Here is a 45,807-nt window from a genome sequence, read left to right on the forward strand (position 1 = left end):
AATACCCTAGCGTATATCATGATTCTGGATAAACCTGATATTACATGGACAAGCAGTATTGCCGGCGAATTTTATGACAGAATGCTTGATTTTTTTGAATTGAATGATCGGTATAAAATCTTGAAAAGTAAAACCGAAATTTTATATAACATTATGGATGGGTTTTCTAACATCAGCCATTCGATCAGGGGACTATTCGTTGAATGGATCATTGTGATTCTCATTGTCTTTGAGATCATTCTGACGATTTTAGAAATTGTAGGATGGATACCATGAATTCTGAACATATCGTATCCATATTAATATTATGGTGAAAATTCACCTGCATGGTAGGTTGGATGGAATGCCTTCCAAAAAATAAGCATCATTTAGATGCTTATTTTGCGTTTAACTTCTCTTTATTTTTAAGTTACTGTGTTTGGAAATTTAATTAAATTCCATCCATACCGGAGACTATACTATGGGAGATTCCCATTTCCTTTGATTACTGATTGATCCCCTATTGTTTACCTCTCATGGGAGAGCTGTTTTTCTATACTCCCCCGAGGTTGCAAACACGTTCCACTGCCCTCTATATATTCCGGAAGTCAATCAACTAAAGCTCCCTTAATCCAGTGCAAAATGGAAAATAAATTCCTCCCCCTCTTCCCCGTTAAATCTGTATCCTTTGTCAACGAATCCAGCTTTTTTATATAAATTTATCGCTGGAGCATTCGAATGATGCACTGTTAGAATTATCTCATTTTTATCTGGATGGCTTAGTTTGATCATCTCAGGCAACACTTTTAAAGTCTTAAAAGCCAGCCCCTTTTTTTGATGGCGCAAATCCAAGGAGAATGATTTAAGAAGAAGCGCATTCTCATTACTTGTATATTGATTTCCCGCTTTATCCGTATATAAGGCAAAACAACCAATCAAATCCTCATCTAAATAAATGACCATGGGGAGGTTATATTTATCCTTCCTGAAGTCTTCGATAACTTTCAAAGGTAAAGAAGTATAGATTGCTTGTTCTATAGGTAAACAATAGTTGCTCAGCGCCTCATAGTCATTTTCGATAAAAGGTCTAATAGTTAATCCAGTCACCATACTTGCACCCCATTTTATATTTTGATAAATCCATATTAACAGATACTAAAGTTTTACAATCCACTGCATACAATAATTCCTAATAAAGTTTATTCACAAAAAAAGAATGGCTTGTTTGCCATTCTTTCAGACGTAGAAAAACTCGAAGAAATGCGAGTTGTTTACAACTTTTTTTGTAAAACGTTCCTGTTGGTTTCATCCATAAAAAAAAGTAACCATGAAGGATAACCAAGACTTATTTTCTGTTTTGCAAATCATGATGTTAAATCATTCAGACGCTGATAATTCACTTTCCGTTACCCATTTATGGTTCTTCACTTTCTCTCCCCCCGTAGTCGGTGTGAAATCGACCATATAAACAGTCGTTTTTTCAGCAGATTCAACTTCAGCGACTGTCCCGTTCATCCCTTCCATATGAGAAGCATTTACTGTGACCTTCGCTCCGGGTTCATAAGTCTTCTCACCTGCATCTTTGATTTCTTCGTGTATGATCCATTTATGATTTTCCACTTTTTTTCCGCCAGTTGCAGGCGTATACGAAATTGCATAAGCAGTCGTATCAAATGCACCCACTATTGTTGCTTCCGCCCCCTTCATGCTTTCCATATGACCTGATTCGATAATCGCCTGACTTCCAACTTCATATGTTGGATTTTCTGCAGCTTTTAATCCTTCAGGAACATCACCCGAGCTAGAATGGTTCATGTCCATTTCACTATGTTCCATTGCTTCCTTATCTTCTTCGTTTTTATCCTCGCTGTTGGAACATGCACCAAGGACTAAAAACAGGGCTGCTAATAATGATAGGATGATAGGCAATTTTGTTCTTTCTTTCATATTGAATAAAACCTCCTTTATGATTGCATCCATCTTACCAATAAAATATGCAGAAAATATGGAGGGACTCGTGGCAAAAGAAATGGTGCCTCATACTTTTTTTTATGCAATAGTCCTGCCTGAATTCAACCTGGTCGCGTTAATATTAAAGTTCTGAAAAAAGAAGAACCTTTCTTCGCAGATAGAAAAATCACCTTTCTGTGGCTGAACAGAATTCTTTTTAGCCACCACAATCGCTACTTTTATTGCTATTCGACTTTTCATGCAGAAACTTTTTGAATTGCTCTTTTGTAACATCCGATTTCATTGCCAATGTCACTAATTCCAGCCATTCGTCAGGAAGGTTTCCATCAAAATCCTTCATATCATCATCTCCTTCTTTTTATTTTCAGTCTATTTTTCCAATAATGTGTAAAACTATATTCGGACTATCATTATAAATTATCTCAATCATCTATAGCTGCATTTTAGTGTAAATTTAAAAGACCTTTACATTTACATATAAGGCCCCAATGTTTGATTGTAATCAGGGAAATCCCCATTCTTCTATATTAATGACCTTACTTATTTAATAACAAAAGTGAACAGCATGCTTTCGAGCGTGGTTTAACCGAGGTAAAAAGAGATGGTTTATTGATAGAGGTTATTTGAGGTGATCAATCCTGCCGGATATTGCCTGGAAATCAAGCAAGAAGGACTTGGTCAAAAGTCCTTCTTATGTCTAGTCCCCCAAAGTTGATTGTTCGATTTTTTGTATGATATGTGCAAGGTTCATGGAGGCATGTTTTTTATAATCCCTGCCTATGGATTTGAATAACCCTTTCGCTATACCTATTAACATGATTTTGGTATATCCATCCGAAATAATGGACTTATTAGGGAAACTTGATTCAGCTTGTGTACCGCCAATCTTATTAGCTGTTTCCTTAATAAAATCAATGATTTTAATTTCCTGGATTTTTCCTTCGATATCGGTTTTATAGATAATTTGATTTCTCCAAAGCTTTAGCTCAATCCTCTGTTTAGTATAATCGAAGAGGTCTTCCGTAATATGAACATTGCTCATTTGAATGGAGTCTTTAATGGGATACAATTTCGGGTTAGGATTGATTTTCTTTATTAAGGATTGGTCAATCGTGACCTTTTCCCGCTTTATGCGCGTATTTTTCGTTTCACATAGAATCAGCCTTAACTGTCCGGCAATTATATTGTTGAACTCTTCTAATCCAAAGAGCTCAACGAGCATTACGCTATATTCCAAAATGGTGATCGCTTCATCGAATTTTCGCTTAGCAGCTGCATTCGATCTAGTAAAAACCAATCGATTCTTCCTCTCCATATCCTTCTCACCCCACTGAATTCGAATCTATTGAATAAATAGTATAAACTTTCGTAATGGATATTTTAGTATTTTAGACTGTAGACAAAATCGAAGAAAGCGAGTTTGCCTATGTTCTCAGAAATTCGCTTCCTTTCCGCCTTTGATATTCAGTCCTTTTTTCCACTATCTATCAAAGTGCTGTTTCATTAACTCTTTAAATCGTGTTCCATCTATTTCTTCTTTCGTCACTTTCCCATCTTCCCACTGTGTAAAGGATGTATCAGTTAAAGTGATGTTCCCGCTGTTTGTCAAACGGGTGATTAATGGATGCTTATTAAATGGTGATTGGGGATTTTCCCTGATGATCGTTTGGACCTCATTAAGTTCCGCTACATTTCCTACCGGTTTTGAAGAATCGAAAGCATACCCTATTCTCCAATCGCGATCTTTATGTTTCAGTTTTAATTCAAGGATATGATCTCCATGGTCGGTACTTTCTTTTTTTATCCTGAATTCACCATTTTGGGAAACGACCGTTTCTCCGTTCAAAGGAACTGGTTTTAAAGGCAGATTCCCGCCAAAACCCGTATCGATCAAATAAGTTCGGCCTTCATGGTTCATTAGGATGGTGACATGGGTCCTTCCTATGGTCATCCACCCCTGATTATAGATGACACCCCGAACCAAGAATACATCAAAGTCATTTTCCCTCAGGAAAAAATAAAGGGCTGCATTCAATTCATAGCATAATCCACCCTCATTCCTCACGAGGACTTTGTTCATGATATTCGCTTTATTGATATCACTCAGATGGGATGCCATGATCGATAAGTTTTCAAAAGGAATGGTTTTCGCTGTCTTATCGAGAATTTCATCTAATTTCTCAAATGTCAGTTTCACATCTTCCTGGAGCCCTATTCTTTTCCTGAATAATGCATTCAGTTCATTCATTAAGATTCCCCCTTTAGACAGATACCGACGAAGAGTATCTTGACTTTGTATATATTCATTATACTTTGTCCATATTTCATTCTTCAATCAATCTGCCATTAGCTCTACCTTTTCCCTCTCCACCACTTCCCCAGAAACTTCAATCCCCAATATTGGATTGGCCATTTACCGGATTTCCCTTCTCGTGAAACAATATCCGTTCTACTATTTACCGCAGAGGCTTTCACCTTAATTAATATTCGCCCTTTTCCGGCATGGGCGTGGAAAAACCTTTAAATAGTCATTGTTCTGCACCTACTGCTTTCATTTGTTCCACTTCTTACTATTTAAATTAGTGACCATCCTTTAAAATGGTGTCTTGAAGATGGAAACTATGCTACCCCAAATCATATCCACACGCAAATAATCAGATTTTGTAAACATAAAAAAACCGATGTCCCTTTATAGGCCATCGAGCTTTTTTTGAAAAGTTCTATTACCTTTTATTAAGCGATTGACTTCTATCCAGGTCATGATGCAATTGTGCTGCCGGAACCTTAGGGTTAGGAATCTGCCCTTTCGCAACTGGTTCAGCTACATAAACAAAATCCCCCGTACCATCTGGGGCTCTTCCTGTTGCCCACAGGCCGTCTCCTGATTCATTACCTTCTGACAAGTTCCAGAATTCGTACGCTTCCGGCTGAGATTCCATTTCCGCTTCCGGTGGGAATGACGCGGGAACGACAACGCCATTTTTTTCTTCAAGTTCTGCAATGGCCGCCATCCATTGATATTGGTGGTAACGATCACGGGCTAACATTTTACGGAAGGTAGCACGTACCCCTTCATCTTTGGTCATATGATATAAACGGGCCACTTGAAGGCGTCCTTGGCTTTCGGCATGCAGATTCGATCGCATGTCCGCTAATAGATTTCCGCTCGCTACAATATAAGATCCGTTCCAAGGCACCCCATTCGAGTTGGTTGGCAGTCCGCCAAGTCCGCTTACGAGCAAATGCTGGGGATTAATTCCACCCATGATCGCTGCTGTAGCAGGATCTTTTGCGGCTTCTGCCTGATCTTCCGGAGAAGCGCCATCAAGTAATTGACTAATGAGCGAACAAAGCATCTCTACATGTCCAATTTCCTCTGTACCAATATCCATCAGCATATCTTTGTATTTTTCTTCCCCACGGCAGTTAAAGCCTTGAAAAAGATATTGCATCATGACAGTCATTTCCCCAAACTGTCCACCTAACACTTCCTGAATTTGCCGTGCAAGCATCGGATCTGGCCGCTCTACCTTAACTTCAAATTGCAATTCTTTTTGATGACGAAACATATTAACTCCTCCTTTTATTATAAGTTGACTTTCTAGGTTTTTATTACCCGCCTGTCCATGCTTGAAACATGAATCCAGTTATAATGAACAATAATTAGAAAAAATTTACATGCAATTAACAATGATCATTGAACTAATAATCCAAGGATTATCTAGGACTATGAATGGATCACTAATTAGATTTATAAAAGATCCATTTACCTGTCTATAACTTTACAATACAGGGTAAAGTAGAAAGAACCATATATGGTAAAACCAACCACGTATAAAGAAACTTAAAAGGAGGATGGAAAATGGATTTCAGGCCCCGAAATCAAAAAAATCAATCCATTTCAGAATTACGATATACTTATTCCGCCCGTAATCTATGGTCCGGTTTTCTATTCGGGATTGGATTGGTGGCATTCATCGATGAGGCCATCTTTCATCAACTATTACATTGGCACCATTTCTATGACAAGTCCACATCCAGCATCGGACTTGTCTCGGATGGTTTATTTCATGCCCTAAGCTGGTTCGCAACGGTCGGGTCTCTGTTCATGTTCGCTGACCTTCGCCGCCGAAAGGGATTATGGCTGAAAAGGTGGATAGGAGGAGTTTTACTCGGGGCAGGTTCTTTTCAGTTATATGACGGGACCATCCAGCACAAGCTAATGCGTCTCCATCAAATCCGTTACAATGTCGATATTCTCCCATACGACTTGATTTGGAACATTGCTGCCACAATCATGATACTGATCGGCATTACCATCGTCATTCAAACAAGGAGCAGCTTACTTAAAATGAAAGAAGACGGCCGCAATGCACAGTAATGGACATATTCATGATAATGGAACTGGTTTTGAACCGATTTTATTGATTCTTTTCTCTATTGTTATAATTATTTATATCGCAGCTGTCGTAATTTCGACTCGCCGCTATAAAAAATGGCCCTTATACCGTACGTTCTTTTGGATTCTTGGCACCATCTGTGCAGCCTCTGCAATTATAGGCCCCATCGCCAATCGCGCGCATATGGACTTCACGGCGCACATGGTTGGTCATTTACTGCTTGGAATGATTGTACCCATCCAACTCGTGCTTGCTGCACCTATTACTCTTGCACTGCGAACACTTGATGTACAATCAGCAAGACGCCTTTCAAAGCTGTTGAAAAGTTGGCCGCTGCGTATTTTAAGTAATCCAATCACTGCTTCCGCGCTTAATATTGGGGGACTCTGGATACTTTATACGACTGGGTTAAACGGGTTGATGCATCAGAATGCCCTTCTACATGCATTGGTGCATTTTCACATGTTCATAGCGGGCTATCTATTCACTGCGTCCATGATTTATATGGACCCTGCGCCCCACAGGTTCAGCTTCATGTTTCGAGCTATCGTATTTACAATTTCACTGGCCGGCCATGATATCCTTTCTAAATATATTTTTGCCCACCCTCCAAGCGGGGTCACCAAGGAACAAGCGGAAAATGGAGGAATGTTAATGTACTATGCCGGTGATGCCATTGACTTTGCACTTATTTGCATCCTTTGCTATCAATGGTTCAAAGCCACCCGGCCTAAGGGTTCACTTGCCTTGTAGGAAGGACGGTTCCATGATTACTTTGGTGAACTCCTATGTTTCTGTTTAATCGTCCAGCATTTAGCTCATACTAATTTTTGATGAAAAAAATTTAGGATGGAGCTGAATGGAAAATGGAATTTGAAGCTAACAATTCTACTGAAAATGCTCTTCGTGATTATAAAGCTGGAATCGGTGTCTTTACGCATAAAATGCCTGATCTCGCAGAGAAATTCAATTCGTTTACGGAAGAGTGCTTTAAAGAAGGTCAATTATCCCAGAAAGAAAAACAGCTTATCGCACTAGGAATAAGCTTATATTCACAAGATGAATACTGTATTATCTACCATACAAAAGGGTGTCTTGATCAAGGCTGTTCCGAACAAGAAATTCTTGAAGCCATTGGTGTGACCGCAGCATTTGGCGGAGGAGCCACCATGAGTCAGGCTGTAACCCTCGTCCAGGAATGCATCCAGGAAATAAACCAGATGAAACAATGATAAAGAAGGGATAGGAGAGTTAGTCCTATCCCTTCTTCATGTTCTTAACAAATGCTTTTAATGACTCATGTTGTTGTTATTTCCTTGAACGGGTGCATACGAATTCATCATTTGTTGCATATCCTGCTGTGCAAGCTGTGGAACTTGGTAGTAATGATGTTTGTTTTGATATACCGAAATCTCATATGCCATTTCAATGCAGTTCGGAACGGAATCTGCTAATACGCGGCGTACCACCGGATTCGTTATTTCAAGCGCTGACATCGCTTTCATGGATGCTGTAGACTTGACAGCTCCCAGCATCATGGCTGAAATGCATTCATCCGTAATTTCCGAGACGGATCGCAAAGGTTTCTTTGGCTGTGTGGGTGTCAATCCATATATAAAATCGTTACCTTGATTCATTTTGTAGCTCTGAGTCCGTTTAGAAGGATCCTGGCCCGTTTGGAAGCACTCCAATGTAATATTATATTCATCTTGGATGAACTGATATTGACGATCCAGAATGTCCATCAATTCCTGATCCTGTACATGCTGACGCAAAAGAGTGTAAGTGTTTAAAGTAACAATCGCTCCAGACAACACTTCATGTACATCGAATACTTCGTGACCACCGTGATTCATTTGTGGGGGGATGGCACCCGTTTGCATGTTCTGGTGTACTTGCCCTTGTTGATATTGGTTTTGCATTGTATTTCCCTCCTCGTTTTATCAATCATGCGAACAAGTTTAGTATGTTAAACCCAAACAGGATTATTCAATCTAAACTCTTCCAAGAAGACCAATTAAGCTGCAGTCATGTTATCTGTATAAAAAAAACATGACGTTTTAAACTATAAAAACTTTTATTTGAATGGGAGGATTTCTAATGACACATAAAAGCTTCTATTGTACTGATGAAACGGAAGGAAAAAAAATCCATGTTGTAACGTTTCAAGTTACTGACATGGATAGAAATGAAATGCTCTGTGATGAATGTTATCAAGAATGGCTACAAGGAATAAAAGGCTAAAATCACTCCAACGTTTTCCAAGAATTAACGATGCATACATGGATTAGTACAGGGTAACTTAACTACGTTAAATTGTGAAATTCTTAAGGAGGATGGTTATGGGAATTTTAAGCGGAAATCCGAAAGAAGAGCCTATGCATTACGGTGAGGTATTTGGAACATGGGCATTTCTAACAACAACAAAAGGCTTGATTGCATGTCATCAAACTATGCTTAATCATACTGGTGATAAGGACCTGCATAAATTACTTGTAGAAGTGATCAATCAAGGGAAACAGGAAAGTGACCAAATTGAATTATTATTAAAAGAAAATAACGTGGGACTGCCTCCATCACCACCTGAAAGGCCTAAAGCAAATTTAGAGGATATTCCCGTTGGGGCACGACTTCAAGATCCTGAAATCTGTGCTTCAGTATCAATCGATATCAATGCAGGATTAGTTGCTTGCAGCCAGATCATGGGTCAATGCATCCGCGAAGATATTGCACAGATGTTCGCACAATTCCATACCAAAAAAGCGTCATTGGGTGCTGACTTCCTAAGATTGAATAAGGAAAAGGGATGGCTTGTCCCTCCTCCTCTCCATATTACTAAAACAAGTTTGTAAATAGTAATGAAATATCCCCTTAATCATGTTGACTTTGTGATTGAATGCCCAACATGATTAAGGGATTAATTCCGATAATGAAAGGACAATTAAGGCATCACTACCATTGCAGACTTTCGATTAAGTAGCACTTTGTACATTGTTGACTATAATCATTCTTGACAAATTCATGATTACAATTCTCCCGATAAATGTTCAGCTCTCTTTTCAATTGTTCCAATTGAGTTTCCAACTGTTTCATTTCAACTTTTATCTGGATTACCCGATTCATCGAATTCTCCCTCTCGTCGGAATCATTGATAGATTTCCCCGTCCGTTTTCCTGAATTCATTCGCTTTTTCTTTAAGCCCTTCATCAATTACCGACTCAAAACCCAGACCCTTTTCCTTCGCCAAATCACGGATGTCCTGAGAGATTCTCATACTGCAGAATTTTGGGCCGCACATTGAACAGAAATGAGCCGTTTTGGCACCTTCAGCCGGAAGAGTTTCATCATGATATTCGACCGCCCTTTCAGGATCGAGGGAAAGATTGAATTGATCTCTCCAACGAAATTCGAATCTAGCCTTCGAAAGGGCATCATCCCGTTTTCTTGCATGCGGATGACCTTTAGCAAGGTCAGCTGCGTGGGCCGCAATTTTATAAGTTATGACCCCTACCCGAACATCCTCTTTATTCGGAAGTCCCAAATGCTCTTTCGGTGTCACATAACAAAGCATGGCAGTTCCAAACCATCCAATCATGGCAGCACCAATCGCAGAAGTGATATGATCGTATCCAGGAGCTATATCCGTTGTCAATGGTCCCAAGGTATAGAATGGTGCTTCTTGACAGACTTCGAGCTGCTTATCCATATTTTCTTTAATCAAATGCATCGGTACGTGACCGGGTCCCTCCACCATGACTTGAACATCGTGCTTCCAAGCAATCTTCGTCAGTTCCCCAAGTGTTTCCAATTCAGCAAATTGTGCCTCATCGTTTGCATCTGCAATGGATCCCGGACGGAGGCCGTCACCTAATGAGAAAGAGACATCATAAGCCTTCATGATTTCACAAATCTCTTCAAAGTGAGTATAGAGAAAACTTTCTTGGTGGTGGGCCAAGCACCATTGTGCCATGATGGAGCCCCCTCGGGAAACGATTCCCGTAACTCGCTTTGCTGTCATGGGGATGTATCGCAAAAGCACACCAGCGTGTATGGTGAAGTAATCGACACCTTGCTCAGCCTGCTCGATTAATGTATCCCGGAAAACTTCCCAATTTAAATCCTCCGCGACTCCATTCACTTTTTCCAATGCTTGATATATCGGAACCGTCCCAACTGGCACAGGTGAATTTCTGATAATCCATTCCCGGGTCGTGTGAATATTCTTTCCGGTGGAAAGATCCATTATATTGTCTGCACCCCATCGTGTAGCCCAAGTCATTTTCTCCACTTCAGCTTCGATCGATGAACTAACCGCGGAATTTCCAATATTCGCATTTATTTTCACATGAAAATTACGTCCGATGATCATGGGCTCACTTTCAGGATGGTTAATATTTGCCGGAATGATCGCCCGCCCGCTAGCTACCTCTTCTCTTACAAACTCAGGGGCTACATTTTCCCTGATCGAAATGAACTCCATTTCTGGAGTAATGATACCTTTACGGGCATAATGGAGCTGGGTTACGTTTTGCCCTTTCACTGCACGCAATGGTTTTCTTTTCAATCCAGGAAAAACTTCGGCGTTGGATTGTGACTCAACTTTCTTATACCCGTTATCTTCGGGCTTTATTTCACGGCCATCATACTCTTCAACATCTTCCCGTTCCAGAACCCAGCTTCGTCTAATCGGGGCAAGACCTTTACGAATATCAATGGGATAATCTGAATCCGTATAAAAACCGCTTGTGTCATATACTCGTAAAGGCGGATTTTCCTCTTCGCCGAATGCCCCTGTAGTCGGACTTAGCTTAATTTCACGCATAGGTACTTTAATATCAGGTCTAGATCCCTCAACATAGACTTTTTTACTTCCGGCAAAACTAGACATAATTGAAACGTTCATGTCATTTACAGAATTACTCATCATGATTTCATTTCTCCTTTTTAAGTTTATTTAAAAAGGACAAAATCCAATCCATTTCGCACGAAAAAGCCAGATCTCATATTTAAGACCCGGCTAGCGTTAGTATGACTACAGAAATGACCAATTGAAATGTCATTGTTTAGTAGATTCTAACTTCCCCACGCTGGTATGAACCAGATCAGGTCCTGAGGGTTAAGAAGCTTAAGCGCTTCTCTCTCAGCCCAACTTTTATTGGACACCCCTAGTCTGAATAATTTAATTGATTACAGGGTAACTATATATCACCCTTTTCATTCTGTAAATACTTTAAAAGACCTAGTACTTCCTTTACAACTCTCCAAAATTTGTAATTTGAAGTAGTACTGCCAATTAATTCCCCAGGTTCTCAAGGATGGGGAATAGCTCCTCTAAATGCTTGATTTCATAGGTTGGAAGCACTTCATTCCGTTCCTTATCATGGCGATTTATCCAGACCGACTTTATGCCTACCCGTGATGCTCCAAGGATATCGGTCATTAAATTATCGCCGACCATCAATACTTCATCCTTATCAAGCCCCATGATTTCCAAAGCATGCTCAAAAATGGAGGCATCTGGTTTACCTCGTCCAAATGCGCCTGATATCACGATTTGGTCGAAATAAGGAACCAGTTCAGGCGTAATTTCAAGTTTGGTATTTTGTAGTTCAGGAGATCCATTCGTAAGCAATAGCAATTTGTACTTCCCTTTTAATTCATCCAGAACACGGAATGATTCTTCATAGATAAATGGCTTTTTGCGTCTCTCGGCCGGGAAACGTTCTGCCAGTTCAAGCCCAAATTCCGGATCATCGATCCCTAATGCCTTCAAACCTCTCGTCCACGCTTCTTTCCGATAAGCCGGTGCAATCCCGGCCATCTTCCGGAATTCATCATGATCATCCTGAAAATTCCCCCATAATCCCTCAAATGGGTTGATTCCGATCATTTGAGTGAATGCATATGTATCGTAAGAAGAATAAAGCTCACGTGCTTCCTTTCGCACCGCTTCTTCAAACTCGTCCACATTCAGATCATATTTCTCCCTAGCCACTTCGCATGTGGCCACAAAAGCCTCTTTTACACTTTTCTGATCCCATAGTAATGTATCATCTAAATCAAAAAAAACTGCCTTCAGCAAAATGTCCACCCCTCTTTCCCTATTATTGAATTCGTAAAAATTACACTATTACAATAATAAACCACAACCAATAAAAAAAGAATAACTATTCGGAAAATGCCTTCCTCTTTCTTAAAATCAGCAAAAATGACTTACCCTTTCTGGTGGTACACCCAATATTTCCCCTTTTTCATCTTTCAAATACATAAAGCTTTCCATTACTGGCAATTTTGAATTTTGGACCGGTGAACCCCCGTCGTATCAGCTCTTTCCTCATATATACCATGAGGGCGGCATGACTCACGATCAGAACATCCCTTTCCCCCTTTGCTAAGACTTCATCCAATACTTTATTGATCCTTCGCTCTGCGATCTTAATTTCCGCCCTTGTCTGCTTGTTGATTACCGAGCAGCAGCGAATCCAGATGGCCCAAAGGATGAACGGCAGCTTAACCTTTCCTTTAAGTGGGGGGGAAGGTATTTCCCGCAGCTCCTCCATCCGATGAACCGTACCTGGATAGATATGTTCCGCTGTCTTGATAGCTCTCGACATATCACTGCTATAACATTCCTGCCATTCCTCCACACCAAATAAAGTCGTTCCGTAAATGATATCCGCTGCATCATAGTCCTCAAACCATTGCTTCATATCATCCGCCGTCACAGGTCTCCCAGTGGGAAATTCATGTGCCACCTTAAAATGCCGTACCAAACCAATTTTCATATATTCTCCTTTTTATCTTTTAAAATATAAATTTCGTTTTCTTGTAAAAGCCCTTATCAATATATTACCCTATGTAAAACCATAAAAAAATGTATGTTGAAACCATAAAAAAAACCTTATTGATCTCTCCTTGACATTGTGTATGTTTAAAAAATCTAACGGATTGTGTCACTATAATCATTTGATTATGATGGCATCGAAAAAAGAGAAAGCATTTCGCCTTCTCCAGTTTTGTTACATTCTTTGAATTGAAGTTCCGTTATCGTACATCTTTTCCTGAATTTATATTTTCCGCTCAAATCACTGAATGGATAATCATTGAGGGATTTCCCCAGTTGTTCCTTTAGCTTATCCACAGTGATTGATTCCTCAATTGTCTCTTTCCATTTTTCCTTTCCTATTAACTCTTCGAACGGAATGGTAGTCAGGACTTCATCATATATCTGGATGCTTTGATCGATGCCGAAGCTGCCATAGATACTGCCATTTTCATCAGCAAAGATATGCTCCGATTCCAATTCTTCCACCAATACTTCTAGATATTCCTTTGACTTAACAGGCTTGATGGCAATCTCTGCTTCCGCCGTTACTGGTCCCAATCTCTCATCGAGGATCTCTATCGTCAATTTAACATGAACGGGCGGATACCCAAACCCTTCACAAAGTTCTGCTGCCGAATTATATACCATCTATACATCCTCCTTTTGTCACTATCATTATATAATATAAATGCTCCATCTCATTACCAAAAACCCTTATTCAAGTTCACTTTTGCAACGTGTCTTTTTGGAACATCAACTCATTTTTTCCCTTATCATAATAATAGATTTTGAATGTTCATCCGCTTATTTTTGTACTTATGATCTTCTACAATTCTACTGACTTTAGAAGAGCTATGGAAACACATATCAATTATTCAATATTTTAATATATTGAAAAATAGTTTGATTTCAACAAGGAGTAAAGTTATACTCATCGTGATAATGATTATCAATTTCACGCATCGAAAAGTAAAGGATGAACTAACAAATGTTACATACTCACTCTCTAAAGGAACTTAAAAATCGTTCAAATGTTTTTCTGCTAATGTGTTTATTCATCCTGGTGATTCTTGGATTAGTTGTGTCCATGTTTTTGGCTGTAACATTTGGGGCAAAAGACGTTACCTTCAATACGGTGTGGTCAGCGGTTTTTAATTATAATCCTACACTGACACAGCAACAGATTATCCACGAACTACGGCTTCCACGGGTTATTGGCGCAGCATTAGTCGGAGCAGCTTTTGCAGTTGCAGGTGCATTATTGCAAGGAGTAACCCACAATCCCTTAGCTGACGCAGGAATACTTGGAATTAACGCAGGGTCAATGTTTGTGGTAGCCCTTAGTTTTGCTTTCTTTCCAAACATTCCATATTCTCTTTTGATGATTTTTTCATTTATTGGAGCTGTATTGAGTACATTATGCATTTTTGTTATTGGATCATCTGTGCCAGGAGGATTAACACCCATTCGATTAACAATCTCAGGTGCAGTGATAGCAGCGCTCTTACATTCACTTAGTTCAGGAGTGGCTATTTATTATGATTTGAGTCAAGATTTAGCATTTTGGTATGCGGGAGGTGTTGCGGGGATAAAGTGGAATCATTTGAAAGTATTAGCTCCTATTATTCTTATCGCTATTATTTGGGCAATATCGTTAGGGCGATCTGTGTCACTTATTTCAATGGGCAATGATATCTCCACCAATCTTGGTGTGAATACGAATCGTATCAGAATACTCGGAATGATAATAACCGTTATTCTGGCAGGAGTTTCTGTTTCGGCCGCTGGTTCAATAGGTTTTGTTGGACTTGTAATCCCACATATTTCACGAAAATTGGTTGGAGGATATTATCAGCTCATCATTCCAATGTCAGCATTACTGGGTTCGATACTGTTAATACTGGCTGATCTGGGAGCTCGTACGTTGAACCCACCTAGAGAGCTGGCTATTGGTATAATGGTAGCCCTTGTCGGTGTTCCTTTTTTTCTCTATATTGCTCGTAAAGTAGGGAGGGATTTATAGGTGAAAAACCTTATGAATGCAGACAACAAAAGGGCATATACAGTTACTATGGTATTTATTTTAATTAGTATAGTTGCAGTATTAATAAGCTTGAATACAGGTACATTGCAGATTTCACCTTTAAAAGTAATCCAAACACTTTTTGGCTACGGTGATTTTAAAAGTTCTACTGTGCTGTTTGATTACCGTATGCCACGAATCTTGATTACCATGTTGGCGGGAGTTGGATTAGGAATTTCAGGAGCAATCTTACAAGGATTATCACGTAACCCTTTGGCAGATCCAGGAATTTTAGGCTTACATGCAGGTGCCTCCTTTGGTCTCATTATCTTTGTTACATATTTTCATTCATTAGATGAAGAAGCATCAATTCTTATACCGTTATTTACCTTTTTAGGCGGAATCTTAACTGCTTTTCTTATTGTTTTACTTGCATATGATCGTTACAAGGGCATATTGCCCATTCGACTTATTCTCATTGGAATTGCAATTTCTGCTGGTTTTAGTGCTATTACACTTTTTCTGTCTCTTCGTCTTGATGAAGAAACCTACTCATTTGCTTCAAGATGGTTAGTTGGAAATGTTTGGGGAAGAGATTGGATTCATGTTATTGCCCTTTTTCCGTGGATCCTTATTTTAGCACCTTATGCTTGGTTCCAATCTAACACATTAAATGCCTTATCACTTGGTGATGACGTAGCAGCTGGACTTGGTGCTTCTGTTCAAAAACAACGTTTGCTGATGCTGGTAACTGCTGTTGGTTTGTCCTGTGCGAGTGTTGCGATGGCCGGCGGTATTGGATTTATTGGTCTAGTCGCCCCTCATCTTGCCCGTCGGCTTGTTGGCCCAATGTACCAACATTTCCTTCCTGTTGCAGGACTTATAGGGCTCATTATTTTAGTGCTTGCGGATACCATTGGTCGATCCTTATTTCAGCCAAATGCTATTCCAGCTGGTATAGTAGTCGCTGCTATAGGAGCTCCGTATTTTCTTTATTTGCTCACAAAAACAAAATAACTTTTCAATAGGAGAAAAAAATGAACAAGAAACTTACTATTTTATATAGCATTATGTTAATTCTTATTTTGTCGGCTTGCGGACAAACTTCTTCAAATGGTAGTAAATCAGCACAAAAAAATAAACCTGGGAGCGAAGAACCTAGAATCGCTTCACTTTCCATCCACCTAACAAATGATTTGCTGGCATTAGGTATAACTCCAGTTGGTTCTGTTATTGGTGGAGATTTAAAAGATTTTCTGCCTCATGTGAAGGATCAATTAAAAGATACGCAAAAGCTTGGACCTGTAAAAGATCCAGATATGGAAGCGTTGATTGAACTAAGCCCCTCCGTGATTTATCTTGATAAGGAATTCTCAGGACAAGATGTATCAAAATATGAAAAAATTGCACCGACTCATGTATTTAATCTTGATGAAGGAACATGGAGAGATCATTTAAAGTCCGTAGGTAAACTTGTCAATCGTCAACAGCAAGCAGAAAAATTCATTTCAGATTATGAAAAACAAACGAAAGAAGTGAAAGATTTAATTAAAAATAAACTTGGTGAAGGCAGTAAAGTTATGGCCATGCGTGTTACGGCAAAGGAATTACGAGTATTTAGTACTAAACGACCAATGGGACCTATCTTATTTCAGGATTTAGGTTTTAAACCTGCTAATGGTGTTGAAGACATTGATAAAAATCTACCTTACGAAGTCATATCTCAAGAAGTTCTTCCAGATTTCGATGCAGATGCTATATTTGTCATTGTCAACGGTGACGATGAGTCTCAGACAGCTTTTAAGCAGTTAGAAGATACACCCATTTGGAAAGGGTTGAAAGCAGTTAAAGGAAAACATGTTTACGTAGTTCCGGACCAGCCATGGCTTGACTATTCAGCACTAGGAAATAAAATGGCCATGGACAATGCAAAAGAAATCTTTTCAAAATAATAGATAGTGTTATTATTGTTGGTTTATTTTTATAGTATCTTTTAAGCATTTGAGTTACCATAAAATTCATTATTAAGGTAAACACCTATGAATTATCTTAGCCCGGTCTCAATAGATTCAAAAAAGGAAGAATCAGCCTTACGCGAATAGTCAACAGAGTAATCATGCATGTAAAAAGGCTCTTATTAGTTAAGAGCCTTTTTGATGTTTATAGATATATTAATTCTATCCATTCATTTAACAAATGTAAGTTAATCATATTTTAGTTATCATTATTGACGGTTATTGGGGGAAGAGCTAAGAAAAAGAACAAGAACAAGAAAAAACAAGACAGCTAACTGTGAATATTTTTTATTTCAAATGTAAACTGCCTTATTGTAAGTATCCTATCACGCTATCACATTATGGCTTTAACACCACTTTAATGCATTCATCTTCGTGATCGTTAAAGATTTGATAAGCTTCACTCGCTTTTTCGAGAGGGACTTTATGGGATATGATTTCCGTGGGGTCGAACTCTCCAGCCATGATTTTATCAAAGAGCTTTGGCATGTAGTGAATGACTGGTGCTTGCCCCATTTTCAGGTTAATGTTCCTTTCAAATAAATTGCCTAATGGGAACATGTTATATTTGGATCCGTATACTCCAGTCAGTTGGATCGTACCGAATTTACGTACGGCGTTAAGTGCAATCTCGATCGCACTTAACGTTCCGCCCTGAAGTTTCAGCTTTTGCTCAATCGCCTCGATCGTTGATTTCTTGCCGTCCATCCCCACACAATCTATGACCACATCGGCCCCGCCTGAAGTGATTTCCTTAATGTAGCTGCCCATATCGTTATACTCATCGAAGTTATACGCCTCAACCTTATTCATCTGTTTTGCCCTATTGAGCCTATAAGGAAGATTGTCGATTGCAATGACCCTTTTTGCGCCTTTCATCCAAGCGAACTTCTGAGCCATCAAGCCAATCGGCCCACAGCCAAGTACCGCTACAGTATCATCTTTCTTGACGCCAGCATTCTCTACACTCCAATATGCGGTTGGCAGCACATCGGACATGAACAATAGTGCCTCATCTTCAAGTTCACATGACTCTGGGATGACAAACGGCATGAAGTTTCCATATGGGACCCTTAAATATTCTGCTTGCCCGCCTGGATAGTTCCCATATCGTTCCGTAAAACCAAAGTATCCGCCTGTATCCACCGCTTCATTGGGATTGGAATTATCACATTGACTCTCCATATCATGTTCACAATAATAACAGTGCCCACAAGAAATGTTAAAAGGCAGGACAACCCTGTCCCCTTTTTTCACCTTCGTTACTTCAGGACCCACTTCTTCAACGATGCCCATCGGTTCATGGCCAATGACATAATCCTTATGCGTGGGCAAAGCACCCTGATATATATGGAGATCGGATCCGCAAATAGCCGTTGAAGTCACTCGGACGATGATATCATCCTTTTGCTGCAGTTTCGGATCTTCAACTTGTTTTACCTGTATCTCTTTTGCTCCTTGAAAAGTGACAGCTTTCATAATCAACCTCCTAAAATATTTTTAATACATTTGATATACCCGTCAAAAAGCCTGCTAAGCCTAAGACCACCTAATTTCCCCAATAATTATTTGCCCTTCATTACAAAAAAAGCCCCGGAAAACCGGGACTCACATATGAAACTCTTATTTAGTAACCTTATAAATTCCCATTTTCATTGTGATTATCATGCTTGTACTCTCTTAGTACCTCGCTGAATACATCAGGATAATTAGTGAACAGCCCCGTTGCACCCCATTCAAGAGCCTTTTTCATATCCGCTCTATCATTTACTGTATATGGATGGAATTGAAGGTCATGACTGCGAACCATCTTCACATATTGTCCGTCAACCTTATTGAAGTTCGGGCCAACGCCAATTGCATATTCCTTAACGGATTCCAATTCTTCATCGGAAATGGTTGCTGGGTTCTTATAAGAATAGAGTTGCACAAGCGGTAACTTTGGATTCATGTCATGAACCTTCATAAGGCTTTCTTTACTGAACGATTGTATTAATACATTCTTGGTACGGCCTTTTGAATCCACCATTTTATATTCTTCCAGAACCTGCAGAAGTTCTTCTTCCATTCCTGGATATACTTCAGGGGACTTTGTTTCGATATAGTAATTGGCCTGCTTTCCGAACTTCTTAAAGACTTCTTCAAGAGTGGGAACCTTTAACCCTTCATATACCTCTTTTGCCAATTGCGGATATTTTTCATTGAACCATGAACCGGCATCCAGTTGCTTGATTTCTGCCAGCGTTAAATCCTTCACCAGACCTGTACCATTCGTTGTACGATCCACCTTTTCATCATGCATTGCTATCAATCTTCCATCCTTGGTCATCTGAAGATCGATTTCTATGTAGTCACCTTTCATTTGTTCTCCCAATTGATAAGCGGGAATGGTATGTTCAGGTGCATAACCAGAAGCTCCCCGATGTGCAATATTCACGATTTTCTTCTCATAAATAGATGAATTGGAATGATTTCCATTTGCAGCTGAGGCCCCCATGGAAGTAGCTTGCAATATAAAGGCCGCACTCATCATACAAAAACCGAATTTCTTTATATTCGTTTTCATTTTCCCTCTCTCCCTCCTATTATTACCATCATTTTAGAAAGGGAATGTGAATCTACAGCTAATATAATGTAAAGAAATAATATATTAGTAAAAATGAGTAAAATAACCTACCAAACAATTACCCACAGTGCATTCATTAGTTCGTTGTACCTAACCCGATATGAATGACGACTTAATTATTTAATTAATGATTAAAAACCCACTAAAAGCAAAATCATAAATGAGAAATGTGCTAAACATGGATACTGGTAATCCAATAAGAAAATATAAAAAGTTTCTTGGCATTCACATATTGAAATAGTAGAAAAAAACAGTCACCCAAATACCAACAACTAAACATTTACACATCCTCCTCGTTACTTAACTCCTTTCTTCGCTGTTTAATAAGTCTTTAACCGTTTCATTAATACTTCAAGTCTCCTATATCCATAATAAACCATACTTAAATCCGATAAATTCCAGATATTAGATCAGATGTTACAATGTTGACATACCAAGGGGGCATGGACAGAATTGTTCCCTAACTCCTTGACCTCCCCTTCCGGTACTATATATAGAGACTATCGAAGGCAAAATCTATCTTTTTCTGATTTACAAAAAACTAGTATCATATTACTATTAAACAAACAAACAGAATATTAATATTAAGGGGAATTATGTTAAAAAATTATCAATATTATCAAAACAAACACCGATTTATATTGAAAGCATTCATGGCAATGATATCCTTTTTACTATTAGTTGGGATTTCTGTATCACCTATAAGTTGGAAAGATAATCCCTACGAGATGATATTACAGGTCATTTTAATATCGGGGATGATAATTTCTCTGTTATTTTACTTAAAAACAGAAGTCAATTTTTATAAAACCCTATTCATTTTCTTAATTACTGTTTATTTATATAGCAAATTTTGGGTATTTCCGGACACTGCAATTATGCTGTCATTATTTGCCATAGCACCATTGATTCCCATTTTTCTCTTTGATAAAATCGGATTCTATATTGTCGCCACTTTAAATATCATTTTAGGTCCTGCTTCCATCTTGATCATTTCAAAAACGGATCTTCAATACACTTATGAATATGTCGCTTTGGATAGTTTCGGCAACACGCTTAATTTCATCGCGATACAAATCATATTGGCATTCGTCTTCATAGGAACCAATAATAGGGTGGAATCCACTAATGCATTTCATAAGGAAATACAGCAGGCCAAGCAACTGAACTCAGTCGGACAGCTCGCTGCCACCATTGCACATGAGATACGTAATCCGATTACAGTCGTGAAAGGGTTTGCCCAGTTATTAGATCAAGAGAAGGAACTGAATGAAACGGAAAAATTTTATGTACAGACCATGCTTACAGAACTTGAATATACACAAGTGATAATCAATGATTATTTGTCTTTGGCAAAGCCGCAAACGGATAATGCACAGGTCATTCCTTTAAATTTCGAAATCCAAAAGATTTCCGATCTATTAACGAGTTTCGCCAATAATCGCAACATAGGCTTTCTCTTGGATTTCCGTGACGACCTGCACATTAACATGAATCCCATCGAGCTTAAACAGATACTGGTCAATATCATGAAAAATGGAATTGAGTCAATGAACAATCCCGGATTCATCAAAGTGGAAACAGAGCAGGAACGCACTATGGCAAAAATACGAATAACGGATACAGGAATAGGCCTCTCCAAAGAACAGCTTGAAATACTCGGTACCCCATTTTATTCACTTAAAGACAGGGGAACAGGTATCGGCCTGACCGTTTGTTATTCCATCGTTCAAAAATACAAAGGGAAAATCGTGGTGCAGAGCGAATTGAACAAAGGGACATCCTTCACCATTTATTTGCCCTTACATAGAGAAATAGATTAAACATACATTACCAAACAAGAAAAAGGATGACCTCCCAAAACCGGGCGGCCATCCTTTTCAATTAGGCTTTAAAACTATCTTGCCATTTCAGCAAATGATTTTCTAAAAAGCGGACAAACGAATCGGAGATTTTGCCAGCGAGGGCAAAAATGATGATGCCTACGAATACGACGTCCGTTTGCATGAATGAACGGGCATCCTGGATCATGAAGCCCACCCCTCTATCCGCACCCAACAATTCAGCTACGACCAGGCACATCCAAGCCGCACTTAAGGCTAAACGGATACCAAGCAATATGTTTGGCAGTGCTGCCGGAATCATGAGCTTCGTTATTTGTTCCAGACGGCTAAACTCTAAGATTTGGGCAACATCGTATAGTTTTTTATCCACATTCCGAAGGCCCAAAAAAGTTTGTAAATATAGAGGAAAAAAAGCACCTAAAGCAATAAGCAGCACTTTGGATAGTTCACCAAACCCGAACCACATAATGAATAAAGGGGTAATCGCAAGTAAAGGAACTGTTCGTAACATTTGAATGCTTGGATTAAGATACTCTTCAGATTTTTTTTGCATGCCAACGATGACTCCTAGCAATAAGCCTAAAAAACCACCTAATGCAAAGCCAAGAAGAGCCCGCGTTAAACTGATTTGTAAATGCATGCCCATTTCCCCTGACTGAACGAGATCAATGAAAGTCGTGACGATCAATAAAGGTGATGAGAATAATTGGGCAGGCAGGATGCCAACCGAACCTAATGATTGCCACGCAATCAACACGACAACGGGAAGGAACGAACCCCGCAATGCTGATTTGGCCAGTTTGGATTGTTTTTTCGTTTTCCTTATGACAAGCGACTTGTTTTGAGCAACGGTCTGTGTAGACATATTTTTCATCCTTCCTTTTTTCAAAAATTAATTAAATGCTCCAATCATCCCTTTCTTCAGGATGATGATCAAGTTGGGTTAAAATGACGTTCCTGAATTCCTGAAACGCTTTGCTTGTTCGAGTTCTTGGATATGGTAAATCAATAGGAACGATAGCTTTAATCCGTCCAGGCTTTGCCTCCATGACTACCACTTTGCTCGATAAAAAGATGGATTCATCAATATCATGGGTGACAAGCACCATCGTTGTCATATTCCTCTCCCATATTTCTAGCAAAGCCTCTTGAAGATGCGTTCGCGTGAAAGCATCCAATGCACCGAATGGCTCATCCAGCAATAAAACTTCAGGATTACGTAATAATGCCCTGGCAATGGCAACACGCTGCGACATTCCACCTGATAATTGGCGTGGATACGCCTTTTCAAATCCTTTTAGCTTAACAAGTGAAATTAAATCATCCACCCTTTTTCTAATGTCCGGTTTTTTTAATGGAAGGTTACCTGCAATATTTTTCTCCACGTTTAGCCATGGAAATAAGCGGTGCTCCTGAAAAATGAAACCACGGTCTTTAGAAGGGGCGCTAACCGGATGATCCCCTGCTATGATCGAGCCGTCAAAGTCTGAATCAAGTCCTGCGACCAGCTTTAATAATGTGCTTTTCCCACAGCCGCTCGGACCAATGATGGTGACGAACTCACCATTTTTGACGCTCAGATTTAAATTATCCAAAACATGGACACTTTCATTATCATTCTTAAATGTTTTGCTTACATGATTAATTTCTAGCGTCGCTACCAATATCCTCACCCTTTCTCGAATAAAAAAAAATAGAGATCCAGCAATAAGGCACATATTGTCCCTTTGCTGAATCTCTAGTTAACTAGTCGATTCAATATTTCATTTTATATTAACTTATCGATTATTTATAATCAACACCTAATACCAATTTATTTTATCGGATTAATCAAAAATAAATTGACAGATTATTCTAACACCTGTTAAGATGCATTCATACACAAATCCGCTTCACAAAAAACCAATTAAATAAAGGTCATGTGAATCAACTGGACTACCGGAGATTCAATGAAGAGTAACCCCGGCATACTCTTCGTTGAATCTCTTTTTTTGTCATTATTCTGACTATCCAGATGTGGTAAGTGTAATAAAAAAGGAGGGAATTCATGAAGGAATATCGTAACAAGTTAACCGCAGTATTACTTGCCATCATTAGCATTGCTGTATTGGCAGGTTGTAATTCCGATGCCGGTAAAGCTTCCGGGAAAAGTGATCCACTTAAAGTTCATATTGCCTTAAATGGCAAGATGGGGCCATTGGTCATTGCAAAGGAAAAGGGATTGTTCGACGAAGAGTTTTCTAAACTGGGTGCCCAAATCGAGTGGAGTGAATTCCCGAGTGGTCCCCCGCTTTTGGAATCCCTCGCTTCCAATCGGGTTGACCTATCTTTTTTAGGGGATGGTGCACTAATTGCCGGAATTGATAAGAATCTGCCATTTGAAGTGATTGCACAAACAGGTCGAGGTGAGTCATCTGTCCGGATCCTGGCTCAGCCAGAAGGTGACATACAGAAGATTGAAGACTTAAAGGGAAAAACGGTCGGTGTTGCCTCGGGGACAACGGGTCATGTGTATTTAATCAAGGCATTGAAAGCACATGGTCTAACGACTGATGATATTAAACTCATCAATTTACAACCGGATGATGCTCAATCCGCTTTTGAAACCAAACAATTGGACGCCTGGGCGATATGGAACCCTTATTACCTTAATAATATTGAAAAAGGGAATGCAGTCGCACTTAAAGTAAAAGGAAAAATATTAGCTCCTGGTGCAATCATTGCACGTAACGAATTTGCAAAAACACATCCTGAAATTGTCGAGGCCTATTTAAAGGTTTATAAAAAAGCTGCCGATTGGCAAATTGAAAATCCAGATGAAGCATCTGAAATTTATTCCAAAGAAACAAAAATGCCTGTGAGCACAGTCAAGAAAATAATAACGGCTGAAGAACCGAATATCTTCTTTACCGAAGATGCCATCAAGGCACAACAGGAATCAATCGATACTTTAGCTGGTGTGGGTTATATCAAGAAATCATTTAATTTTAAAAACCAGATCCACAATGAATACATTGATGAAGCCTTTAAAAAATAAAAAAACATACCTTACAGGAGGAGATTGATTATGACAGAAACTAAAACACAACAATTAAAAGTGGTACCCGTAGCAGGAAGGATTGGAGCGGAAATTCAAGGAGTCCAATTAAGCGGAGACTTGGATTTAGCTATTTTCAGTGAAATCAAACAAGCGTTAAACGATCATAAAGTCGTATTCTTCAAAGGTCAAAACCATTTGGACGATGCCAGCCAAGAAGCATTTGCCAAACTATTGGGTGAACCTTATGCACATCCTACAGTACCTGTCAAAGACAATACTAACTATATTTTCGAACTTGATTCCGAACGGGGTGCTAAAGCAAACCATTGGCATACTGATGTCACTTTTGTTCCAGAAGTTCCTAAATACTCTGTTTTAAGAGGTGTAACCATCCCTGATGTTGGCGGCGATACAGTCTGGGCAAATACCAATAAAGCATATGAGGACCTGCCGGATGGATTGAAGAAATTAGCGGATGGACTATGGGCAATCCATACAAATGAATATGATTATGCACAATTCAAACCAACCGAAAACATTGATGATGAGGTTAAAAAGAAATATCGTGATATATTCGAATCGACCATTTATAAAACAAGGCACCCAGTCGTTCACGTGCACGCAGAAACAGGAAAAAAGCATTTGTTATTAGGTGGCTTTGCTGGAAGAGTGGAAGGATATACAACAAGTGAATCTGAAAGATTATTAAGTATCTTCGATTCATACGTCACGCGCTTAGAAAATACCGTGCGTTGGCAATGGAGTGAAGGGGACGTGGTCATTTGGGATAACCTAGCCACACAGCATTACGCTATTGCCGATTACGGGAACCAGCACCGCGTCGTTCGCAGGGTCACTGTAGGAAAAGACGTTCCCGTAAACAAGGAGAACGAGTCAAGCAAACTAATTATTAAGAAATAAAACTACTGTATCAAGTGTAAGATTCCATTACTTGACTTCCCCATAAGCGAATGACCGAGAATGGGAAACACTCAAACCTCCTGAAGAACTTGCCTTATAGGAGGTTTAAGTGTTTTCTTTATTGAACGGGTCTTACCAACTCACCCTTTAATATAGTCAGTCCTTCCCTGCAAATGGCCTCACTTAGAATTCACTTCAATGAATTCAATCTCTTCTGCCGCACTTAATGTGCCATGGGCTTTTCCAACGGTTCCTTCCTTGTCTTCCCAAAAGAAGTTATGGTCCTGAACGATCGTGCTGAAATTAAAGTCTCGCCACCGGGCAGCAATGCTGAGCAATCTATCTCTATGCTGAAAATCACTTGATTCCACTATTTTATAAACTTCTTCTATAATCTTAGGAGACATCGGTATAGCCCCCCATTTATCTTGCGATCGAACTTTTTGATGAGTCATTTTATGCATGACGTCCATGACTTCCGTTTCGGTTGAGTCTTCATCAAGTCCTGTTTCAAATTCAATCCCATCATATATCGCTGTTTTCGCTTCAAGTTCCGCCGCTTTAGCTTTCGCTTCCCTTTGGGCTTTGATTTTTACATCCTCTCTTTCTCTTTCAATTTGTTCTTTGGTTTCCCTGACTTCAATCTCCAGTTGTGCTTTTTCGTACTCATTGGAGTTTTCCATGATTTTAAAGAAAGCAATCCCCAACCCGAATAATGCCACCACAAAGATTCCACTAATAAGTAAAACCTTTTGCATTTTCTTCATAGAAACTTCCTCCAAGATATTGATAATGTTAGATAATATTTATTTTAACATATTAAATGGATGGACTATCCAGAAAAGGCAGACATCCAAAATCCTTTTCTCAGCCCTATTTAAAAATAATTTCAGTAGTTTCAGATATCAATAATCACCCTAAACACAACACCCTTCTATTTTTCCACAAGCACTTCAAAATATTGTAATATTAATAAATGACGGTCAAGCTTTTTGGATGGAGTCTTGAATAAAAGAAATTCAGTTTCGCTGCGACATGCATTCTTATAATTTTAATCATTATGTATGGTTTGATAGGGAACTTTTTTTACAATCGCCATACATCCGAATAAGGAAAAAGGCTTTTTAAGCGATAACCCCCATCTTGCCCAATCTGAAGCCGTTTCAGGTGAAATGGCTGAATCGAGTAAATTGGCTGATGCGGAATTTTCCAAAGAACATCAACCGGATGAGATGAGCATTGTTTCTGCAGATCAACTAAGACTTAGTGCTAAACTTTATGAAAATAACACTCATGGCCATAAATGGGCTATTGTCGTTCATGGTTATACCGGCAAAAACCATCAAATGATCCGGTGGGTACGCAATTTTCACGAAAATGGATACAATGTGCTGGCACCTGATCTTCGCGGACATGGGAAAAAAAGCGAGCGTGATTACATTGGAATGGGCTGGGACGATCGGAAAGATATGCTTTTATGGATCAAGCAAATTACCGATAAAGATCCCCAGGCGGACATTGCATTATTCGGGATATCCATGGGAGGGGCAATAGTCATGATGACCTCCGGGGAAAGGCCGCCTTCCAATGTTAAAGTGATCGTAGAGGATTGCATATATTCCTCGGTATGGACGTATTCACCTATCAACTTGATGATTTGTTCGGATTGCCAAAATCTCCAGTAATGAATGCTGCCAATACGGTGACAAAGCTGCGTACAGGCTACGATTTAAATGAAGCGTCAGCTGTGAAACAAATGCTCAAAAGTAAAACACCCATGTTATTCATCCATGGGGAAGATGATTCATTCGTCCCTTATTCCATGCTGGATGACGTATACAATGCAGCAAACGTAGACAAAGAAAAATTAATAATACCGGGTGCCGGGCATGGTGAAGCTGAATTGTGGATAAATATATGGAGTAATGTCGAAGGTAAAAAAGAAACTGCCGATATAAATATCGACAGTTTCTTTTCATTTTCATCCAGCTTATTTTGAGCTTACTGATGGCGTTTTTATCAGGATTAATTATCCTGTACGATTATTTCATCGATTATACCGTAATCCTTCGCCTCTATTGCGCTTAAGAAGTAATCACGATCTGTGTCCTTCGCCACCTTTTCGATAGGCTGCCCAGTCCTTTCCGAGATGATTTGATTGATATGATCCTTTAGTTTCAAAATCCTTCGGGCAGAAATTTCAATTTCCGTGGCTTGCCCCCTCGCCCCTCCAAGCGGTTGATGAAGCATGATTTCACTATTTGGTAAAGCGCACCTTTTCCCTTTCGTACCCGCCAATAAAAGCATGGCACCGAATGATGCAGCCATCCCCGTACATACAGTCCGGATATCAGGCTTAATATATTGCATCGTATCATAAATGGCGAAACCGGCACTGGTCGATCCCCCCGGACTGTTTATGAAGATGGTAATTTCCTTCTCAGGTGAATCTGCTGCCAAGAATAACAATTGGGCAACCACACTATTGGCTAAATGATCGGTGATTTCTTCCCCAATCATGATGATACGGTCTTTAAGAAGTCTGGAATAAATATCATACGAGCGCTCACCCTTGCCTGATTGCTCAATTACATATGGAATGGTGGTCATATCTCTTCTTCCTCCTAACAATAATATTGGCTAAGCGGCCATTGAGAGTGTGTTTGAAGGAGTGAAGCTTGATTTGGAAAGAATCGAACGATTCATCAGTTTAGGAATCATCGATTCACTGTTCAGAGATTTGAAAGATGGGATGCTTCTAATGAGGATATCAGGATTCTGGGTTTTTAAAGACTGTGTCATCAGGGACATGAGCCGCTGTTCCTCCTCATCCTGCCAATCTTCCACACAAGACAACTTACGCTCTTCAACGTCATCGTCAAAGCGCTTTTTCACACGGTTCAAGATTGCCTTTACAGCCGTTTCCGTGGTGTTCAAATAATCTGAGATTTCTTTTGACCGATAGAGGAATCCCTCCTTTAACAGGAACACAACGGCTTGTTTCGGAGTAAGTGACTTTATTATATATTCAACCGTTTCAAAGGCATTTTCCCCAACTGATCCCTGTTGTTCGGTATCCAACAGTTCGTCTAATGATTCTTTTTTTCTTTTTCGTATCGTATCAATCCAGGAATGGCGGGCTATCGTCTTCAATAAAGCCGTTGTTATCTCGGTTTTCTTTCCATAGCCCTGCATTGCCTTCAATACCGTTTCCTGTGCCAAATCATCCCCATCCCAATTATTTTGGGTCAGGAATCGGCAAAACCGAAGCAATTCAGGATAGACTTCACGCAAAATCGCATCGTTATCCTTTTCTTCAGAAATATCTTCCCTTAACTTATTTATCATTTTTCTCACTCCTTCAACACCCTCTATCCTATAAACGTTTCAGAAAGAGAAAAAGATATGGGGGTGGAAAATTTTCCTTCATTCTTCTTTATATTCTATTCCATTTTTTCCATTGGATTTCCTTTCATACTAAAAACCTGTTTGGTTAAGATCCAAACAGGCTAGTGTCAATGTTCTATATGTGACAAATATGGCCTCCCCCGCTGTGTACCCGTTCGTCACCAATCATTTCAGCGAAGCCTTATTTTCAAAACACTTCATATTCCCCGTGAATTCCGCTCCGTTCCATTAAGCCAACCAGCCAAATCTTTGGATGTCCCCCCGCTCACGATAATATTCCGCAATATGTCCTTACCTTTTCACTAAACCCTGACGTCCCGGATATCCTTTTTGTCCTGAATTTCAAATTCACGGTTGATCCATAGGAACTCTGCTGCTATTCCAAGTGTTCGATGCATTCAACCGTGTATTCGCTAGGTTCCATATCGTTTTCTTCAATACCAAACCAACTGGAGGCGCGACTCTCATTAGCGCTATCTTTACAATAGTTCACCAAAGAACCTGCTGGCTTCTCTTCTTGATCGCTCATCTCTTCAAAATTAACTGATCGCTCGTTATGACGCCCGCTGTCTGTCTTTTCATTCTCCAAGTCTGCGAACATGAACATACAGTAAAAAACCGCAACCATAATTGCCATAGTAAACAACCTTGACATTAAAGGCAGTAACTTTTTCAAAATAACTAATCCTCTCATGGTGATTTCCCCAATCCTGTTAAAGCATAATAAATTCAGAATGAATTAATTCAACTATTAAATATCCATCAAAACATCAGTTTAGAAAAATATTCCTATAGATTCATTATATCAAGTTCCAGAAGTTTTTAATGCCAATATTCACCCTTAATACGAATAAACAACTAAAATACTCCGAACCCTTAAAAGTGGACAGTCCAAAAAATATCAGTATACACCTCACATTGACTTCCATCCTTTTCAAGTGTTACTCTTAAATTAATAAAAAAGTATACATTCAAAACACTGATTCCATTAGCGTGAAATAAGGGTGATCTCATTTGCCAAAAGAACATTTAATTGACGTTCAACCAATCAGATCATTGGAAAAATTAGATGATATGAAATGGTCACTGAAGAGACATTGCAGCGAGAGAGACTACATATTGTTCTTGTTAGGCATCAATACTGGCTTGCGTGTGTCTGATTTATTATCGCTGAAGATAAAGGACATTAAAGGTAAGATGGAGGTCATCATCAAGGAAGGCAAAACAAAAAAGCCAAGAATAATACAGCTTAATAATGTATGTAATGAACTGGCAGCCTATATAGCCACCATAGATGGTGAATGGCTATTCCCCTCACGCAAAGGCGATAAGCCAATTAGCAAGATACAAGCCTACAGACAGCTTAATAAAGCAGCGGACATGGTGGACATCGAAGGCGTCGGTACCCATACCATGCGAAAAACGTTCGGGTACTGGCACTATAAACGAAGTAAGGACCTTGCTGAGTTACAAATGATCCTTAATCATTCACATCCTGGAATTACACTAAAGTACATTGGGATTGCTGATGAAGGAACTGAGGACAGCTTAAATGATATTATGGGAGGACGGAAGAAATGTCACTGACTGAATACAATGCAAAATATGAATATATCATTCGAAGTAATATTTCTGATAGGCAAAAGGCATTGAAATTAGCTGATTTAATGACCGATATGGAAGGCCACCTAAGAAATGACATCGGGGAACATCGGAATAAAGAGGTACATGCATTATATAAAAAAGTATCTCTCCTATCCAACTTGTTATGATCACCTTAAGACCCTTGCCATATGTGCAGAGGTCCTTTTTTTCCGTGAAAGTAAGTGATTTGTTTCTTTAAGGCTTTAGGCTGAACCTCAATTAATAATCCTACTGTACCAATCTTATCTGATATGCCTTTTCCTGTAAGACCACACCAAACATAACGAAAAAGCTCTTATTCCAAGCTTTATCCTCTCCCTTCCCTGAACTCTCCTTAGAAAGACAACATCCGAATTAAAAATAACTTGATTAATATCATCGACTCATCGCTAATGGTGTCAATGTTTAGAAATTAAACATACTTAAAGAATACTTTTTCGCCATCATTTCCAAGATTTTTATCCCGGCAACGCTGTTCCCCTTCTCATCCAGCGCTGCACCATAAATTCCAATCCCACATTTTCCGGGGACGGCCCCCATAATTCCCCCTGACACACCGCTTTTAGCCGGTATGCCAACGTTAATGGCAAATTCACCTGATGCGTTATACATCCCGCAGGTAACCATGAATGTCTTGCAAATACGGGCAATGTCCCCTGGGATGATTTGCTTTCCCGTCAACAAATCTTTCCCATTCATGGCCAGCACACAGCCTATCCTCGCCAAATCCTGACTGTCCATTTCAATGGCACACTGCTTCGAGTACAATTCGATTAGGTCCTCCACATCCTCATTTATTACATTATGCTGCTTTAAAAAATAGCTTAACGACCTATTTAAGTCTGCTGTTTTGTATTCTGACCGGGCAACATCTTCATTAAAACCAATAGTGGGATTTTGCGTCAATTCCCGGATAAAATCTAAAATACGCCTGAATCGTTCATTCACACTGTCACCTGCAATCATGTGGGTCACAGTCAATGCTCCTGCATTGATCATCGGGTTTAACGGCTTGGATGGCTTGTTTGTCTCTAACTTGGCAATCGAATTAAAAGGGTCACCAGTAGGTTCTTTGCCTACATAGGAAAAGACATATTCCTCCCCTTTTTCCATTAATACAAGAGCAAGTGTCAAAACTTTTGATATGCTTTGCAGGGTCATTTTCCCACTTACATCCCCCGCACAATATCCTTTTCCGTCAGGATAGTAAATAGCAACAGATAAATCCCTAGGATTTGCCTTTTCAAGAGCAGGTATATAGTCTGCCACCGTTCCCATATTTGTATATTCTTTTGCCTGATCGACCAGTTGCTGTAACTCGTCATTGGACCTGCATTTACATCCCATATTGTTCACAATTTGCCGCCCCTTAGAAAATTTGTTATTTGAAGTGTCTTAGACAGTGGTTTTATTATTTATTACCATATTTCATCGATATTATTTAAAAATACGAAGCGGATAATAAACAGAAGTAAGGTTAAAGGAGCTACTTTCCTGGTTTTAGATTTCATAAATAACAATTCTCTAAAGAAATTTTCAAATGCTTCTTTATCTATTATTTACTGATTTTAATTCTCCTTTGCAAGGACTTATCATACTTCCCTCTTGTCTAATCTTAAGGCACAGGTTCTGAATTATTTTCGTCGTGTTAAAGACAAAGAAAAACAACAACATATACGGGCAACGCTCAAGCAGTAAGACAGGTAAGCTAACGCCTTGTAAAAAAATCAGGAGCAACTTCACTGTTCTTTAAAGAAGATTTTATTGAAAAAAGAAGGAATTAGACGCGCTCAGACGGAAATATAGACCATACCAGTATTATCGTATAAGCTTTCATATGTATTTCACACTTGACGGAAAGTAGGAAAAGCCATGGGGAAATCGAAGAGTTTACAAGAAATCTATAACGCCAACCGTCCAGAAAATAATGAACTTTTCCGAGCGATACAACAACATTTACAATTGAAGCATCCGGACAAACGAATGACAGCTACGAGAACATTGCAAATAATCGTGGCTGATAGTGTTTCATCTGGAGAGCTGCGTAATGTAGAAGCCCGCCTTCTTTACAGTTACTAAGGATCTGTTGTTTCATAAGTCCTTTGAAATTTTCGAACACAGAAAGGATCTCATCAATGAAAGAATTTCTAAAAAATTCTAAAACATCCGGCTTAATTGCGCCACTTGTGACACTGGCTTTTTTTAAGCAGCTATTTACTGGATGCTCAACCAGACCTAGCAATCGAGCTTGAATCAACATGTCCCATGTAAGTTGGTTCGTTTCGTAAACTCAGCAACATTCATTCTTTCGCTTACTTCGTGCGCTTCGGGCAATCACTTTTGCCTTTGGAAATATACAGATCTACTTTCAACTGGTGAGTTAAAATGCACAAAAGATAAAGATTGACAACACTTTTATCGTGACTCATACTAGAAGTGACTTAATGACAGAATATTAAGAATAGTGGAGGGGTAATTATGAATAAGATTTTCGTTCCTAACGCAATCGCCACTTTAACAAGTCTTTTCTACAGTTCGACTACAATGAATGAGTATCTAGCAATGAGAACTGCTCAATTCTACATTGAAGACCTGAAGTTACTGCAAGACGTGGAAGCTGTTGCCCTAGCAATTGAAAATCAAAATGCTTTCGCTTTAATGTCTAAATTTAAACTATTTGATTATAAGGCTGCTGAAGAAATTGAAATCGCACTATCCTCTTCTGGCTATACGGAAGCAGAGCTAAGTGCTATGAATATTGAAATCTAAAATCATTGGCCAATCTGTTAACGGAACGAATGGTAGAGTTAATACTCTTTGACCCATTCGTTTATATTATTAATCGAAAGAACAAACGTACTCTATACTATTGCTGATAAAATAATTATTTAATGGAGAATATTTTTTATGACTCCCCGCAATATCTGTGGCACATAAATTCATGTATCGTAACTTCCATTGACGTATGTCACAGTGCAATTTGCAAGTGAAATGCTGACCCACCATTTAATTGTATGACATGATATACTAACACTTTTAATCACCGATAAGTTGCCATAAGGTTTGATTCGATATTGCAAGCTCCTTGGTTTTAATTTCCCTTCATTCTTGAGTGATGAAAAATCAATGCACAATATCCCGCACATTATTTGTACATATGTTCCAGTGCGTCATAAACACAAAAAGCTTCACACAATTAAGTGTGAAGCTTTTTATAATAGCGGTTCTTTGCTATTGGTGATACCGGTGGCCGGGCTCGAACCGGCACTCCAGAGGAACACGATTTCGAGTCCCATTATAATCCATAAAAGCTATATAATCAGTAATATCAACGGTTGTTGAAACAACTCATTTTTTTAGTAACACGATTACTGATAATTATGCCTTTACTTCTTATAATCGTCAAGAATCAATGCATTTTCTTATTAAATTTTGCTTGTCCTAATTGTTTGTATTTTTGAATGAGCCTAGCTTCGTGCTTCCTTGCATCCTCTACTTTTTCGTATTCACCCACTATACGATATTCAAGTTTCCCATATTCCATTAGATGCACATGTTCCGAGTTTCTTCTATTTTATATCTTTTGCATCTATACCAAACACCGCTTCCAACATAAACGACTTTTCTATTGTACCAATGTTCAAATACAATAAATTTATTTACCTTTCTTAATTCAATTGGATTGAGATCATTTTTCTTTATTAATTGGATGATTTTTTGAAAAGTTGTCTCATAAATTATTGCAATATCTTTGTTCGTCATTTTGACAGTTAAATGTTGTATTAGTTGCTCTTTTGTTGGCAACATAAAAAATCACCTCGATATTTTTATATCTAGGTAATTGAAAATGTAAATCTATTTAAATATTTATTTGTTAGGTTCCTTTTTATAAATTATCGAACTTTATTTCAATGCCACACTCTATAGCCATTTAGCATTCTAATGCTAACATAATACACCATTTATTAGGATTTATTCATCGTTGTCTTGTTGAACTAACGCACCCGTTAGTTTAAGTGTTTTTATTCACAAGATGATTCAAAAACCACTCCAAATCATATCCAATCTATTTGTTAGTTTGTCCAATCCTCCATTTAACTTTTGAATAAGTTATCAAATGGAGGTGTTAAAAATGGATAACGAAGAAAGTATGGATGAATGTAAAATGAAAAATGACAAAATTGCTAAGGACAAAAATTCGTGTCTTCTCGGTCCCTTATCTCCTGCTGAAAGACGCGAGGAGGCATTTGATATTCGTAAGGATGCTGCGAGATTCTATAAAAATCAGCCATTAGTTCACCATCCCTGTAATGGGGATGAAGATAGGTATCCAAATAAAATTGCCAGTTATACAAAAGCATTTCCGCATAATCAGTTAGGCGAGGTAAACATCCAAGCTTATAATAAATATTTAAAAGCATTGGAAACAGGAGACCCTAACGACTTTGAGAAGATTCCACTGGGTGGCGTTGTTAAACTAGTAAATCCACAGGGTGCTTATGCATTCGAATTAGTCGGACCTGATAGTCACCAATTGGTTATTCCTGCACCACCAGCCTTTAGCAGTGCTGAAATAGCTGGAGAGATGGTTGAGCTTTATTGGCAAGCATTGGCACGGGATATTCCTTTCAATATATATAATCAAGACCCATTAACAAATGATGCTGCAAAAGAACTTTCCAGCCTGCCTGTTTTTCGGGGACCGAAAAAGAATGGACTAGTCACGACAGGTACCTTATTCCGAGGGAACCTTCAAGGCGACTTAACAGGGCCATATATTTCACAATTTTTATGGAAAGATGTCCCTTTTGTTTCAACTAAAATTATCCAGCGATACCGTACCACTGTTCCTGGGGACGACCATCTAACTTCTTACGACAACTGGCTGGCTGTACAAAACGGCTCCAGTCCTCCTACCCCAAATCGTTTTGACCCCCTACCTCGCTATATTCGAAATGGCCGGGATTTGGGAGAATGGGTACACAGGGATAGTTCCATTGATGGCGGGTTAATTGCTTGTTACATTTTGCTCAGTTTTGGCAGACAAGCTTTGGATCCGTCCAATCCTTACTTTAACTCTGCAACCCAGGTTGGTTTCACTACCTTTGGACCACCGCATATCTTGGACTTTGTGACAAGAGCTTCGCGTCCGGCTCTTGAGGCAGTTTGGTTCCAAAAATGGCTGGTCCATCGCAGTCTCCGTCCGGAGGAATTCGGCGGCCGAATTCAAAATCAGAAATCGGGTGTTGATTACCCGATCAATCCGGTAGTTCTGAATTCGGAAGCACTTGCCGAAACTTTTAATAAATTCGGCACCTATTTGCTACCTCAGGCATATGCAGAAGGAGCTCCTGCGCATCCATCCTATGTTTCCGGTCATGCAGCACTTATTGGAGCAATGGTAACAATACTGAAGGCCTACTTTAATGAATCGTTTGTAATCCCCAATCCGGTTGTTGCCAGTTCCGATGGTCTTTCCCTCATACCTTACGAAGGTCCGCCGCTTACGATAGGCGGGGAACTAAATAAACTTGCATCAAATATTTCCATCGGCCGGTCGTTCGGTGGTATTCACTACCGCAACGATTATTTCGATGGAATTATGCTCGGAGAATCTATGGCCATTGGGATAATGAGGGATTACAGAAAAACCTATAACGAGTTTTTCAAAGGATTCTCTCTCACAAAATTTGATGGGACAAAGATAACAATCTGAGAAAATAAAAGACACCCTGTATCTTTAAACTTGGTGTCTTTTAGCTTTGTGTCCTTTTTGATTTACTTCAGATTTGCCAACCAATTTTCACCTCCGCTTCACCATGAGAAAAGCTGCCAAAATAACAGCTTCGTTGTTCAACTCTTGCACCCGTTAACGAAACAAGGTAGTATGTGTTATTCACAAGAAACAGACCAATTTAATGTTAAAAAATCTTGCTCGATTTTTGGTGTCTTATTGTTATCAATACAAGCATTTTTGGTGTATTCAAGCGAGATAGAGTTTTAAATAATAGCTACTACAAGAAATGATAAAATGATAACGGATGTAATAAAAAAGATTTTTCTCTTTATCTTCATTTCAAAAACCTCCTTTTATAACTATTTTCCTTCTTCAACAATCCTGATAGTTCCATTAGAAAAAGCTGCCTAAAAGACAGCTCCGATCTTCAGCTAACGCACCCGTTAGTTTAAGTATAAACATTCACATTATCCACTTAACATATCAAAATTGCTACTGGGCGGTTCTCTTAACTGAATATGAATACAATCTACATCAATAGTTATACCAAGTTCGACCCTAACAGCTTTTTTACATATTCAATAAACTTTTTGGTAGTAATTCGATGCTGTTCTGGCTCTAAGTTAAGAACTCTAACTTTATGTGACATGCCTTGTAGAACTAATTCAGGTATGGTGCTTACACCTAGTTCATTTTCCACCATTGCTATAATAGCTTGGTCGTCAGTCATTTCAAATCTGTTTTTGAGAGTAACACCAATCTATTTTAATATACGTTTTATGTCGTGGTTATAACCTGATTTGAGTGTAATAAAGGATTCATTCTCTAATTGATCAAGACGGATTTTATATTGATTACCAAGAGGGTGATTATGTGGAAGGATACACAATATCCTATCTTTTTTTAGGGGTATCGTTTCAAATGATTGCAAATTTGAAAAAATGAAGCTATGGTTTGGATCTTTTTGTTTTATTATTTTTTAGCCGTGACCATTTCAAATAAAAAGGAATTTAATAAAGAAGGGTTGTCCGTCTGGATAACCACAGTTTTTAGTTAATGAAAGGAGGAATATGTTAGATGTGTTGTCCAAACCCTCAGTTTTTATCTCTTTCTACGTGTGGTACATTTAATGATCCTGGTGAAGCTCCAGGAGAGACGGTATTTGATAATACTGGTGGTCCAGTATTGTCTGGTTACGTTACTCTGACCAACAATTTTAGTAGCCAATCTGCTGTCACTTTGTCCAATGATGCTACACCAATTATCCTAGCAGTCGCACCAGGAGATAGTCTAACAGAATTTGTGGCAAACACTGCTTTTTCATTACTGTCATGAGGTCACCTCGGCCGCCTTTTCTTCTTTCGTAAGCTCAACGTTTTTTTCTTTTTCAACATTACTCGCTTGAGCTGTCGTTGCTTCCTTTTCCACCGTTGTTTCTTTTGCGTTACAACCCGCCAAAAGCAAAGCAGAAGTAACAGTCACTGAGCCGATTAAATATGTAAATTTCATGTTGTTTCCCCCTCTGTTACATTCATCCATTTTATCATTTAACGGAATATTTCACAGTGAAATTTTCCTATTTTCACGATCAAGCAGTTGTAGGCAAAAAGCCGAAGTTTATGCCGATGATGAAGTCACATATGTTAGTGCTATTCGTGGCATTGAATACAAACCTTTACCATTTAAATAATTGATAGAGTACTCACCGAGTGCTCCTCATTTTTTATATACATAAAACAGATATTTTATCAGACTAGGAGGAAATCCAATGAACACAAATATCTATTAAGTATTTAAAGAACAATTGTTTCTCTTGACCATACGAGTAACGATTTCTCATAACAGCATTGTAGTGTAAAAATCGAAACTTTTTTTAAATGAGCAAAATTACCTACATGTTTTGCATATTAATATTCAATAAATGACCATCCTGCACAAAACGGTATCAGGATGAACTGCTATAAGAAACCCAATCCTGAAGGCGTTTTTTGCAGGGATTAAGAATTTATCCAATAATGGAATCCTACTTGTATCTACTTCAGTTCTTGGTTCTTCATCATGTAAATCCATCAGATCAATCCGACCACTTTCCTCAATGCCCCTGTTAAGTATTTCTTAAAATTCCATACTTCCTTATTTTTTTGCACTTGAGATAAAACCTTATTAAATAATGATTTATCAATGCCTTGTTCTTTAAATTCGATGTATGTATCATAAATTATTTTATCTTGGTCAACGTCTTGTTTAACAGTGTTTACAATATTTATTAAAGGTTTTTGTTTATCGTTAACTTCTTGAAAAGAAGTATTTAGAGGTTCAGGTGGGTGCTCTTGTGGGTGTTTATCCTTTTGGTCATTGGATTGCTGTTCCACAATATAAATATTCGCTGATTGACTGTTGTTCTTCCGTTTCGCCTAATTGATTGATAACAGTAACGGAATAAGATGCATACCAATCATCGTTGATTTACCACTGTCAGGTTCTGACCAAAAAGCATAATTGTGGCCTGGCTCCATATTCTTAAAATCTTGTTCATTGAATCTTTCTGATAGGTATCTCATAGTAGTTAATTCCTCCGATTATTTATTTGACGCTGTTATTCTTTCTGGATAAATAAAAACGTAAATTCTATCGGTGAAATTATATTGCTCTTAACTGTATATCATTCCCTACTTATATACGTTTGTAGCACACCTAATCAAGAGGAACATTTTTTCTCCACTGCTAGTATTAGCAATCAGGGAATTTTTGTTCCGTCTCATAACAACTTAACAAAGCGTTCAAGGCAGAACCCGCCTTGACGCTGGCAAAGGCTGAGCCTTTGGCCATGAAGGTATTTTTATAAGAATATTAAGATGTCACTTTTTTCTCTGATTGCTAAGTATTAAGAATCAAGGAATTTTTGTTCCTCTAAAATTGGCTCCTACGTGGGACTTATAATGTTAGACTTCCTTGGTGAAAAAAGGTAAAGTGGAGTTAATAAACTAGGTTATATTAATTGAGGAGGAGTTACGTGTTCTTTAAAAACGATGACAAGATTGACCGCAGAGCCGTGAATATTGCTTATTTTGCAACCTTTATATTCTGGTCTGTGGCACTTCTTATAAATTCTGCTTTCGAATTCTATAACAAGGAATTCATTTCTAGTTCATTTATTATTCTTCTAATGGGACTAGCCGTTTTCTTTCTTACTGAATTTATCGCTTCTAAAATCAGGAGATCTCAGGCTCATAAATAGCCTGAGATCTCTTTTATTATTTTCTTGCAGCGCAAGACCAGCTATGAGTTGCACCTATTCTAACATCTGTGATAACAACGCCTTTGCTGTATTTATTGCATTTGTTTAGGGCGGCTACTCCCAATACAGGTATAGCTACGAGCATTGCAGTCAGAAGAGTAGGGTTTTTTGCAAAAGCCTTCGCTATTGCCGATAAAACTGCCCATGTTCCACCATAAAGTCCTGCATCTTTAATAATATTATTAACTTGCGTATTTGAAAGGTAATACTTTTTAACAGCGCCTATGGATGAGGCAGAAACTTGTCCACTAGCTTCTTGTTTAGTAGAAGCTACATTTACATTATTCATAGACTGATAGTAAGTTGCAAGCGTGGCTATAGCCTTTTCAGCATCATCACCATTCTCTTTGACTACCTGTTCAAATATGTAATAGAACTCTTGTGCCTCTTTGCTAAGTTTGTTAATTTCACTTTGCTTGTTCTTGGACAGGTTATCCATATTTAAGTTACTCTGATCCAATTCATTAACTACATCGATTAATTCCTGCGTGTCACCAATTTGTTCTTTACTAACTTGCACGGTTGGCGTCTCGACTCCTGTCGAAGCGAGTGATGCAGATGGTGAAATGCAGCTAAGTAGAGTAACGGCTGATACAACACTGACGATTCCTTTTTTAAATTTCATACTTCCAATCCCTCCCAATTTCTCCAAACAAGTCAATTATACTAGATTCGACACCAAAAAAATACATTTTTTTATATTTTTGTGCAAAATAGGATATACTAACGTTTTGTAAATGGTTATTTTGGCGAAGTAAGCCGAAACTTGAAGAGCTTTAAAAGTTACCCAGGATGAAGTAGCTATTAAGTGTCAGTGTCTGGAATTATGAAATTTTCTTGAATGAAGAATATGATTTCCTTTGTAAACCATTTTTTATGGTAAATATAATATTGATTTTATGTAAAAAAGACCGAGCATTAAGATGCCCGATCTTGTATATTTAAAGCTTTGTATAATCTAACGATTTCTTCTTCGATTTGCTCGATTTCCCCCTCAATACTACATAGATCGAAAAAATTGTCTTTATCAATCCATTCCAGATCCACCCATTCCAATTCAATTCTGCTACTATATAGAGAAATCAATATTTGCATATGATTTATTATCTTAGTATTTGAATTTCCAATTTTTAAGTGATTGAACCCTATGTTTAAAAAATCGTCTGTTAGTAAGATAGTATTAACTAAGTGATTTAAAATATTTTCTTTTTCTTTCTCTTTTCTTGTTTCTTCTCTAGTTTCTTCATACCACTGTTTTGCTCTTTTTGGATTCAATAATAGAACCAAAAGAATCTTGAATCCAATTTTATCAGCATTTTCTTGATTAAAACATCCATCATCTCCATAAAGATAATTACTGAAAATTTTTGCTATCATTTTTCTCAATTAAACCGACTCCCTACTAATTAATTGTCTTCATCTTACGGAGTCTCATTATATGGACGTTATTAAGAACGTAAAGTAAATTGGAAATTTTTTTAAAAAATAAAAAAAGATTGGACATATGCCCAATCAATAATCATTAGTAATATCCCTTCTTTTCAACAAAAACACTTCCCTTTCCAATTTATTAAGCTTGTCTGCAAGGAATGCTATTTCCATTTCACGCTCTGTTGAAGATTGACTATTTAACCGATTGAAATACATATCAAATTTCCCAACCTTTTTACTAAGAAATTCGATATCTTTTTCAAGGTTTTTAGTAAGTTTCTCGTTATAACGAACAGCACCGCCCCCGTCATAGTATTTATCATACATATTGTCGAGTAGCTTTATACGTTCTCCGTTGTCCATATTGTTTATTATCTCTATTACTTCATTAGCAGTCACTTTATCAGCCATTTAATAGTTCCTCCCCTATTTTCTTCATTATAAAACGTGATTTTTAAACATGTAACTTTGTAACATTACTATCGTTACAGGCATTACAGCTTTAGTTAAAAGCCAATAATAGGCACCATAAACACGATAATCCTTTTAATCTTTTATTTGGCCTGTATTGAGCTTCGAAAGAGTTAATTCTATATCAAACTCTATTAAAATCCAACGTTAGACATTTTTGGGCTAATGAGCGCTATAATATTTTATCTCTCTTATGACTTTTTAAAGCTATATTTCAATTTCCCCTCAAGCTCTTCTAGTTGGTATCCAATTACTTCCTTCACTTCTTTAATTGAATACTCTAATTCTTGATCGCTAAGTACTAAAGTCTGACTAATTCTCTTTTCTTGTTCCATTACCATCTTTGTTAAAGTTCCATATTTATCATCAATTATTTTTAATTTCTCTTGTTGATCATTGATAATCTTTTGCTGTTGCCGAATGAGGTTCTTTAAATTTGTAATTTCAGCCATCGCATTCGAGACTAGTTGATATACATTAGAAACATCATTCTCATTTTCTTTTATCAGCTGTTCTACCGCATTATGTACCTTCATACCAGGCTCATTCTTTAATACAATCAACTTATTAAATAAATCAATATCCTTTTCTGAAAACATTAGGCGACCCTGATTGCTTCGCTTAAACTTGTAGTTCTGCTCTTCAAACATTAAATAATACTTCTTTACTGCTGAAGGAGTGACCCCTAGCACTTTTGCTACCTCATCAACTTTGTGATAAGCTTCCATCCCTATCATTCCTTTAAATTAATTAACTTTCTAGCCAATTATAGCTCTCTTCTGGAACTTTGATCTTCATGCTTCGAAACTCATTTAATTCTTCATCATGTTTATAGTCCGAGTTATTGCAAATCCTCTCTAGTGATTTATATGCGTATCCCTTTATCTTTTCTTCAGGTACATTAGTCCATCTGCCACTCGAAATAGTATCATCAACAAATTTATTGATTAAAATATCCCATGATTTCTTAGACCATCTTCCAATTGAGAGTTCAGTATAGAATTCATTTGATTCCTCAATCAGTAATTCTCTAAATTTATCAGATGTTAAAGATTCCTTGTAATTACAATTGAGATTTTTTTTATTATTATTTGTCTCAATCTTAATACTCTTATTATTATTTGTTGCTCGTATTTGACATTCATGTGTGCTCTCATTGAGCACTTCTGATTGTTCAAATTGAACACTCCTTGATTCGCATATTATAAAGGTCATTATTAGTATGCGATAACCTACCAAGGTAAATTCTATTTGGTTTATTTAGCCCCATTCGTTTTTCTTCGACTAAGTTAAATTTCTTTAATTCAGACTTACATCTTCTAAAAGTTGAATGTGAGAATCCGAGCATTTCTGCCCCATAATCGATGGACATGATTACAAAGTATCTACCTTCATCATCTTTCCAATCCTTTATCATGCTTAATTTTAATTTGTCCAATAGTGTAATATAAAGTAGCTTTGCTTGGGGCATCATTTCTTTGTACTCTAAACCATAGAGCAATACTTTAGGTGTTTGAACATAAATCAAGTTATCGATTTGCTGTTCAATGTAATACTTAATCATCCTTTTCCCCTTTTGACACAACAAAAGAAGACATGCTACTATTAGTTAGCAGGGGTCTTAATTCCTGTTTGTGTTTTATTTAGAGATGGTAGAGCCGCCAAACTCCATTACCATCTCTTTTATTTATTTTATTATGTGACCGAACATTCGTACACTTTTTATAATTTTAATCCCTTTAATGCTCCGTATTGTTCATGCTTTCGTTCAATATCAGGTCCCCATAAGTTTACATACCTTTTTGTAATAGACATGTCCTGGTGTCCCAACAATGTCATTAGACTAAAAGCATCTATTCCAGCCAGAATCATTCTCTTAGCCATTGTATGACGAAAAGTATGAGGACTCACTCTTTTATCGATTTTAGCTTCCTTTCCATACTTTGTGAATCGTGTTTGTATACTATGAGAGTTCAATTCTTTGTTATCTTGGTTGATAAATAATTTCTGAGTTTCTAAATTACCCCTTATTGAAAAATATCTTTTTACTTGCTCTTGGGTTGCATCAGACAAATAAACAGTTCTTTCAAATAAATTTTTAGTCTTCCTTATGATAATTTTATTTTCTCTGACATCCTCCACCTCAATCCCAACCAATTCAGACAATCGCACTCCAGTATCTAAAAATACAAGTAAAATTACTTCATCCCTAAATCCTACAAACGTTTTTTGTTTTCGTATTGTTTTTAGCAGCAACTCTAATTCTTTACTATCTAAAGTTTCTATTGTTTTCAATCTGTCTCTTAACAACTTGATGTTTTTCATCGGGTTTTTATCAATTAGGTTATTTTTATCAAGATAATTGTAAAATGAACGGAGAGCACGTAACCGAGTATTTATAGTAGTTACTTTTATTAACTTTTTGCTTTCTATAATCAGATTTTCTATATCTTGCTGTTCACATTCAACCAGTGTCTTATTAATAAACTTCTTTGCAGCATGAAATTCATTTTTATAATAATCAATTGTAGCTGGCCGTAGATTTCTTAAATAACAATCTCTAAAGAAGTTTTCAAATGCTTCTTCATCTGTTATTTTCTTTTTAATGATTTTTAATTCATCCTTTGTAAGGTCACCACGTCTTGCCATACTCTCCTCCTGTCTAATTCAAGGCATACGATTCGCAGCACACGATTCTTAGTTATTTTTGTCGTGTTAAAGACAAAGAAAAAAGACCTCAACATAATCGTTGAGATCTTGATTCTACTAGCTTTCATGATACCGGTGGCCGGGGTCGAACCGGCACTCCAGAGGAACACGATTTTGAGTCGTGCGCGTCTGCCAATTCCGCCACACCGGCATGTATGTTGGAGGCGGCAACCGGAATCGAACCGGTGGTAAAGGTTTTGCAGACCTCTGCCTTACCGCTTGGCTATGCCGCCAACGTTTTTGGAGCGAAAGACGGGATTCGAACCCGCGACCCCAACCTTGGCAAGGTTGTATTCTACCACTGAACTACTTTCGCATATGGCTGGGCTAGAAGGGATCGAACCTTCGCATGACGGAATCAAAATCCGTTGCCTTACCGCTTGGCTATAGCCCATTAACGTTGTATTCATTATACCATGATTTATTAAAAAATGGGGCGACTGATGGGAATCGAACCCACGAATGCCTGAACCACAATCAGGTGCGTTAACCACTTCGCCACAACCGCCATTATAAGATTGAAATTGGCAGGGGTAGTAGGACTCGAACCCACACTGGAGGTTTTGGAGACCTCTGTTCTACCTTTAAACTATACCCCTGTAAAAAAAGATGGTGGAGGGGGGCAGATTCGAACTGCCGAACCCGAAGGAGCGGATTTACAGTCCGCCGCGTTTAGCCACTTCGCTACCCCTCCGCATATGGATGAAACATGGTGCCGGCAAGAGGACTTGAACCCCCAACCTACTGATTACAAGTCAGTTGCTCTACCAGTTGAGCTACACCGGCACTACTATGGTGGCTCAGGACGGAATCGAACCGCCGACACAAGGATTTTCAGTCCTTTGCTCTACCGACTGAGCTACTGAGCCAAGCAATAAAAATGGCGGTCCCGACGGGAATCGAACCCGCGATCTCCTGCGTGACAGGCAGGCATGTTAACCGCTACACCACGGGACCATAGATTGCGGGGACAGGATTTGAACCTGCGACCTTCGGGTTATGAGCCCGACGAGCTACCGGACTGCTCCACCCCGCGACGTTAATAATGTTGCTATGATGCATCAGATTTTCGTGTTGAACGTTTCAATGCAGAAACAACCTGATCTTATTGAATAATGGTGGAGGATGACGGGATCGAACCGCCGACCCTCTGCTTGTAAGGCAGATGCTCTCCCAGCTGAGCTAATCCTCCAATATGTTGTCTAAATGGTGACCCGTACGGGATTCGAACCCGTGTTACCGCCGTGAAAGGGCGGTGTCTTAACCGCTTGACCAACGGGCCAGGTATAAATGGCGGAGAGCAAGGGATTTGAACCCTTGAGACAGGGTTACCCGTCTACACGATTTCCAATCGTGCTCCTTCGGCCACTCGGACAGCTCTCCAATAATGGCTCCGCAGGTAGGACTCGAACCTACGACCGTTCGGTTAACAGCCGAATGCTCTACCACTGAGCTACTGCGGAA

49 protein-coding genes, 15 tRNA genes, 1 pseudogene and 1 riboswitch (1 of these 66 cut by a window edge) are annotated in these 45,807 nt (G+C 38.5%); of the genes and pseudogenes, 19 read left to right on the forward strand and 46 right to left on the reverse strand.

Going from position 1 to position 45,807, the window contains the following annotated elements; genetic code table 11:
- Positions 1-276 carry the 3' end of an RMD1 family protein gene (locus ACFX4I_RS14570; RefSeq protein ID WP_377421460.1) on the forward strand. The gene continues 561 nt to the left of window position 1, outside the view, so the window shows 276 of its 837 coding nt (coding positions 562-837); the start codon falls outside the window, past its left edge; the stop codon is at positions 274-276.
- Between the two features lie 330 nt (positions 277-606).
- On the opposite strand, the gene ACFX4I_RS14575 is transcribed toward ACFX4I_RS14570, so the two are convergent.
- The 6 genes from ACFX4I_RS14575 to ACFX4I_RS14600 form a co-directional block, all read right to left on the reverse strand.
- On the reverse strand, positions 607-1,089 hold the full coding sequence (locus ACFX4I_RS14575; RefSeq protein ID WP_377421462.1) for a GNAT family N-acetyltransferase: 483 nt from the start codon (positions 1,087-1,089) through the stop codon (positions 607-609).
- Between the two features lie 267 nt (positions 1,090-1,356).
- Positions 1,357-1,926: a YdhK family protein gene (locus ACFX4I_RS14580; RefSeq protein WP_377421464.1), complete on the reverse strand. Its 570-nt coding sequence runs from the start codon at positions 1,924-1,926 to the stop codon at positions 1,357-1,359.
- Between the two features lie 220 nt (positions 1,927-2,146).
- Complete coding sequence (locus ACFX4I_RS14585; protein ID WP_230302598.1) at positions 2,147-2,290, reverse strand: anti-repressor SinI family protein; 144 nt, start codon at positions 2,288-2,290, stop codon at positions 2,147-2,149.
- 357 nt (positions 2,291-2,647) lie between these two features.
- Positions 2,648-3,265 (reverse strand): hypothetical protein, encoded by a 618-nt coding sequence (locus ACFX4I_RS14590; RefSeq protein WP_377421466.1) that lies wholly within the window; start codon positions 3,263-3,265, stop codon positions 2,648-2,650.
- Between the two features lie 165 nt (positions 3,266-3,430).
- On the reverse strand, positions 3,431-4,198 hold the full coding sequence (locus ACFX4I_RS14595) for an arylamine N-acetyltransferase family protein (RefSeq protein WP_377421468.1): 768 nt from the start codon (positions 4,196-4,198) through the stop codon (positions 3,431-3,433).
- 475 nt (positions 4,199-4,673) lie between these two features.
- The gene (locus tag ACFX4I_RS14600; protein WP_230302607.1) at positions 4,674-5,519 is read right to left on the reverse strand and encodes a manganese catalase; all 846 of its coding nucleotides are present in this window, start codon (positions 5,517-5,519) and stop codon (positions 4,674-4,676) included.
- A gap of 293 nt (positions 5,520-5,812) precedes the next feature.
- Here ACFX4I_RS14600 and ACFX4I_RS14605 point away from each other — a divergent pair, with 293 nt between their 5' ends.
- From ACFX4I_RS14605 to ACFX4I_RS14615, 3 genes are all read left to right on the forward strand, one after another.
- On the forward strand, positions 5,813-6,331 hold the full coding sequence (locus tag ACFX4I_RS14605; protein WP_309519460.1) for a DUF2243 domain-containing protein: 519 nt from the start codon (positions 5,813-5,815) through the stop codon (positions 6,329-6,331).
- On the forward strand, positions 6,321-7,103 hold the full coding sequence (locus ACFX4I_RS14610) for a cytochrome c oxidase assembly protein (protein ID WP_377421471.1): 783 nt from the start codon (positions 6,321-6,323) through the stop codon (positions 7,101-7,103). Before ACFX4I_RS14605 ends, ACFX4I_RS14610 begins: the two co-directional genes overlap by 11 nt.
- Positions 7,104-7,216: 113 nt before the next feature.
- Positions 7,217-7,582: a carboxymuconolactone decarboxylase family protein gene (locus tag ACFX4I_RS14615; RefSeq protein WP_098370871.1), complete on the forward strand. Its 366-nt coding sequence runs from the start codon at positions 7,217-7,219 to the stop codon at positions 7,580-7,582.
- 57 nt (positions 7,583-7,639) lie between these two features.
- Here the strand turns inward: ACFX4I_RS14615 and ACFX4I_RS14620 are convergent, their stop codons facing one another.
- Positions 7,640-8,272 carry a spore coat protein gene (locus ACFX4I_RS14620; RefSeq protein WP_377421473.1) on the reverse strand — a complete coding sequence of 211 codons (633 nt, stop codon included), beginning with the start codon at positions 8,270-8,272 and terminating at the stop codon, positions 7,640-7,642.
- Between the two features lie 178 nt (positions 8,273-8,450).
- Here ACFX4I_RS14620 and ACFX4I_RS14625 point away from each other — a divergent pair, with 178 nt between their 5' ends.
- Entirely contained in the window at positions 8,451-8,594 is a 144-nt protein-coding gene (locus tag ACFX4I_RS14625; protein ID WP_377421475.1) for a hypothetical protein, read from the forward strand.
- Between the two features lie 98 nt (positions 8,595-8,692).
- Positions 8,693-9,202: a DUF3231 family protein gene (locus tag ACFX4I_RS14630; protein WP_377421477.1), complete on the forward strand. Its 510-nt coding sequence runs from the start codon at positions 8,693-8,695 to the stop codon at positions 9,200-9,202.
- A 100-nt stretch (positions 9,203-9,302) separates the two neighbouring features.
- Here ACFX4I_RS14630 and ACFX4I_RS14635 read toward each other — a convergent pair whose 3' ends face one another.
- From ACFX4I_RS14635 to ACFX4I_RS14655, 5 genes are all read right to left on the reverse strand, one after another.
- Positions 9,303-9,473 carry a hypothetical protein gene (locus ACFX4I_RS14635; protein WP_155727214.1) on the reverse strand — a complete coding sequence of 57 codons (171 nt, stop codon included), beginning with the start codon at positions 9,471-9,473 and terminating at the stop codon, positions 9,303-9,305.
- A gap of 22 nt (positions 9,474-9,495) precedes the next feature.
- On the reverse strand, positions 9,496-11,277 hold the full coding sequence (thiC, locus tag ACFX4I_RS14640) for a phosphomethylpyrimidine synthase ThiC (RefSeq protein ID WP_144528516.1): 1,782 nt from the start codon (positions 11,275-11,277) through the stop codon (positions 9,496-9,498).
- Positions 11,278-11,412: 135 nt separating this feature from the next.
- Positions 11,413-11,527: riboswitch (TPP riboswitch) on the reverse strand.
- Positions 11,528-11,643: 116 nt separating this feature from the next.
- Positions 11,644-12,432 (reverse strand): HAD family hydrolase, encoded by a 789-nt coding sequence (locus ACFX4I_RS14645; protein ID WP_377421479.1) that lies wholly within the window; start codon positions 12,430-12,432, stop codon positions 11,644-11,646.
- 169 nt (positions 12,433-12,601) lie between these two features.
- On the reverse strand, positions 12,602-13,135 hold the full coding sequence (locus ACFX4I_RS14650; RefSeq protein ID WP_377421481.1) for a histidine phosphatase family protein: 534 nt from the start codon (positions 13,133-13,135) through the stop codon (positions 12,602-12,604).
- A 185-nt stretch (positions 13,136-13,320) separates the two neighbouring features.
- Positions 13,321-13,824, reverse strand: coding sequence for a hypothetical protein (locus tag ACFX4I_RS14655; protein WP_377421483.1), 504 nt, complete (start codon positions 13,822-13,824; stop codon positions 13,321-13,323).
- Positions 13,825-14,221: 397 nt separating this feature from the next.
- Here ACFX4I_RS14655 and ACFX4I_RS14660 point away from each other — a divergent pair, with 397 nt between their 5' ends.
- The 3 genes from ACFX4I_RS14660 to ACFX4I_RS14670 are packed head-to-tail and all read left to right on the forward strand — an operon-like array spanning position 14,222 to position 17,151.
- Positions 14,222-15,199: a FecCD family ABC transporter permease gene (locus tag ACFX4I_RS14660; RefSeq protein ID WP_377421525.1), complete on the forward strand. Its 978-nt coding sequence runs from the start codon at positions 14,222-14,224 to the stop codon at positions 15,197-15,199.
- A gap of 12 nt (positions 15,200-15,211) precedes the next feature.
- Positions 15,212-16,216, forward strand: a complete 1,005-nt coding sequence (locus tag ACFX4I_RS14665) for a FecCD family ABC transporter permease (RefSeq protein ID WP_377421527.1) — start codon at positions 15,212-15,214, stop codon at positions 16,214-16,216.
- 20 nt (positions 16,217-16,236) lie between these two features.
- Positions 16,237-17,151, forward strand: a complete 915-nt coding sequence (locus ACFX4I_RS14670) for an iron-hydroxamate ABC transporter substrate-binding protein (protein WP_377421485.1) — start codon at positions 16,237-16,239, stop codon at positions 17,149-17,151.
- 402 nt (positions 17,152-17,553) lie between these two features.
- On the opposite strand, the gene ACFX4I_RS14675 is transcribed toward ACFX4I_RS14670, so the two are convergent.
- Both ACFX4I_RS14675 and ACFX4I_RS14680 read right to left on the reverse strand, forming a co-directional pair.
- The gene (locus ACFX4I_RS14675; RefSeq protein ID WP_377421487.1) at positions 17,554-18,693 is read right to left on the reverse strand and encodes a zinc-dependent alcohol dehydrogenase; all 1,140 of its coding nucleotides are present in this window, start codon (positions 18,691-18,693) and stop codon (positions 17,554-17,556) included.
- Positions 18,694-18,850: 157 nt separating this feature from the next.
- The gene (locus tag ACFX4I_RS14680; protein WP_377421489.1) at positions 18,851-19,780 is read right to left on the reverse strand and encodes a glycerophosphodiester phosphodiesterase; all 930 of its coding nucleotides are present in this window, start codon (positions 19,778-19,780) and stop codon (positions 18,851-18,853) included.
- A gap of 656 nt (positions 19,781-20,436) precedes the next feature.
- Here ACFX4I_RS14680 and ACFX4I_RS14685 point away from each other — a divergent pair.
- Entirely contained in the window at positions 20,437-21,663 is a 1,227-nt protein-coding gene (locus ACFX4I_RS14685; protein WP_230302587.1) for an ATP-binding protein, read from the forward strand.
- A 61-nt stretch (positions 21,664-21,724) separates the two neighbouring features.
- Here ACFX4I_RS14685 and ACFX4I_RS14690 read toward each other — a convergent pair whose 3' ends face one another.
- Both ACFX4I_RS14690 and ACFX4I_RS14695 read right to left on the reverse strand, forming a co-directional pair.
- On the reverse strand, positions 21,725-22,549 hold the full coding sequence (locus ACFX4I_RS14690) for an ABC transporter permease (RefSeq protein WP_377421491.1): 825 nt from the start codon (positions 22,547-22,549) through the stop codon (positions 21,725-21,727).
- A 31-nt stretch (positions 22,550-22,580) separates the two neighbouring features.
- The gene (locus ACFX4I_RS14695; protein ID WP_377421529.1) at positions 22,581-23,351 is read right to left on the reverse strand and encodes an ABC transporter ATP-binding protein; all 771 of its coding nucleotides are present in this window, start codon (positions 23,349-23,351) and stop codon (positions 22,581-22,583) included.
- 380 nt (positions 23,352-23,731) lie between these two features.
- Here ACFX4I_RS14695 and ACFX4I_RS14700 point away from each other — a divergent pair, with 380 nt between their 5' ends.
- Entirely contained in the window at positions 23,732-24,721 is a 990-nt protein-coding gene (locus ACFX4I_RS14700; RefSeq protein WP_377421493.1) for an ABC transporter substrate-binding protein, read from the forward strand.
- A 30-nt stretch (positions 24,722-24,751) separates the two neighbouring features.
- The gene (locus ACFX4I_RS14705) at positions 24,752-25,645 is read left to right on the forward strand and encodes a TauD/TfdA dioxygenase family protein (protein ID WP_230302584.1); all 894 of its coding nucleotides are present in this window, start codon (positions 24,752-24,754) and stop codon (positions 25,643-25,645) included.
- Positions 25,646-25,824: 179 nt separating this feature from the next.
- Here the strand turns inward: ACFX4I_RS14705 and ACFX4I_RS14710 are convergent, their stop codons facing one another.
- Positions 25,825-26,412, reverse strand: coding sequence for a DUF6241 domain-containing protein (locus tag ACFX4I_RS14710; protein WP_377421495.1), 588 nt, complete (start codon positions 26,410-26,412; stop codon positions 25,825-25,827).
- A gap of 293 nt (positions 26,413-26,705) precedes the next feature.
- On the opposite strand from ACFX4I_RS14710, the pseudogene ACFX4I_RS14715 reads away from it, so the two are divergent.
- Positions 26,706-27,644: pseudogene (locus ACFX4I_RS14715) on the forward strand (alpha/beta hydrolase).
- A 26-nt stretch (positions 27,645-27,670) separates the two neighbouring features.
- Here ACFX4I_RS14715 and clpP read toward each other — a convergent pair.
- The 3 genes from clpP to ACFX4I_RS14730 all read right to left on the reverse strand — a co-directional run bounded on the left by clpP (position 27,671) and on the right by ACFX4I_RS14730 (position 29,747).
- Positions 27,671-28,255 (reverse strand): ATP-dependent Clp endopeptidase proteolytic subunit ClpP, encoded by a 585-nt coding sequence (clpP, locus tag ACFX4I_RS14720; RefSeq protein ID WP_309519452.1) that lies wholly within the window; start codon positions 28,253-28,255, stop codon positions 27,671-27,673.
- Between the two features lie 30 nt (positions 28,256-28,285).
- Positions 28,286-28,993: a sigma-70 family RNA polymerase sigma factor gene (locus ACFX4I_RS14725; protein WP_377421497.1), complete on the reverse strand. Its 708-nt coding sequence runs from the start codon at positions 28,991-28,993 to the stop codon at positions 28,286-28,288.
- Positions 28,994-29,429: 436 nt separating this feature from the next.
- Complete coding sequence (locus ACFX4I_RS14730; RefSeq protein ID WP_230302579.1) at positions 29,430-29,747, reverse strand: hypothetical protein; 318 nt, start codon at positions 29,745-29,747, stop codon at positions 29,430-29,432.
- A gap of 380 nt (positions 29,748-30,127) precedes the next feature.
- On the opposite strand from ACFX4I_RS14730, the gene ACFX4I_RS14735 reads away from it, so the two are divergent.
- Both ACFX4I_RS14735 and ACFX4I_RS14740 read left to right on the forward strand, forming a co-directional pair.
- Positions 30,128-30,640 carry a tyrosine-type recombinase/integrase gene (locus ACFX4I_RS14735; protein ID WP_230302603.1) on the forward strand — a complete coding sequence of 171 codons (513 nt, stop codon included), beginning with the start codon at positions 30,128-30,130 and terminating at the stop codon, positions 30,638-30,640.
- On the forward strand, positions 30,631-30,825 hold the full coding sequence (locus ACFX4I_RS14740; RefSeq protein WP_076367873.1) for a hypothetical protein: 195 nt from the start codon (positions 30,631-30,633) through the stop codon (positions 30,823-30,825). Before ACFX4I_RS14735 ends, ACFX4I_RS14740 begins: the two co-directional genes overlap by 10 nt.
- A gap of 277 nt (positions 30,826-31,102) precedes the next feature.
- On the opposite strand, the gene glsA is transcribed toward ACFX4I_RS14740, so the two are convergent.
- Positions 31,103-32,044, reverse strand: coding sequence for a glutaminase A (gene glsA, locus ACFX4I_RS14745; RefSeq protein WP_283933037.1), 942 nt, complete (start codon positions 32,042-32,044; stop codon positions 31,103-31,105).
- A 525-nt stretch (positions 32,045-32,569) separates the two neighbouring features.
- Between glsA and ACFX4I_RS14750 the strand changes: the two genes are divergently transcribed.
- Positions 32,570-32,776: a hypothetical protein gene (locus ACFX4I_RS14750; RefSeq protein WP_230302578.1), complete on the forward strand. Its 207-nt coding sequence runs from the start codon at positions 32,570-32,572 to the stop codon at positions 32,774-32,776.
- Between the two features lie 399 nt (positions 32,777-33,175).
- The gene (locus ACFX4I_RS14755; RefSeq protein WP_098370854.1) at positions 33,176-33,466 is read left to right on the forward strand and encodes a hypothetical protein; all 291 of its coding nucleotides are present in this window, start codon (positions 33,176-33,178) and stop codon (positions 33,464-33,466) included.
- 774 nt (positions 33,467-34,240) lie between these two features.
- Here ACFX4I_RS14755 and ACFX4I_RS14760 read toward each other — a convergent pair.
- Positions 34,241-34,504 carry a hypothetical protein gene (locus tag ACFX4I_RS14760; protein WP_377421500.1) on the reverse strand — a complete coding sequence of 88 codons (264 nt, stop codon included), beginning with the start codon at positions 34,502-34,504 and terminating at the stop codon, positions 34,241-34,243.
- A 325-nt stretch (positions 34,505-34,829) separates the two neighbouring features.
- Between ACFX4I_RS14760 and ACFX4I_RS14765 the strand changes: the two genes are divergently transcribed.
- Positions 34,830-36,413, forward strand: a complete 1,584-nt coding sequence (locus ACFX4I_RS14765) for a vanadium-dependent haloperoxidase (RefSeq protein WP_377421502.1) — start codon at positions 34,830-34,832, stop codon at positions 36,411-36,413.
- 1,098 nt (positions 36,414-37,511) lie between these two features.
- Positions 37,512-37,769, forward strand: a complete 258-nt coding sequence (locus ACFX4I_RS14770) for a hypothetical protein (RefSeq protein WP_377421504.1) — start codon at positions 37,512-37,514, stop codon at positions 37,767-37,769.
- Here the strand turns inward: ACFX4I_RS14770 and ACFX4I_RS14775 are convergent.
- The 24 genes from ACFX4I_RS14775 to ACFX4I_RS14890 all read right to left on the reverse strand — a co-directional run bounded on the left by ACFX4I_RS14775 (position 37,764) and on the right by ACFX4I_RS14890 (position 45,806).
- The gene (locus ACFX4I_RS14775) at positions 37,764-37,943 is read right to left on the reverse strand and encodes a hypothetical protein (RefSeq protein ID WP_377421506.1); all 180 of its coding nucleotides are present in this window, start codon (positions 37,941-37,943) and stop codon (positions 37,764-37,766) included. The genes ACFX4I_RS14770 and ACFX4I_RS14775 overlap by 6 nt on opposite strands.
- Before the next feature lie 560 nt (positions 37,944-38,503).
- Positions 38,504-38,806: a hypothetical protein gene (locus tag ACFX4I_RS14780; RefSeq protein ID WP_377421508.1), complete on the reverse strand. Its 303-nt coding sequence runs from the start codon at positions 38,804-38,806 to the stop codon at positions 38,504-38,506.
- Positions 38,807-39,688: 882 nt separating this feature from the next.
- The gene (locus tag ACFX4I_RS14785) at positions 39,689-40,357 is read right to left on the reverse strand and encodes a DUF1129 domain-containing protein (RefSeq protein ID WP_377421510.1); all 669 of its coding nucleotides are present in this window, start codon (positions 40,355-40,357) and stop codon (positions 39,689-39,691) included.
- A 293-nt stretch (positions 40,358-40,650) separates the two neighbouring features.
- Positions 40,651-41,118: a hypothetical protein gene (locus ACFX4I_RS14790; RefSeq protein ID WP_377421512.1), complete on the reverse strand. Its 468-nt coding sequence runs from the start codon at positions 41,116-41,118 to the stop codon at positions 40,651-40,653.
- Between the two features lie 126 nt (positions 41,119-41,244).
- On the reverse strand, positions 41,245-41,574 hold the full coding sequence (locus tag ACFX4I_RS14795; RefSeq protein WP_377421514.1) for a hypothetical protein: 330 nt from the start codon (positions 41,572-41,574) through the stop codon (positions 41,245-41,247).
- Between the two features lie 251 nt (positions 41,575-41,825).
- The gene (locus tag ACFX4I_RS14800) at positions 41,826-42,362 is read right to left on the reverse strand and encodes a MerR family transcriptional regulator (protein ID WP_377421517.1); all 537 of its coding nucleotides are present in this window, start codon (positions 42,360-42,362) and stop codon (positions 41,826-41,828) included.
- 22 nt (positions 42,363-42,384) lie between these two features.
- Positions 42,385-42,849 carry a hypothetical protein gene (locus tag ACFX4I_RS14805; protein WP_377421519.1) on the reverse strand — a complete coding sequence of 155 codons (465 nt, stop codon included), beginning with the start codon at positions 42,847-42,849 and terminating at the stop codon, positions 42,385-42,387.
- Complete coding sequence (locus tag ACFX4I_RS14810; RefSeq protein WP_377421521.1) at positions 42,809-43,198, reverse strand: replication initiator protein A; 390 nt, start codon at positions 43,196-43,198, stop codon at positions 42,809-42,811. The genes ACFX4I_RS14805 and ACFX4I_RS14810 overlap by 41 nt, the downstream gene beginning before the upstream one ends.
- A 158-nt stretch (positions 43,199-43,356) precedes the next feature.
- Positions 43,357-44,283, reverse strand: a complete 927-nt coding sequence (locus tag ACFX4I_RS14815) for a tyrosine-type recombinase/integrase (RefSeq protein WP_377421523.1) — start codon at positions 44,281-44,283, stop codon at positions 43,357-43,359.
- Between the two features lie 130 nt (positions 44,284-44,413).
- Positions 44,414-44,494 (reverse strand) — tRNA-Leu (locus ACFX4I_RS14820).
- A gap of 8 nt (positions 44,495-44,502) precedes the next feature.
- A tRNA-Cys gene (locus tag ACFX4I_RS14825) sits at positions 44,503-44,576 on the reverse strand.
- A gap of 8 nt (positions 44,577-44,584) precedes the next feature.
- A tRNA-Gly gene (locus ACFX4I_RS14830) sits at positions 44,585-44,659 on the reverse strand.
- Between the two features lie 3 nt (positions 44,660-44,662).
- A tRNA-Gln gene (locus tag ACFX4I_RS14835) sits at positions 44,663-44,737 on the reverse strand.
- A 38-nt stretch (positions 44,738-44,775) separates the two neighbouring features.
- Positions 44,776-44,851: transfer RNA gene (locus ACFX4I_RS14840), tRNA-His, on the reverse strand.
- A gap of 17 nt (positions 44,852-44,868) precedes the next feature.
- A tRNA-Trp gene (locus ACFX4I_RS14845) sits at positions 44,869-44,942 on the reverse strand.
- Between the two features lie 11 nt (positions 44,943-44,953).
- Positions 44,954-45,037 (reverse strand) — tRNA-Tyr (locus tag ACFX4I_RS14850).
- 16 nt (positions 45,038-45,053) lie between these two features.
- A tRNA-Thr gene (locus tag ACFX4I_RS14855) sits at positions 45,054-45,129 on the reverse strand.
- A 7-nt stretch (positions 45,130-45,136) separates the two neighbouring features.
- Positions 45,137-45,212 (reverse strand) — tRNA-Phe (locus tag ACFX4I_RS14860).
- 12 nt (positions 45,213-45,224) lie between these two features.
- Positions 45,225-45,300 (reverse strand) — tRNA-Asp (locus ACFX4I_RS14865).
- 5 nt (positions 45,301-45,305) lie between these two features.
- Positions 45,306-45,379, reverse strand: a tRNA-Met gene (locus ACFX4I_RS14870).
- Between the two features lie 80 nt (positions 45,380-45,459).
- Positions 45,460-45,535 (reverse strand) — tRNA-Val (locus tag ACFX4I_RS14875).
- A gap of 15 nt (positions 45,536-45,550) precedes the next feature.
- Positions 45,551-45,625, reverse strand: a tRNA-Glu gene (locus ACFX4I_RS14880).
- A gap of 9 nt (positions 45,626-45,634) precedes the next feature.
- Positions 45,635-45,726, reverse strand: a tRNA-Ser gene (locus ACFX4I_RS14885).
- Positions 45,727-45,731: 5 nt separating this feature from the next.
- Positions 45,732-45,806: transfer RNA gene (locus ACFX4I_RS14890), tRNA-Asn, on the reverse strand.
- Position 45,807 lies beyond the last annotated feature (1 nt).

Origin of the sequence: Peribacillus sp. YIM B13472, assembly GCF_042788005.1 — a bacterium.
GTDB lineage: Bacteria > Bacillota > Bacilli > Bacillales > DSM-1321 > Peribacillus > Peribacillus simplex_E.

Excerpts from the sequence above, each read along its gene's own strand:
- ACFX4I_RS14575 (WP_377421462.1), bottom strand. The coding sequence starts at position 1,089 with ATGGTGACTGGATTAACTATTAGACCTTTTATCGAAAATGACTATGAG.
- ACFX4I_RS14580 (WP_377421464.1), bottom strand. The coding sequence starts at position 1,926 with ATGAAAGAAAGAACAAAATTGCCTATCATCCTATCATTATTAGCAGCC.
- ACFX4I_RS14585 (WP_230302598.1), bottom strand. The coding sequence starts at position 2,290 with ATGAAGGATTTTGATGGAAACCTTCCTGACGAATGGCTGGAATTAGTG.
- ACFX4I_RS14590 (WP_377421466.1), bottom strand. The coding sequence starts at position 3,265 with ATGGAGAGGAAGAATCGATTGGTTTTTACTAGATCGAATGCAGCTGCT.
- ACFX4I_RS14595 (WP_377421468.1), bottom strand. The coding sequence starts at position 4,198 with ATGAATGAACTGAATGCATTATTCAGGAAAAGAATAGGGCTCCAGGAA.
- ACFX4I_RS14600 (WP_230302607.1), bottom strand. The coding sequence starts at position 5,519 with ATGTTTCGTCATCAAAAAGAATTGCAATTTGAAGTTAAGGTAGAGCGG.
- ACFX4I_RS14605 (WP_309519460.1), top strand. The coding sequence starts at position 5,813 with ATGGATTTCAGGCCCCGAAATCAAAAAAATCAATCCATTTCAGAATTA.
- ACFX4I_RS14610 (WP_377421471.1), top strand. The coding sequence starts at position 6,321 with ATGCACAGTAATGGACATATTCATGATAATGGAACTGGTTTTGAACCG.
- ACFX4I_RS14615 (WP_098370871.1), top strand. The coding sequence starts at position 7,217 with ATGGAATTTGAAGCTAACAATTCTACTGAAAATGCTCTTCGTGATTAT.
- ACFX4I_RS14620 (WP_377421473.1), bottom strand. The coding sequence starts at position 8,272 with ATGCAAAACCAATATCAACAAGGGCAAGTACACCAGAACATGCAAACG.
- ACFX4I_RS14625 (WP_377421475.1), top strand. The coding sequence starts at position 8,451 with ATGACACATAAAAGCTTCTATTGTACTGATGAAACGGAAGGAAAAAAA.
- ACFX4I_RS14630 (WP_377421477.1), top strand. The coding sequence starts at position 8,693 with ATGGGAATTTTAAGCGGAAATCCGAAAGAAGAGCCTATGCATTACGGT.
- ACFX4I_RS14635 (WP_155727214.1), bottom strand. The coding sequence starts at position 9,473 with ATGAATCGGGTAATCCAGATAAAAGTTGAAATGAAACAGTTGGAAACT.
- thiC (WP_144528516.1), bottom strand. The coding sequence starts at position 11,277 with ATGATGAGTAATTCTGTAAATGACATGAACGTTTCAATTATGTCTAGT.
- ACFX4I_RS14650 (WP_377421481.1), bottom strand. The coding sequence starts at position 13,135 with ATGAAAATTGGTTTGGTACGGCATTTTAAGGTGGCACATGAATTTCCC.
- ACFX4I_RS14655 (WP_377421483.1), bottom strand. The coding sequence starts at position 13,824 with ATGGTATATAATTCGGCAGCAGAACTTTGTGAAGGGTTTGGGTATCCG.
- ACFX4I_RS14660 (WP_377421525.1), top strand. The coding sequence starts at position 14,222 with ATGTGTTTATTCATCCTGGTGATTCTTGGATTAGTTGTGTCCATGTTT.
- ACFX4I_RS14665 (WP_377421527.1), top strand. The coding sequence starts at position 15,212 with ATGAATGCAGACAACAAAAGGGCATATACAGTTACTATGGTATTTATT.
- ACFX4I_RS14670 (WP_377421485.1), top strand. The coding sequence starts at position 16,237 with ATGAACAAGAAACTTACTATTTTATATAGCATTATGTTAATTCTTATT.
- ACFX4I_RS14675 (WP_377421487.1), bottom strand. The coding sequence starts at position 18,693 with ATGAAAGCTGTCACTTTTCAAGGAGCAAAAGAGATACAGGTAAAACAA.
- ACFX4I_RS14680 (WP_377421489.1), bottom strand. The coding sequence starts at position 19,780 with ATGAAAACGAATATAAAGAAATTCGGTTTTTGTATGATGAGTGCGGCC.
- ACFX4I_RS14685 (WP_230302587.1), top strand. The coding sequence starts at position 20,437 with ATGTTAAAAAATTATCAATATTATCAAAACAAACACCGATTTATATTG.
- ACFX4I_RS14690 (WP_377421491.1), bottom strand. The coding sequence starts at position 22,549 with ATGTCTACACAGACCGTTGCTCAAAACAAGTCGCTTGTCATAAGGAAA.
- ACFX4I_RS14700 (WP_377421493.1), top strand. The coding sequence starts at position 23,732 with ATGAAGGAATATCGTAACAAGTTAACCGCAGTATTACTTGCCATCATT.
- ACFX4I_RS14705 (WP_230302584.1), top strand. The coding sequence starts at position 24,752 with ATGACAGAAACTAAAACACAACAATTAAAAGTGGTACCCGTAGCAGGA.
- ACFX4I_RS14710 (WP_377421495.1), bottom strand. The coding sequence starts at position 26,412 with ATGAAGAAAATGCAAAAGGTTTTACTTATTAGTGGAATCTTTGTGGTG.
- clpP (WP_309519452.1), bottom strand. The coding sequence starts at position 28,255 with ATGACCACCATTCCATATGTAATTGAGCAATCAGGCAAGGGTGAGCGC.
- ACFX4I_RS14725 (WP_377421497.1), bottom strand. The coding sequence starts at position 28,993 with ATGATAAATAAGTTAAGGGAAGATATTTCTGAAGAAAAGGATAACGAT.
- ACFX4I_RS14730 (WP_230302579.1), bottom strand. The coding sequence starts at position 29,747 with ATGAGAGGATTAGTTATTTTGAAAAAGTTACTGCCTTTAATGTCAAGG.
- ACFX4I_RS14735 (WP_230302603.1), top strand. The coding sequence starts at position 30,128 with ATGAAATGGTCACTGAAGAGACATTGCAGCGAGAGAGACTACATATTG.
- ACFX4I_RS14740 (WP_076367873.1), top strand. The coding sequence starts at position 30,631 with ATGTCACTGACTGAATACAATGCAAAATATGAATATATCATTCGAAGT.
- glsA (WP_283933037.1), bottom strand. The coding sequence starts at position 32,044 with ATGGGATGTAAATGCAGGTCCAATGACGAGTTACAGCAACTGGTCGAT.
- ACFX4I_RS14750 (WP_230302578.1), top strand. The coding sequence starts at position 32,570 with ATGGGGAAATCGAAGAGTTTACAAGAAATCTATAACGCCAACCGTCCA.
- ACFX4I_RS14755 (WP_098370854.1), top strand. The coding sequence starts at position 33,176 with ATGAATAAGATTTTCGTTCCTAACGCAATCGCCACTTTAACAAGTCTT.
- ACFX4I_RS14760 (WP_377421500.1), bottom strand. The coding sequence starts at position 34,504 with ATGTTGCCAACAAAAGAGCAACTAATACAACATTTAACTGTCAAAATG.
- ACFX4I_RS14765 (WP_377421502.1), top strand. The coding sequence starts at position 34,830 with ATGGATAACGAAGAAAGTATGGATGAATGTAAAATGAAAAATGACAAA.
- ACFX4I_RS14770 (WP_377421504.1), top strand. The coding sequence starts at position 37,512 with ATGTGTTGTCCAAACCCTCAGTTTTTATCTCTTTCTACGTGTGGTACA.
- ACFX4I_RS14775 (WP_377421506.1), bottom strand. The coding sequence starts at position 37,943 with ATGAAATTTACATATTTAATCGGCTCAGTGACTGTTACTTCTGCTTTG.
- ACFX4I_RS14785 (WP_377421510.1), bottom strand. The coding sequence starts at position 40,357 with ATGAAATTTAAAAAAGGAATCGTCAGTGTTGTATCAGCCGTTACTCTA.
- ACFX4I_RS14795 (WP_377421514.1), bottom strand. The coding sequence starts at position 41,574 with ATGGCTGATAAAGTGACTGCTAATGAAGTAATAGAGATAATAAACAAT.
- ACFX4I_RS14800 (WP_377421517.1), bottom strand. The coding sequence starts at position 42,362 with ATGGAAGCTTATCACAAAGTTGATGAGGTAGCAAAAGTGCTAGGGGTC.
- ACFX4I_RS14805 (WP_377421519.1), bottom strand. The coding sequence starts at position 42,849 with ATGACCTTTATAATATGCGAATCAAGGAGTGTTCAATTTGAACAATCA.
- ACFX4I_RS14810 (WP_377421521.1), bottom strand. The coding sequence starts at position 43,198 with ATGATTAAGTATTACATTGAACAGCAAATCGATAACTTGATTTATGTT.
- ACFX4I_RS14815 (WP_377421523.1), bottom strand. The coding sequence starts at position 44,283 with ATGGCAAGACGTGGTGACCTTACAAAGGATGAATTAAAAATCATTAAA.